This is a genomic window from Dyella koreensis (genome assembly GCF_044904565.1).
In the GTDB taxonomy this organism is placed as follows: domain Bacteria; phylum Pseudomonadota; class Gammaproteobacteria; order Xanthomonadales; family Rhodanobacteraceae; genus Dyella_D; species Dyella_D koreensis.
Window position 1 is genome coordinate 519,044 of record NZ_JADIKD010000011.1, and the last position, 57,671, is coordinate 576,714.

Genomic DNA, 57,671 nt, shown 5'->3' on the forward strand with positions numbered 1-57,671 from the left:
GTGGAGCGCTCCGAAGTACACGACAATCGGAACAAGCGCCATCGACCTGATTATCGGGCTGACCGGCTCCCTCCAGTTTCGGAGCGCATCTCGCGCCCTTACCACGCCAGAGCAGCATGCAGTTTCGCAAGATTTTCCTACTGATCGCCGGCGCGCTTGGCTCCACCAGCGCCCCGCTTTTCGCCCATGCTGCCGAGCCTGCACAGGTCGCCATGCAGAGCGCCAACACGGCGCCGCAGCACCTGCCTCCCGAGCGGATCAAGACCACCCTCGCCGCTTACCAGGAATGGCTCGAGCGGCTCGAACAACGTCACGCGGTCGCCGGCCTGGCCACCGCAGTGGTGATCGACGACAAGGTGGCTTACGAGCACACCCTCGGCTACGCCAATGCGACGACGCAGGAAGCGGTCACGCCGGAAACGGTGTTTCGTCTGGCCTCGCTCTCGAAGGCCTTCGCTACGGCGGTTACCGGCGTACTGGTCAACGACGGCAAGCTGAGCTGGGACACCAAGCTTGCCGATGTGCTGCCGTTCTTCAAGCTCAAGGACGCAGCGGCGGCGGAGAAGGCCACCGTGCGCGACATCCTGGGCCAGCGCCTGGGCCTGCCACGAAATACTTACGACAACATGCTTGAGGGCGACGTGTCATACGAGGAGCTGGTGCGTAGGCTCGACGAGGTCAATATGACCTGCGCGGTCGGCCAGTGCTACGGCTACCAGAACGTTGCTTTCAGCATGATTGGCGACGTGGTCTATGCCATGACCGGCGACTTCTTCTATCGCCAGGTGGACAAGCGAATCTTCTTTCCGCTGGGTATGAAAACGGCCAGTTACGGTCGAGAAGCATTGGAGGCGAGCCCGAGCTGGGCGCGCCCGCACCGCCCATCGGGTCCCGGCGGCTGGCGCCCGTTCGAGCCGAAGGAGGCTTACTACCGCGTCGCCCCAGCCGCCGGCGTCAACGCCAGCCTGCGCGACATGGAGCAGTGGCTGATTGCGCAAATGGGTGGACGTCCAGACGTCCTGTCGCCAGCCCTCCTACAGACGCTGCATACGCCGGAGGTGGCCACGCCGGTGGAGCTACGCTCCACGCCCTGGCGCCGTGAGCGCGTCAGCGCAGCGAGCTATGCGCTCGGCTGGCGCGTGTTCCAGTACGGCGGCGAGACCCTGATCTTCCACGCCGGCGCCGTGGAGGGCTATCGCACCATGATCGGCTTCTTCCCGAAGTACCGTGCAGGCGTGGTGACCATGTGGAATTCGGCCAGCCCGATGCCCTCGGGCCTGATGCCGATGGTGTTCGACAGCATGCTGGGCCTGGAACATGAGGACTGGGCAGGCGTGGAGAGCGAGACGCCGGCGGGAACTACCAAGGCCGCACCCAGCAAGAGCAAGGCGAAGCGCGGCGGCAAGGCCACCAAGCACGGGCGCCGGCGCTAACTGGCGTTTCATTCCGCCACTCGCTGACGGAATCGCGATAAAGAAAGAGGCGCTGCATGCTTCCATGCAGCGCCTCTTTAATTTGCGACCTTAACCAGCTGGTTACAGCTGGTTACAGCTTGAACTCGATGCGCTGACGCTTGTTCGACGCCACCGGCGAGCCATCCTGCGTCGCCGGCTGATACTTCCAGCGGGTGACCGCGTCGATCGCCGCGCGATCGAAAACGTGGCGCGGCTGCGCGTCGATCACCTTCACATCATTGACGCTGCCGTCGGCAGTGATGGTAAAGGCCAGCTCCACCCAACCTTCCTGATTGGAGCGCATGGCGGCGGTCGGATAACGCGGCGGCGTGTTCTTGACCAGTACGGCGGCGCGCGTGCCGGCCGTAGCGCCTGCATCACTACCCGCGGCGGGCGCGGCGCTCGCACTCGCCTGCTGGCGTGCCGACTCGGCCTGTTGCTGCTGGGCAAGGCGCGCCTGCTGTGCCTGACGCTGTTCGGCAGCGGCCTGCTGCGCCTTCTGCTCAGCCAGCTTGTCGGCTTCCGCCTTGTCCGTAACGGCCTTCTGGGCGGCCAATTGCTGCTGCTTTTCCTTGTCGGCGGCCAGCTGCTGCTCGCGATCCATCAGCTTGCGCTGAGCGTCCAGCTTGGAGCGCAGGATGGTCAGCGTGTAGTTGGCCGGATCGGCCTTGGCCAGCAGGTCGATCTGGCGCTGCGACTCGCCAAAGTCACGCTGGTTGATCGCCTGCTCGGCCGCGGTGGCGGCGAACGGGAAGGTTTCGCGCAGCGCATCGGTCGCTACCTGATTGCCGGGCTGCTTCTGCAGCACCTTCAGATAGAACTCGAATGCGTTATTGCCGGCGGGAGCCAGCAGGCGCTGCTCGTTCATGGCGCGACGCGCTTCTGACAGCAGCTGGTTGAGGCTCATCGCCTCCACGTTGGCCGGTGGTGGTGGCGCTTCACGGCCGGATGCTACCGGCGTCGACGGATGCCCCCCGGCATCGGCCTGCACCAGATCCTGATGCGGCTTGATGATAAGGAACCACGCCGCCGCCGCCAGCACGGCAACGACGATGAGGATCGCTATGACAACGGGCTGGACAGCCCCCCGCGCGTGTCGGCGCGCATGACGGATATATCGGGTATCCATGGTCTCTCGCTGAGTGGCATCAGATACCCGCGCTTTTTCCCCCTGTACATCCAGGAGCGGCAAACCTCCCCAGGTTCGTCGCGGCGCGGATGTGCGAAAGGTAACCGCAATGAAGCATGACGGCAAATCGCGCGTAGCTTCACGGTGCAGGCCATCGGATTGCGCTAGATGGCGCGGCGCCTCGAAAGGGTCTCACCCCGGGCTGAGCGGTTTTGCCAACCCTCGTATTTTTTCCGACCCCTGAAACGAAGCGTCCCGGCATGGGCCGGGACGAATCGTTCTTTCGAAGTGCCCTCCCTGCGCTGGGCACCGCAGGGAGAGAAATCGGTACGGCTTAAGTTCTAGTAATGCTTACTTCTTAGCCTTAGCGGTCTTGGCCTTGGCGGTCTTGGTGGCCTTGACCACCTTGGCAGCAGCGGCCTTCTTCACGGTGCGCTTCTTGGCGGCCTTCTTGGCAACCTTCTTCACAGCGACTTTCTTGGCAGTAGCCTTCTTGGCAGCCGCCGGACGCTTCTTGGCAGCAGCCTTCTTGGCGACCTTGCGGACGGCCTTCTTGGCAGCCGGCTTCTTGGTGGCGGCCTTCTTCACGGCGGTCTTGCGGACAGCCTTCTTAGCGGCCGGTTTCTTTGCAGCTTTCTTCGTGGCTTTCTTGGCAGTGGCCATAGTTCGTCTCAGCTCCTCATCAGTTGGCAGTGGTTGCCCAGTAAAAGCATGCAGGAACGCCTCAACCAGCAAATCGCTATTCGTGGCGTGCCTTAAATTGTTGACTTGACGACGGGTACGTTCGTCCGACAGAGGCTGCAGGACGTGCAGCGGAATGGAGACCGTGATCTTGCGTACTGCTCCGGCCTTTTCACCGTGCTCAATGTACGGCTTGATGAATTTCGATGTTGCCATAACGCCTGTTCCCCGTTATCTGGAGCGAAAGCTATTCCCGAATATTTCAGCTGTCAATTGATTTTAATCATGAAATCAATCCGCCTCACCCACCCCATCCGGCCCGGAAGCCCTGCCCCACAAGGCATTGCGGGCATATATGGGGTTATCTGATTGGACGTCTAAACACCCAAACAAGTTAATACCCTCAAAAGCAAAAACTGCACAAAACCCGCATAAAACAAGGGTTTTCTCGCGCCGCGTGAAACTACTCGCGTATGGTCGGCAAGTCGTGCAACCCCTTGGTGTTGAAGGACTTGCGGGCGCCCCGGAAAGCGGATTTCGGCGCATGAATGAATGTCGACTGGCGGCCGCACTTTTCGGTCGCCTCGACCCGCCGATCAGGCCCCGAACGACCCCCGAGGTCACCTTGAACCAGGTCGGCGATCCGATTTGCGACCTCGCATCGATCGACCGGAACGCGCACTCACGCACCCATGCAGCAGCCTTCTCCAACATGCCGACGGCCGCTTGCGCGGCCGTCGTTCGAACACCTACTCGACGCGATCAGTGATCTTCGTTCTCGATCACTTCCGCATAGGCATCGGCATCAAGCAGCTCGTTGAGCTCGTCGCGGTCGCTGATGCGCACGGTGAAAATCCAGCCCTCGCCATAGGCGTCTTCGTTGATGGTTTCCGGCTTGTCGGCCAGCCCTTCATTGACCTCGACCACCTCGCCCGATACTGGCGAATAAATGTCGGAAGCGGCCTTTACCGACTCGACCACAGCGGCGGCATGGCCTGCCTTCAGGCTCGCGCCGATCTCCGGCAGCTCGACGTAAACCAGGTCGCCGAGCGCTTCCTGGGCATGGTCGGAGATACCCACACGCACCAGGCCGTTGTCTTCGACGCGGGCCCACTCGTGGGACTTGAGAAACTTCAGATCGCCGGGAATCTCGCTCATGATCGGGTCCAGTCGTTAGCGTTCGTGGAGGGATGGGCGGCCATTCTAGCCACTTCGCCCGGATGGCAAAACGTATCCGTTGGATCAAATGCCTTCGCAGGCTTTGCCGTCGCGCACGAAGGGGTACTTCACCAGGCGCACCGGCACTTCGCGACCGCGGATATCCACGCGTACATCACCCGGCTCGCCGGCTGGAATACGCGCGAAGGCGACTGCCTTGTTGAGCGTGGGCGCAAAGCTACCGGACAGAATTTCGCCCTCGCCGTTCGCGGTGATCACCTTCTGGCCGTGCCGCAGCACACCCTTTTCATCCAGCACCAGACCGACCATCACGCGCTTCACACCGGCGGCTTTCTGCGCCTCCAGCACCTTGCGGCCAATGAAGTCACGCCCTTCATCGAGGGCGATGGTCCAGCCGAGATTGGCTTCCCACGGCGAGACAGCCTCGTCCATGTCCTGGCCATACAGATTCATGCCCGCCTCCAGGCGCAGCGTGTCGCGTGCGCCCAGGCCGGCAGGTGCCACACCGGCGGCGGCCAGCGCTTCCCACAAGGCTACGGCATGGTCTTCCGGCACGATAATTTCGAAACCGTCCTCGCCGGTATAGCCGGTGCGCGCAATGAACAGCGGCATCCCGTGCGGCCCCTGAGCGGCGGCCGCGGCGAACTTGCCAAGCTTGCGGATGCGCTGGCTGTCCACCTCGTGAAGCAGACCGATCACCTTGTCGCGGGCATTTGGACCCTGCACGGCGATCATGGCGAAATCGGGGCGCTCCTTCACTTCCACACCGAAGGCCTTGGCCTGCTGCTCGATCCATGCCAGGTCCTTGGCGCGCGTGGCGGCGTTCACCACCAGGCGGAAGTGCTGCTCGTCGAAGAAATACACGATCAGATCGTCGATCACCCCGCCCTGCTCGTTGAGCATGCAGGAATACAGCGCCTTGCCCTGCACCTTCAGCTTATCCACGCTGTTGGCGAGCAGATGGCGCAGGAACTCGCGTGCGCGGGCACCGTGCAGATCGATCACCGTCATGTGGGAGACGTCGAACATACCGGCGTCGCGGCGCACAGCGTGGTGCTCCTCAATCTGCGAACCGTAGTTGATGGGCATGTCCCAGCCGCCGAAATCGACCATGCGTGCGCCGAGCGCACGGTGGGTGGCGTTGAGTACGGTCTTCTCGGTCATCGCAATGGCGCCTGGGGGAAAAGGTGCATTATCGCCGCCACCCCGGGGCAATCCAAGCCGCCCTGCACCACGGCGATGGTGATTACGCTATGCGGCGCCGTATGTGTCCGTCACCCGAGCGATGAGCTGCCATCATCCGCGAGCAGACAGACACCCCGCGCTCTGCCAGTTGTAGAGACTGGTGAACCACAGGCAGCGCGGACGCTGTCCCTTGCTGGCATCACAGGCATGCTTGTCGAGATCCAGATGCTACCCAATGCACATTGGCCGCCAGCCGTAGCGCGAAATCCAGCATGCCGCAGGCGACTGTGACCAGAGTATTCACATCTACCTTATGTTTGATGGTGGTCACGTGTGTATTCACCGTGCGCGTACCGATCTTCAACCGATAGGCTCGGTTAGACACCGAGGCGTCGTCATCCATCCACAGCATATGCGCGGCGAACCGATCGGCGACCAAGACAGGCCGCCCCGCATAGGCGATCACGTCACCGCAGCTCACATTGCTCTCCCGATTCAAGGCCAGCGTCACCACCTAGCCAACACCAGCGTGTAATAAGATGCGGCGCATGAGCACATCGACGGCGACGGGAAGCGCGGAACTCGATGCCAGCGCGCAGCCTCCTCGTCTGCGCGTCGCAGGCAACTGGACGCTGGCCCATTACACCGAGCTGGAAGGTGAGGTCGACGCGCTGACCCGTCCGCTGACGGACGATATCCAGGTCGATCTGGCAGCACTGGGCGAGCTGGACACTGCAGGCGCTTCACTGCTGGTCCGCCTGCTAGGCGCCAAACGTATTGGCGATCTGGCGCGCGAAGCCCCGAATCTCCCGGCCGCCCAGCGGGCCTTGCTGCAGACCGTGGGCACGGCACTGAACACCTATGGCCGGCCGGCCCGCAGCCCCAAAGGCTCGGTCGTTACCGAACTGCTTGCCCGTATCGGGCGGGCCATGGAGAGCATCTGGCATCAGCAGTTGCAGTTGCTCGGCTTTATCGGACTCACACTCGAATCGATGGTCCGTACCCTGCCCCAGCCCCGCCGCTGGCGCATCACCTCGCTGGTGTCGCATATCGAGCAGACCGGGCTGGATGCGGTGCCGATCGTGGTCCTGCTCACTTTCATGGTTGGCGCAGTAGTGGCCTTTCTCGGCTCGACCGTACTCGCCGATTTCGGCGCCACGATTTATACGGTGGACCTGGTGGCGTTCTCGTTCCTACGCGAATTCGGTGTGCTGCTCACCGCCATTCTGATGGCCGGCCGCACGGCCAGCGCCTTCACCGCGCAGATCGGCTCGATGAAGGTAAACGAGGAGATCGATGCCATCCGCGTCATGGGCCTGAACCCGATGGAGCTGCTGGTGCTGCCGCGTGTGCTCGCCCTGCTGGTGTCGCTGCCTCTGCTTACCTTCCTGGCCATGATGGCGGGCATCGTCGGTGGCGGGGTGGTCTGCGCGCTGGTGCTGGATATCTCGCCGGCCATGTTCCTCAACCTGCTGAAGAGCGATATCGGCGTGCGCCATTTCCTGGTCGGCCTGGTCAAGGCGCCGGTATTCGCCTTCCTTATCGCGGTGATCGGCTGCCTCGAGGGCTTCAAGGTCAGCGGCAGCGCGCAATCGGTGGGCGAACACACCACGTCCAGCGTGGTGCAATCCATCTTCGTGGTGATCCTGATCGATGCGCTGGCCGCGTTGTTCTTTATGGAGATGGGCTGGTGAACGCCGTCATCGCTGACAAACCCGCCACCGAGGACGTGATCCAGGTTCGTGACCTGACCAACCGCTTCGGCAGTCAGGCCGTGCATGAGCATCTGAACCTCGACGTGCGGCGAGGCGAAATCCTCGGTGTAGTCGGCGGCTCCGGCACCGGCAAGTCGGTCCTGCTTCGCACCATCGTCGGCCTGCGCCGCCCCACATCGGGCCGCGTACACGTATTCGGCGAAGATCTGCTCAGTCTGTCGCCGGAACGACGCTCAAAGATAGAGCGCCGCTTCGGCGTGCTATTTCAGAATGGGGCCCTGTTTTCTTCGCAGAACATCGCGGAAAACGTTGCCATGCCGTTGATCGAGCATATCGGCCTCAAGCGTGCCGACGCCGAGGCGCTGGCTGGGGTGAAGCTGGCCTTGGCCGGTCTGCCGCAAGGGACGGAACGCAAGTACCCGTCCAAACTCTCCGGTGGCATGGTCAAGCGCGCCGCGCTCGCCCGCGCGCTGGCGCTGGATCCCGAAATCCTTTTTCTCGATGAGCCCACCGCCGGCCTGGACCCGATCAGCGCGGCAGCCTTCGACCAACTGATTCTGACCCTGCGCGATGCGTTGGGATTGACCGTCTTCCTGGTCACCCACGACCTGGACACGCTCTACACCATCTGCGACCGCGTGGCCGTGCTGTCGCAGAAGAAAGTGTTGGTGTGCGACCGCCTGGACGTGGTGGCCGCCACCGACGATCCCTGGGTGCAATCCTATTTCCATGGCCCGCGCGGACGCGCTGCCTTACAAGCCGCCGAAGCAACGCGAGAGGTGAACTGAGATGGAAACCCGAGCCCATCATGTGTTGATCGGCCTGTTCACAGTGATTGTGGTGGCCGCCGCCCTGCTGTTCAGCACCTGGCTGGCCAAGTCCAGCACGGACAAACAGTTCAACGAATACGAGATCGTCTTCAACGAGGCGGTCACCGGCCTGTCGCAGGGCGGCGCGGTGCAATACAACGGCATCAAGGTCGGCGACGTAACCCAGCTCAAGCTGGACCCGAAAGACCCGCGACGCGTACTTGCCCGCATCCGTGTGGGTGCTGACACACCGGTACGCCAGGACACTCACGCCAAGCTGGCACTCACCGGCGTTACTGGCATGGCCATCATCCAGCTCAGCGGCGGCTCGCCTAGCAGCCCGGCACTGGTATCCAGCGATGGTCGTGCGCCCGTGATCGTGGCCGATCCGTCGCCGCTCAGCCGCCTGCTCGCCAACGGCGAAGACGTAATGACCAATATCAACGACGTGGTCTCGCGTGCCAACCAGCTGCTGTCGGAAGACAACGTCAATCGCATCAGCCGCACACTGGACCATCTGGACAAGGCCACCGGCGCCATTGCCGACCAGCGTGACGACATCCGGCAGCTACTGCGCCAATTGGCCGAAGCCAGCAAGCAGGCCAATGCCACACTGGCGCAGACGGAACAGTTGGCGCACAACGCCAACGGCCTTATCGATGTGCAGGCGCGCGCCACGCTCGATAGCGCCAAGAACGCGATGGCTTCGCTGGAACGCTCTACGGCCGCGATCGACCACTTGCTCAACGACAACCGCGCCGCACTCAATGGCGGCATGCAGGGGCTGAGCGAACTTGGTCCGGCGGTACGCGAACTGCGCGATGCCGCCGGCTCGCTGCGCGGCATATCGCGCAAGCTCGACGACAACCCGGCTGGCTTCCTGCTCGGCCGCGACCGCAGTAAGGAGTTCGTGCCATGAAGATCGCCACCCGCCCTGTGTTCCGAGTGGTCGGAGTGCTGTCGCTTGCCTGGCTCGCCGGTTGCTCGGTGCTTCCCAAGGCCGAGTCGCCGGAGATCTATCGCCTGCCATCCACCGCACTGCCACATGCGCAAGCTGGAGCAGTGAACTGGTCATTGCGCATCGACACCCCGCAGGCGGATCGCAGCATCGACAGCGCCCGCATCGCCGTGCTACCGCGGGGCGATGTCGTCAGCGTGTACCAAGGCGCGCGCTGGAGCGATCGCGTACCCACCCTGCTACGCAACCGCTTGCTGGAGGCCTTTCGCGACGACGGCCGCATCGCCGCGCTCAGCAGCGACGACATGAACCTGCAGGCAGACTATGCGTTAAGCGGTGACCTCACCGCCTTCCAGTCGGAGTACCGCAGCGGCCAGCCGGTGATCGTGGTGCGCTACGACGCCCGCCTGGTCCGCAACAGTGGCCTGCGCATCGTGGCAACGCATCGCTTCGAGATCAGCCAGCCGGTGAGCGGTACGGCCGTACCTCAGGTGGTCGCCGCGTTCGGCCAGGCCAGCGACACGCTGGCCAATCAGATCGTGGGATGGACGCTGCAGCAGCGCATGGACACAACCGGGCACAACGTATCGCCCTAATCACGCATCGCGTGGATGTATCCAGCGAAACGTGAGGTTGAGCCGCGCTCCTGTGACAGCGCGCGTCCGCGGTAGATCGTGCTGATAGCGCCGCTGCGTATCTCCGGCCATGCATAGCAGGCTACCGTGCGGCAGGGTGATGCCGTAGGCCTCGCGCCTTCCGCCCGCCGATGTGCGCTGACGCAGGCGAAAGCGCCGCTCCGCGCCCAGGCTCAGCGAGGCAATCACCGGTTGCTCTCCCAGCTCAGGCTCGGCATCGCTGTGCCAGCCCATCGCGTCTTGCCCGTCGCGATAGAGATTGGCCAGCACGCTATTGAAACGTACCGCGCAGGCCGCCTCTACCCGCTGGCGCAACGTCATCAACGTGGCATTCCATGGGTGTGGCTCGAAGCGCGTGCGCGAATAGACGTAGCTGGCATCGGCATCGCCGATCCAGCAGCTCAACCTGGGCGAATCCACCTCGCGGCCGAAGATACGGATGCGATGGGTTTCCCACGGAATCGATTCGCGCAAGTCGGCAAGCAAAGCATCTGCCTCATCCAGTTCCAGCCACTGCGGAATCCAGCGAAGCTGCGCGCCCGGCAAAGGAATCGGCTGCCACGCTTTCGTCAGATCGTCGCCGAACAGGCTCATGGCGATCAGGCGATGACGGGATAGGCCGGCTCCACATCCAATGTGGCCGCGCAGACCGCCGCCAGCTCCAGCAGGCGCAGATCCGAACCGCGTGCGCCAACCAGTTGCAGTCCGACCGGCAAGCCATTCGGCAGCTGGCCCATTGGGATACTGACTGCGGGGCAGCCAGCAAGACTCGCGAAGCTGGTCAGGTCAGCCTGCGAATCCGGCACCGGGCCATCGAGCGGAAACGCACCCTGGGGGGTGGTGGGCATGACCAGCACATCCACCTGGGCGAACAAGCGGCGCATCTTCAGCGTGGCCGCATCCAGCACGCGGTCCGCGATGGCATAGTCGGCTGCGCTCTTGCTGGCGGCGTAGGAGAGCATTTTGCGGAAGCGTGGGGATACTGGGTGGTCGGTGTCGGCCAGATCGTCAGCGAAGGTGCTGAGCATTTCCGCCTCCATCAGGAACAAACCAGCACGACGGGTACGAGCGAAATCCCAATCGCTGAAGTCGACCGAACGACGCTCGCCCAACTCACGCGGCAACTGCGCCAGCGCCTTTTCAAACACCTCGATGACTGCCGGCTCCACACCTACGGCAGCGAGGTCGGGCAACAGCCCGCAACGCAGATTGCCCGGCTCCCAATCCGGTGGCGCGAAGGCCACACGGCGGCGGCGCGAGCGCGCATCATCGGCGTCGTAACCCGCCAGCACCTGCAGCAGCACCGTGAGATCGTTGGCGCTGCGCGCCAACAGGCCTACCGCATCCAGCCGCCGCGCCGCCGGTACCAGCCCGCGCGCGGAGATTTCACCGTGCGTAGGCTTGAGCGCGTAGATGCCACAGTAACTGGCCGGGATGCGGATAGAGCCGAGACTGTCCGAGCCAATTGCCGCCACCGCCAGCCCGGCGGCCACCGCCGCGGCCGCACCACCCGAGGAACCGCCAGCGGTATAGCCATGACGATGCGGATTGTGGGTGGGGCCGAAATGTGGATTGTCGGTCACCGCGCCCAGCGCACCTTCATCCATATTGGTCTTGCCTACCAGCACGGCACCCGAAGCGCGCAGACGGGCCACCGCATGGGCATCCGTATCCGCAGCACGCGTGCGCCCCGGCAAGCCTGCGCGCGTGGTCCAGCCGGCCACATCGAAATTGTCCTTGATAGCTACCGGGATCCCGTCCAGCCGGCCGATCACCCCATCGCGACGCCGGTTCTGGGCCGCCCTGGCCTGCTCCTGCAGCAAGCCGGAACTCAGCCCGACAAAGGCATTGAGCTGCGGATTCAGCCGATCGATGGCCTCCTGGTACACATCGGCCAGCCCTTGCGGCTGGACCCGGCCGATGGCGAGCCAGTGCAGCAGTTGGCAAAGGGTGGCGCGGCGCAGGTCATGTCCGGAAATCGGCGGTAGCTGGTTCATGAAAACTCCCTTTCAAACAGCTTCGATTATCACCGTCTGTGGTGAAAGGTTTGCAAGTGGTATCGCACCATGCGTTGCCGCACAGTGCGCGAAACCGGACAATGGCGTGCTGAGGTGGCCCGGGCCGCCCCGGCTGCCGCTTGCACAGACAGGCGCTGCCGACGCCAGCCATTGAAGCCAGCCAGGACTTTTGGAGCACGCCATGAGCGAACGCGAAACGATGGAATACGACGTGATCGTCGTCGGCGCCGGCCCCGCCGGCCTGGCGTTCGCGATCCGGCTCAAGCAGCTCAAGCCCGATGTCAGCATGTGCGTGATCGAGAAGGCTTCCACCATCGGCGCGCAGATCCTCTCCGGCGCGGTGATCGAGCCGCAGCCACTGGACGCCTTGCTACCGGGCTGGCGCGACAACCCGCCGCCGATCTGCGTACCGGCCACCGAAGACGAATTCTGGTTGCTCAGCAAGACCGGTGGCCGCAAGCTGCCGGTACCGCCGGGCATGCACAACCACGGCAACTTCATCGTTTCGCTCGGCGCCCTGTGCGCCTGGATGGCGCCACAGGCGGAAGCCCTCGGCGTCGACGTATTCCCCGGCTTCGCCGCCGCCGACACTATTTATAACGAGGACGGCTCCGTCGCTGGCGTGCGTATTGGCGACATGGGCGTGGCGAAAGACGGCTCGCACAAGTCCAGCTATACCCAGGGCATCGACATCAAGGCCAAGGTCACCGTGCTCGCCGAAGGCGCGCGCGGCAGCCTGACCAAACAATTGATCAAGCGCTTTGCGCTGGACAAGGACAGCGACCCGCAGGGTTATTCCATCGGCATCAAGGAACTGTGGCAGGTACCGACAGGCCGCGCGACGCCAGGCAAGATCGTGCACAGTTTCGGTTGGCCGGCCGACAGCCACACCTACGGCGGCAGCTTCCTCTACCACCTGGACAAGGACCGCATCGCCCTTGGCTATGTCAGCGGCCTCGATTACAGCGATCCCAACTACCAGCCATGGGAGGCCTTCCAGCAATGGAAAAACCATCCCTCGGTCAAGGCCTTGCTGGATGGCGGCACCATCCTTTCCGCCGGTGCCCGCGCCATCGTCACCGGCGGCTACCAGTCACTGCCCAAGGTCGAAATGCCCGGCGCCCTGCTGATCGGCGACACCGCCGGCCTGCTCAACGTGCCCAAGATCAAGGGCACGCACCAGGCGATCAAGAGCGGCATGCTGGCCGCCGAACATCTCGCCGCCAACGGACTCGACCCCGCCGGCTTCGATACCAAACTGCGCGGCTCTGATGTGATGGTCGAACTCAAGACGGTTCGCAACATCAAGCCCGCCTTCAAGAAGGGCCTGTGGTTCGGCATGCTCAACGCCGCCTGGGAAACCATCACCGGCGGCGCCTCACCGTGGACGCTGAAGAACAAGGCCGACTGGTCCTCGCTGCACAAGCTTGGTCAGCAGGAAGAACCCAAGCGCGACTATGTGCAGCGTGATCTGGCGCCACGCGACCGACTGGCCGGTGTGTACTTCGCCGCCACCGAGCACGACGAAGACCAACCGATTCATCTGCACGTTGCGGACACCACCATCTGCGTCACCAAGTGCGCCGAGGAATATGGCAATCCATGCCAGCGCTTCTGCCCGGCCAACGTCTACGAGATCGTGCAGGATGAAGCCGGCAAACGCTTGCAGATCAATGCCGCCAACTGCGTGCACTGCAAGACCTGCGATATCAAAGACCCCTACCAGATCATCAACTGGGTAACGCCAGAGGGTGGGTCGGGGCCGAATTATCAGAATTTGTGAAACAGGCTGGGGATACCACACTGATTGCCAAGCTCAAGTGGCGAACGAAGCGCGTCGCCTATTTGCTCCAGCGCATGCGCGCCAGCGTAGCCCTGCGCGGATGGCGAGGCACGGCGTCGCGCATCGCCGAGGAGTTCCGAAGCCTTCCGGAGACGGACGAATCACTGCAGCTACTGCCACTTGACGTGTCCTTCACTCCTTTTGCGTTGCCCTGCGCTGCGTCGCCACGCGTTTCGATCATCATCCCCGTCCACGGCAAGCTTCCGTACACGCTAGCCTGCCTGCGCTCACTTGCAGCTCAAGCAGGGGACATACCATTCGAAGTCGTCGTGGTTGACGATGCATCGCCCGACGACAGCGCCAATACTCTGTCCCAGATCGAAGGACTCCGGCTGCTGATCAATACGAGCAACCTTGGCTTCGTCGGCAGCTGTAACGCTGGCGCCGCAATTGCGCGCGGCGAATATCTGCTCTTCCTCAACAACGACACTCAGGTTACCGCCGGATGGCTCGATGCCCTGCTGTCCTGCTTCCAGGAGCAGCCGGACTGCGGCATAGCAGGCAGCCGACTGGTGTATCCAGACGGCCGTTTGCAAGAAGCGGGCGGATTGATCTTCAGTGACGGTAGTTGCTGGAATGTTGGGCGATTCGAGTCGCGCGACGCACTTGCCTGGCAATACCGCCGCGAAGTCGACTATGTATCGGGCGCGTCATTGATGATCCCCGGCAAGCTATTCGAAGCCATTGGGGGATTCGACGAACACTATGCCCCTGCCTACTACGAAGATGCAGATCTCGCTTTCGCTGTTCGCGAAACCGGCCGGCGCGTGTTTTATGTACCGTCCAGTGTGGTCATTCACTGCGAGGGCATCAGCGCGGGCACCGATCCTCATGGTGGCATGAAGCGTTACCAGACCATCAATCAGGCTGTTTTCACCGAAAAATGGGCCGCGCAGCTTGCCCATCATCCGGCGCCCCGCAGACCCGCAGATCTTGCCGTGCGCTGGCGCACGCGGGGAAGAATCCTAGTCGTCGACGCCGCAGCGCCCGACCCGAGCCGCGATTCGGGCTCCTTGCGATTGGTTGAAATCCTTCGTCTGTTGGTCGACCAGGGCTGGAGCGTTGCCTTCTATCCCGACGACGGCCGCCGCTCTCGGGATGACACTGCCCGACTGGGAACGATCGGCGTCGAAATCCTGAACCTTCCCAAGACGACTCATTTGCCGCGGTGGCTTGCGCTGCACGGCAAGACGCTCGATGCAGTCATGCTCTGCCGCCATACCGTGGCCGGGCAATATGCTCATTTGGTGCGCCAAAGCGCTCCTCGAGCGCGTTTGATCTTCGACACCGTCGACCTGCACTTTCTTCGCGAACAGCGCGCTTCCGAGGTGAGCGGGCAAACGGTCATGGCCCGGCAATCAACCGCCTCGCGCCAAAGCGAACTCGAGCTGATTGCATTCTGCGACATCACCTTCGTCGTAAGCAATGACGAAAAAAGCTTGCTAAAGCAGTTGCTGCCCAACGCTAGCATTGAGCTGCTTTCCAATATTCACCGGCCTCACTCCTGCCCCCGCCCGCACTCTGGGCGCAAGGACGTCGTCTTTATAGGCGGGCAGGGCCACCCCCCGAATGTGGACGCGATGCGTTGGATCGCGAACGATATCGCGCCGCTGCTTCAGCAAGCAGCTCCGGACATGACCGTGCACCTGCTAGGCGATGTATCGGAAGTCCTGCGTCGGGAACTGACCACGGACGGCGTGACCATTCACGGGCGCGTCGCGGATCTTGCGCCGTGGATGGAGGGATGTATCGCCTCACTGGCCCCGTTGCGCTTCGGCGCCGGGGTTAAGGGGAAGATCAATATGTCCATGAGCTACGGACTACCGGTGATTGCCACGGGCCTCGCCGCCGAAGGGATGCATTTGCGCCATGACGAGGATGTGCTCCTCGCCGAAAATCCCGCGGATTTCGTCCACGCCGTACTGAGACTGCGTGACGATGAGGCCCTGTGGCAGCGCATCTCGACATCGAGCCTCAGCAATGTCGAACAGCATTTTTCACCGGAAATAGCCGCCAGTACCCTGCGGCGAGTATTGGGCTGACTTAACGCTCCAGCCGCATCCGGCCAAGACTCATACGATTGTTTGAATCAGGTTAGAATCGTTGCTTCCGCTCTAGTCGGGCGGCCAATCATGAAGGATCCGTAGATGAAGATTCTTGTCGGCTACAAGCGCGTGGTGGACTTCAATGTACGAATTCAGGTGAAGTCCGACGGCACAGGCGTGATGACCGATGGCGTCAAGCTATCAGCCAACCCGTTCGATGATATCGCCCTGGAAGAGGCCCTGCGTCTGCGCGAGAAGGGCATCGCCACCGAGGTAGTGGTGGTAGGCATCGGTCCGGCCGACCTCACCGCGCATTTGCGCAACGGCCTGGCCATGGGCGCCAACCGAGCCATCCACGTGGTGACCGTCGAGGAAGTGCAGCCGCTCACCGCCGCACGCATCCTGCTCAAGTTGGTGGAGAAAGAACAGCCAGAGCTGGTCATCCTCGGCAAGCAGGCCATCGACGACGACGCCAACCAGACCGGCCAGATGCTTGCCGCGCTGTGGGATCGCCCGCAGGCGACTTTCGCCAGCGAAGTCGAGATCGCCACCAGCGGCAAGGCAACCGTGACGCGCGAAGTGGACGCCGGCCTAGAAGTGATCGAGGCCGAACTCCCCGCCGTGATCACCACCGACCTTCGCCTCAACGAGCCACGCTTCATCAAGCTGCCGGACATCATGAAGGCCAAAGCCAAGCCCATCGACACCATCGAGTTCACCTCGCTGGGCGTCCAGGCTCACAACCATCTCAAGATCACGCACTATGCCGCGCCGGCCAAGCGCAGCAAGGGCGTGATGGTGAAGGATGCGGCCGAGCTGGTCGCCGCGCTGAAGCAAAAGGGCCTGCTATAAGCAGGTTGTCAGGAGATAGACATGAGCACAATTCTGGTTATCGCCGAACACCTCAACGGCAAACTCAACCTTTCCACCGCGCGCGCAGTCAGCGCAGCCAGCGCCGTCAAGGGCGATGCGATCGACGTGCTTGTGCTGGCCGACCAGGTCGACGCCATCGCCGCGGAAGCCGCCAAGATCGAGGGCGTCAGCAAGGTCTTCACTGTCGCCCGCACCGAGAACTCCCATCCACTGGCCGCCGTACTGGCCCCCCAAATCGCGAAGGCCGCCTCCGGGTACACGCATGTGTTCTTCCCGTCCACGACCTTCGGCAAGGACGTCGCCCCGCGCGTGGCTGCCCTGCTGGGCGTCCCGCAGGTCAGCGACGTCATGGCCGTCGAAGGTGCGCACAACTTCAAGCGCCCCATCTACGCCGGCAACGCCATCGTTACCGTCGAGGCCAACCCCACTCATATCGTGGTGGCCACCATCCGCACAGCATCGTGGCCCGCCGCCGCAACGGGCGCCAACAGCGCCACGGTAGAAAGCCTGGCGGTTGAAGCCAAGCTGCCGACGCACACCCGCTTCGTCGCGCTGCAGCAGGGTAAGAGCGATCGCCCGGACCTGCAAAGCGCGAGCAAGGTGGTCTCAGGCGGTCGCGGCGTCGGTTCGAAGGAGAACTTCGAGATCATCTACAGGCTCGCCGACAAGATCGGCGCCGCCGTAGGCGCCTCCCGAGCCGCGGTCGACGCCGGTTACGTGCCGAACGAACTACAGGTCGGCCAAACCGGCAAGATCATCGCTCCCGAGCTATACATGGCCATCGGCATCTCCGGCGCGATCCAGCACCTTACGGGCATCAAGGACGCGGGGACTATCGTCGCCATCAACAAAGACGGGGAAGCTCCGATCTTCGAAGTGGCCGATATTGGTCTGGTGGGCGACCTGTTCACCCTGATCCCCAGTATCGAGCAGGCCCTCAGCTAATTTATTCCGCGAGCGGGATCGAAAAAGGGCGACATAGATCGCCCTTTTTCTTACCAACCTGCCGCGCGGCCGCCCAATAAGGGCGCATATACAGCAGCGTAAAACCACCGCTCAAAGCGATGCTCTGGGCGCCAGGCCAGCCATGCTCGCGGCGGAATCAGTACCGGTTAATGCCCTAACTGGGCACGCACCCAACGAATGGTTCTATTCAGGCCATCTGCCAAAGAAACGTTAGGCGTCCAACCCAGCTCGCTTTGCGCCAGCCTTGTATCTAGCGAGTTGACCGGAACATCAAACGGCCTGCCGGGAAGGTAACAGCGCTCGATGGAGCGGCCGATCGCCTTTTCCAGGATATCGACGAGACCGTTCAAACTAATGCTGCCGCCGGAGCCGATATTAAAAATGATGCGCTCGCCCTGATAGGCGAGTGCCGCGCTAAACGCGTCCGCCACATCGGATACGTAGATATAGTCTCGTTCGACCGAACCATCGCCCCATATTTCCACGTGTTCACCACGCAGCGCTCGCTGCACGAACGCGGCAATTGCCCCTTGCGCCGTCGCCACGCGCTGTCGCTCGCCATAGGGATTTGCCACCCGGAAAATCACCGGCTTTATCCCGTGCAGTCGATTAAACAAGTAGAGATATTTCTCTATCGCCAGCTTGCTTATCCCGTAAGAAACCTCAGGGTTCGTCGGATGGGTTTCCGGAATGGGAACGATCTGCGGAATACCATAGACCGTTCCGCCCGACGAAATGAATACGATGCGCTTGATCCCGAGCTCGACCATCAACTGAAGTATCTGGATGGAGCAGAGAACGTTGCTCTGAACGTCATAGATCGGATCATCGTTCGAGCTCTTTGGAAGAGTCGTCGACACCAGATGGAGTACGACGTCGACGCCCGTCAAAGCCTCACGCACATCGTGAACGCTTTGCAAGTCGCCAGTTACCCACTCCACATCCTCAGCGGGTTCAAAGCTGCGAAAAGGCTCGACGCGCGGTCTCTCGAACACCCGCACCGCATGCCCATCGCGCAGCAGCCTATCCACGACCGCCGAGCCGATAAATCCGCCTCCACCCAAGACCAAGCACTTCATAGGAATTCCACCAGATCATCCGAATTCATGTTCGGCATGCCAGAAAGCGCAACGACGCGCCAACACATCCGAGGTTTTCAAAGAGACGCATCGCGGGCGATGCAGACGCCACAACAATCATGGCGAAACCCGCGATATATCAGCTCATCGTTACTTTACGTGAAACGATTGGTCCTGGAATCCCACACAACTCCGATAAACCGCTTCGTATCGCTCGCACATAGTATCTGGGTCAAATTTTTCTGCCGCGGCGTGTACATGCGTGGCAAGCTTCATATATCGATCGGAGTCGTTGGCGAGTTGGGCGATCTGTTTTGCCAGACTCTCGACTTCAATATTCCAATCATTCAAGTCAAAAACCTCGCCGGCCATCCCGTCGCCCACCCCAAGCATTCCCTTGATCTCACCGATATTGCTTGCCAAGAGCGGCTTACCCGCATAAAGACAATCAATAAGAACGAGGGGAAAGCTTTCACCGCGAAAACGCGAGGGCAAGAAGCCAAGATCCGCCATGGAGAAATAATCTCGAATATTTTTCTTGAACCCGAGGAAATGGATAAATGGAGGGACGGTGCCGGCGCTAAGGCGATCCGATTCCGCCCCCTGCCCGATCAACAAGAGATGGACAGTCCTCGCGGAAACTTCGTTCGCCCGCGTCACCGCAGCAATAGCTTCCTCCCAGCCCTTCTCCGGAATAGCTCGTGCGACCATACAAAGCACAAAGTCGCCCTCCGCTATATCGAGCTCTTCGCGCGCTACCGGCCGAATGGGGCTTCGTGCCAGCGCGTTGTCGATGCGCACAAATTTTTTACGCTTGCGGAACTCCTCGCTAAACGCCGCTAGGTTCTTCTCGGCCGTGTAGACAAACCTATCGACCCGTTCGTCAAGAATAGGCAGATGCCCCTTCAGATGCTCCGCATCGAGCATCTCGTACATGCCGTGCGTCGTAACCACCTGGCGCACATTTGGGCTATGCGCCAAAAGAAACGAAAGCGTGACATCGACCCAGGCGTGATGCGAGTGCACCAGCTCTATGCCCATGTCCTTGCCGACCGCCTCCACCAGCTCGAGCCGCGGCAGCTCAAGGAGCGGAATGGACGAGCTGAGCATGCTCCTCACACCGATCTCAGTAGCAGCTTGTGCACAGTTAAGCACCGTAACCGCATACCCCTTCTCCTTGAGAATATTTGCCAGCGTCAGAGGCAAGGTTTCCCCTCCTCCCGCAGCCAGCGAGTAGACGACCATCACGACATTCGGCTTACGCAGCTCGCAAGCCCCCTCGATCCTCTCAAGGCTATAAAGCTCCTTGAAGCGACTCTCGGAATCACTTCCCCGCGTCTTCGTCCAGTGCTGATAGAGCTGTTCCCTCTGCTTACGCAAAGGCTCTTCGTCCACCTTGTACATCGACATAAGACGCCGAGCGACGATCTCGTGCTCGCGATAATAAACATCATCCTTTTGTGCGTTGACGGACGTGTTCGCCTGATGCTGCCGGTAGAAATTGGTCGCGGTGGGCCGATAAGACACCAGACCGCCTCTAGCGACCGACAGATAAAACACCCAATCCCCGCACAGCCTCAAATTCATCCATTCCGGATCGTCCAAAAGATCCATATGGCCAGGGTGCCTGAACACAGCACTGCTTACATTCGGGACGATATTCTTGGTCGCCCACATTTCGTTCACCAGGCGATGTGCCGACCTTACGAACGGCGATGCCCAGGTCGAGACCCCGAATTCGCCCAGATATTCTTCGGTGGTCCAGATACGCTCACAAGCCTCGCCGGATACGAAGTCCGTCCGACAGAAGGACAGCATGACCGCAGGATTAGCAAAATCCCGGACGAGCTCTTCCAGGAAATTCAAGGTGACATAGTCGTCGCTTTCGGCAATCCATATGAGTTCGCCGGTGGCGAGGCGCAGGCCCTTCTTCCACTGATTGAACACACCGCCCGAATTGATCACGTTGAAGCTACTGACGGTGACATCCGGATATCGCTCGGCATATTCGGTCAATATGTCGCGACTATTATCGGTAGAACAATCGTCGAGCAGAATGATCTCTATGTTCTTGTACGACTGCTTGTAGATCGACTCAAGTCGGTCACGAAGATAGGGGCCATGATTAAAATTGGGAACGATGACCGAGACTTTCGGCTGATAGCCCAGAGCAGCATCTTGAACGATCTGGTACAACCCCATGTCATCCACCGCGGATTGCGCACTTGCCGCGGCTCTGCCATAGCGCTGCTCTAGAAGGATAGCCTTCTGGTGCAAACCACCCACACCGTCGCGCCGCACTACGCGAAGTGCATGGGAAATGGCCTTCAAGAAAGACCCATAGTGGAAAATGGCCTTCGGACCGGCCTTCAGCATGGCGAAGACGGAACGCGTCCGCGTGCGCATCCTGTCAATGGCGCCAGACAGCCGCACCAGCCTTCGTGCACCCAAGCTCGCCAATTGCCGATCGCGATCCTCAATGCCAGCGTTCAAATCGCGAGACCATTGAATGACGCGCTCTCGCTCATGCTCCGACTCCGTAAGTCTGCTTCGAAGCTGCGCAATCAGCATATCGTTTCCGTGCGCGGCGTCCGATCTCTCTTTGAGAAGCTTATTGAGCGCTGCGAAATGACGATCACGCTCCGTCGTCACAACGCCAAGCGCATTACCGAGCTCATCAATGCGCTTATTGTTCGCTTCGAGAAGGTCGTTCCTCTCCTGCAATGACGTCTCGAGGTTGGAAAGCATTCCTTCAAGAAGCGCCGCTCGGTTTTCGCGCTCTGCTGCGCGCTCGCCTTCGGCTAAGGCCTCGGCCTTCCCTAAAGCCGCTCCAAGATCATCAATCATCGCTTGATTGTGCTCGACCAAATCGTTCATTCGCGCAATTTCTGCGTCGCGTGCGAGCACCGTATCATTCAGTCCGGTAGCCCATACGATGATGCGAGCCTGCTCGGCTTCGACACGAGCATACTGCTCGTTCATATGCTTAAGCTCGCGGACCAACTCCATCGTCCAGTTCGCGTACGAATGATATTCCTTGAGCAGATCGAAATCCGACAGGAAGTACATCGACGAGCCGAGCGACGGCAAGGTCACGGCGTCGTTCGCGCAGAGCGCCATGTAATAAACCGGTGCATCGATCTTCGGCGATGCAGTGCGAACATCCTTTCCGTTATCAAGGAATGAGCGGAGCGCATCCGACTCCCCTTCCAGCGGCAGCACAGCAGACCCCACGGCGAGCCGTTGCCCCCAATATTGGATTTTCGGAAACTGCGTCTTGAGCAAGGCATCGAACTCGATGAAATCGAGCTCTTTCACGTGGTACTCATTGTGATGGCCAGCCGCGTCCGAGTAGATCGGGCGATTCGGCGATGACATCAAGAGAATGCCCGAGGGGCGCAGCACGCGTCTCAGTTCGGCCAGCATCTCTTCCTGTTCGAACAGGTGCTCGACCGTTTCAAACGACACGACTACGTCAAAAGCGTTGTCTGGCAAGTCGAGCGCCGCAGCACTTCCTTGTCGGAATTCAAGATTCGACGCATCTCCATACGTGGCGCGCGCGTGATCGACCGCCTCATTCGAGATGTCGACACCGACGACGCTGCGAGCCTGACTAGCGAGAATAGAAGAGCCGTAACCCTCGCCGCACGCCACGTCGAGCACGTCCTTACCGGCGACTAATCCCCTGGCCAGGGCATATCTATGAAAATGCTCTAACCTGATTTCTCCCTGCTCAGTGGGAATAAAGCGCTCACCGGTAAACTTCATAAGGACTCCGAGAACAACTCCAGGACACAAAAATCATGAACTAACAGCAAGGCTAATGGCTCGCATGGGCACGCCCACTAAGCCGAGGCAAACGGAGCTCGCGTGAACACGGACGATGCAGGCATCGTGAACCCAGTGATGCTGAACATGCGTTTCCTGGGTGCCGTCTGCGATCGCAGGAGAAATGCTGTAATCGCCCGAAGGAAGCAACGGCATGCGAAAGCTGAATAAGGCTACTAGCTCCGAGTTCGCCACCGCGGTTATCGGCGCATCGCAGTAAGACAGGTAGGTGTTGTCGGCAAAAATGATCTGCCCCAGCCGATCGCGGAACTGGAATCCGACGATGGGACGATTAAGCGTAACGAAGATCTCGCAACGGATGCACAGTTGCACATCCTCCCCGCCCACGGCCCAGGAAAGCGGCCGGCCAACGGAGTCGAGAAGCTGTACGTCAACGATCCTCGCTCCGCCCTGACCAAAACTCGACTGCTGCTCGTCAAACCTGAATAATTCAATATCGTTCCTGAGCGCGGACTGATTAATCACGCTCAATCGCGCATCACGATATTCACCCAGATCGATGGCAACCGCCGATGGCGCCTCCGAACCATTATTTTCTTCCCGCTGCGCCGAGTTTTCCGTGGAATAGAAGGCAGCAAGATACTTCTCTACGACCTTTTTCGGCTCGGCCAGAAGCTCAAGACGACCGCGATTCATAAGAATCGCTTTGGTGCAAAGGTGTAACACGGCCTCGGTGTCGTGACTACAGAAAAGCAAAGTTCCGCGCCTCATGAACTCACGAAGGAAACGCATGCACTTCTGTACGAAGTACGCATCACCAACCGACAAGGCCTCGTCGATCACCAACACATCGGCGTCGACATGAGCGATCACCGCAAATGCGAGGCGAACGAACATGCCACTTGAGTAAGTTTTAACTGGCTGATCGATGAACTCTCCGATTTCCGAGAACGCAACGATCTCGTCATATCGAGCGTCGATCTCTTGGCGACTCAATCCATAAAGCGCCGCCGAAAGATAGACGTTCTCTCGCCCGGTAAATTCGGGATTGAATCCCGCACCCAGCTCAAGCAGCGCCGCCACGCGCCCTTTGACTTCAACCGTCCCGGTGGTCGGGTTCAAGGTCCCACAGATCATTTGCAGCAGAGTCGACTTGCCACTGCCGTTCTTTCCGACGATCCCCACCACCTCGCCACGAGCCACCTCGAAGCTCACATCTTGGACAGCGCAAAAGTCCTTATGGAACTTCTTTCGCCCGCGAGAAAATATCTGCCGAAGTCTATCGCTCGGTTGCTCGTAAATCTGATAATGCTTACTCAGATCTTGAATCTTGATAGCGACATCACAAGACATCGGCAAAGCCCCTACGCGTCTTTTGGAACAGGAAGAATCCTAGCCATGCGAACAACGCTGCGACCAGAATCCCACCCAAAGTCCAGGCCCAATCCGGCTCTTTATTCCAGATCAACACCCCTCGCACCTGCTCGATGGTTATCGTGAGAGGATTGAGCATGAATATCAGCCGATATCTTTCAGGCAGTGAAGTGATCGGATAAAAAATCGGCGACAGAAACATCAGCGCCGTTGTGATCAGGCCGATAAATTGCAGCATATCCCGAAGATAAGTGCCGATCGAAGCCAGAATCCAGGAAAGCCCAAGAGTGAACAACAGGAGCGGCAATACCACGACTGGCAATAGCAGCGACCAAGCGCCAGGAATCCCAAACGAAATGGTATAGAAGAGAAGCCACACTAGCAGGCTTACCGCACCGTGAAACAAGGCCGAACCCATCGTGACCCACGGGAGTATCTCCAGCGGGAAGATCACCTTCTTCACATAATTCGCATTTGAAATGATCAAGCCGGGCGATTTATTCACGCATTCGGCAAAGACATTAAAGACCATCAGGCCGGCGAACAATACGAGGGCGAATTCAAGATTCCCTCCCGAAACATTGCCACCCCATCTTGCCTTGAAGATCACGGCAAAAACGAAGGTATATACCGCCAGCATAAATAGTGGATTAATAAAAGACCACACAATGCCCATTAATGATCCGCGATAGCGGCCAACCACATCTCTTTTTATAAGATCGCCTATCAGCTCACGACGGCGCCAGAAGCTACCGATCAACTCTATAGGCGAAGCAGAAAATGTACGCATTTTGACCATACTCAAAAATGAGCCACGGAACGCGGCAGAACACAAACAACACCGATTGTCTCGTCGTGCCGGCGTTCGCCACTCTCCACGAGGCAGATCGCCGGCACCACGCCTTCATTTCAGTGCGTATGCCAATTCATGCTTGAGGTCCTGAACATCCTCTACACCCACTGACAATCTGATCAACGAATCGGTGATACCTAGCCTCTTTCGATTTGCCGGCGGCACTGTCGCGTGCGTCATTAATGCCGGATGCTCGATAAGGCTTTCCACGCCACCAAGCGATTCGGCCAGTGCGAACAGCTCACATCGCTCCAGCGTCTTGCGCGCCTTGCGCAGTCCGCCTTTAACTTCCATGCTGATGATGCCGCCAAAGCCCGCCATCTGACGCTTGGCCAAGGCGTGTTGCGAATGACTCTTAAGGCCAGGATAGATCACCCTCTGAACTTGATCGTGCGACTCCAGCCAGCGGGCGAGCTCCAACGCATTTTCGTTATGCGCTTTCATACGAAGATGCAGGGTCTTGAGGCCACGCATGGCCAAAAATGCATCGAATGGACCAGCTACAGCGCCCACAGAGTTTTGCAAAAAGCCCATCTGCTGTGCGAGCTCATCATCCTTGGCGACGACAATGCCGCCCACCATGTCTGAATGACCATTCAGATACTTTGTCGCCGAATGAAGCACCAAGTCCGCGCCGTAGGCCAACGGGCGCTGAATCATCGGCGAACAGAAAGTGTTGTCGACGACAAAAATAAGGCCGTGCTTTTTGGCAAATTTAGCAACCTTTTCCAGGTCCACCAGCTTAAGCATCGGGTTGGTGGGCGTCTCCGCCCAAATCATCTTGGTGTTGGGCTTCAGCGCAGCCTTGAGAGCGGCTTCGTCATTGAGATCCACGAAGGTGAAGTCGAGACCGGCGGACTTCCGGCGAACACACTCGAAGAGCCTGTAGCTGCCGCCATACAGATCGTCCATGGCAATGACATGGCTTCCCGTCTCCAGGAGATCGAGCACCACGGCCGCGGCCGCAAGTCCCGACGCAAACGCGAAGCCAGCGGTGCCGCCTTCCAGCTCCGTCATACAGCGTTCGTAGGCCATCCGAGTAGGATTTTGCGTTCGCGAATATTCATAACCCAGGTGCTTGCCGGGGCTCTGCTGCACATACGTCGAGGTGGCGTAGATCGGCGTCATGATCGCGCCCGTCGACGGATCCGGCTGCTGTCCCGCATGAATGGCCAATGTCCCAAGACCGCGAGTCTTCATGTATGCACCTGTTTTTATGTAAAAAATTTTCGTAGGCAGACCGGACCCGCGTCTGACCAAGACCGTCCATAGTAACCCGGCATCGGGATGGCTGGCCGTCCCTGCCGCAGGGTCGTTCACGAGAACCCATCGTTCCTACATACTAGGCGGCCACTTCGCCGGCTGCTGCTACCCTGACGACCTCGATCGTGAACCCATCGTGCACACCCTTCCCTGGCAGCGAAGCCTGCGTCCTTTGTATAGAGAGACGGACGATCTGATGAATATGCTCAACGCCCCCAAGACTCTACTGGTCACAGGAGGTGCCGGTTTTATCGGCGCCAATTTTGTGCTGCAAGCTGTCGCCGACGGCTTACATGTGATCAATCTGGACAAGCTTACCTACGCGGGCAACTTGAACACTCTCGAACAACTGAAAGGCAACGACCTTCATAAGTTCGTTCAAGGCGACATCGGGGACCAAGTCCTTATGACCAACCTGCTCCGCGAATATCAGCCCGATGCGATCGTCAATTTTGCAGCCGAGTCGCATGTGGACCGCTCCATCGATGGCCCGCGTGCCTTCGTCGACACCAATGTCGTCGGCACGCTCGGGATCCTCGAATGCGCGCGTGATTTCTGGCGCTCACTCGAAGGCCCGCGTCGCGAATCCTTCCGGTTCCTGCATGTCTCCACCGACGAGGTATACGGCTCTCTGGGCTCCGAGGGCAAGTTTACGGAGTCGACACCCTACGCTCCCAATTCGCCGTATTCGGCATCAAAGGCCGCCTCGGATCATCTGGTCCGCGCCTTCCATCACACCTATGGTCTGCCCACCGTTACGACAAACTGTTCGAACAACTATGGGCCCTACCAATTCCCGGAAAAGCTCATACCGCTAATCATCCAGAAAGCCTTCGCCAGTGAGTCGCTGCCCGTCTATGGAGACGGCCTAAACATCCGTGACTGGCTGTATGTGGGCGACCATTGCACGGCAATTCGGCGCGTCCTCGAGGCAGGCCGAATTGGCGAGACTTATAACGTGGGTGGCAACGCGGAGCGAGAGAACATCAACGTAGTCAGGACCATTTGCGCTCTTCTCGATGCCCGCAGCCCGCTGCCCGGTGGCCAAAAGCGCGAAACCTTGATCACCTTTGTGAAAGATCGCCCCGGTCACGATCGTCGTTATGCGATCGACTCGTCGAAGCTCCAGGACGAACTCGGCTGGCGTCCTTCGCAGACCTTCGAAACTGGCATCGCGCACACTGTCGATTGGTATCTCGGCAATAGCGCGTGGGTGTCTCGCGTACTCGACGGCAGCTATCGCATGGAGCGGCTCGGCGCATGAACAAGCAAAAGGGCATCGTTCTGGCAGGGGGGTCGGGCACGAGGCTCTACCCCATTACACAGGCCGTCAGCAAACAGCTGCTACCGGTATACGACAAACCGATGATTTATTACCCGCTGGCCACGCTTATGCTGGCAGGGATTCGCGATGTGCTCATGATCAATACCCCGCACGAGCAGGCTCTGTTCCAGCGCCTACTGGGCGACGGTAACCAATGGGGCATCAACATCACTTACGCGGTACAGCCATCCCCAGACGGTCTCGCACAAGCTTTCATCATCGGGCGCGACTTTGTTGGGAATGATCGCAGCTGCCTAGTGCTCGGCGACAACATCTTCTATGGTGTCGGCCTCACCGAGCGGATGAAGCGCGCCGCTACCCGCGAGAGCGGTGCCACCGTATTCGGCTATTGGGTGAAGGATCCCGAGCGCTATGGTGTTGCCGAGTTCAACGCCGCGGGCAAAGTTATCGGCCTGGAAGAGAAGCCCGCTGCGCCGAAGTCGCACTATGCCGTGACCGGCCTGTACTTCTACGACAATCGCGCGCCCGATTTTGCCGCGGCTTTGAAGCCCTCGCCGCGCGGCGAACTCGAGATCACGGATCTCAACCGCTGCTACCTCGAAGATGAGTCCCTGCACCTGGAACAGCTCGGCCGCGGCTACGCCTGGCTCGACACCGGAACGCACGAGTCACTTATGGAGGCCGGCAATTACATCGAGACCATTGAGAATCGCCAAGGCTTGAAGGTCTGCTGCCCGGAAGAGATCGCCTACGTCAATAAGTGGATCGATGCTGAGCAGCTGTCGCGGCTCGCTGCCCCGCTTTCCAAGACCGGCTACGGGCAGTACCTGAAGAACTTGATCAACCAGGGTTACGTAGGATGAAGCTCATCGAAACTTCCCTACCTAGTTGCTTTGTTATTGAGCCTCAGGTGTTTGGCGACTCGCGCGGCTTTTTTTACGAAAGCTACAATCTGGCAAAGTATCGCGAGGCGGGCATCGACAGAACGTTCGTCCAGTCCAACATCTCTCGCTCGGCGCGAGGTGTTCTGCGCGGCCTGCATTATCAGTGGCCCCGTCCGCAGGGCAAGCTAGTTAGCGTCGTCGAGGGGGAGGTCTACGACGTCGCCGTGGACATCCGTCGGGGATCACCGACCTTTGGCAAGTGGGCGGGCGTAATGCTCTCCTCGGAAAATCACCGCCATTTCTGGATTCCCGAGGGCTTCGCTCACGGATTTTGCGTTCTTTCAGAATTTGCAACCTTCTCCTACCAGTGCACTGACCTTTATGATGCGAAAGCGGATGGCGGGGTTCGCTGGGATGATCCGGGCATCCGCATCGACTGGCCGATCAGCTCTCCATTGCTGTCCGACAAAGACAACAAAGCTCCTCTGCTCGCGGATGTGCCTCCGGAGCGTCTGCCGGAGTACCCCGCTTGAAGATCCTGTTGCTGGGCGCCAATGGCCAGCTAGGCCAAACCTTTCTGAAGGAAGGATCGCTCGCAGTTTTCGGCGATGTCACAACGGCTACCCGCGACGGGCAGGTTTCTGGCCAAATGCCGGGCGAAACGGTCGATCTACAGTTTCCCGAAGAGATAAGGTCGGCGCTTGATCGCATACAGCCAGATGTGATTATTAACGCAGCCGCCTATACAGCAGTGGATCGCGCAGAACAGGAAGAGGAGCTTGCAACGCGCATCAACGGCCTGGCCGTAGGCGCCATCGGCGCCTGGGCTGCGGCTCACAACGCCCTGGTGCTGCACTACTCCACCGATTACGTGTTCGATGGACAGAGCGAGTGCCCCTATGCGGTCGATGCCGCGACGGCCCCCCTGGGCGCCTACGGGCGCAGCAAGCTGGTCGGCGAACAGGCGCTCGCAGCGAGCGGCGCGCATCACCTTATCTTTCGCACGGCGTGGGTGTACGGCTCGCATGGCCATAATTTCATGCGCACGATGCTCAGGCTCGGCGCCGACCGCGACGAACTGCGCGTGGTCGACGACCAGTATGGCGCCCCAACGTCGACCCTGTTGATTGTGCGCGGCACCCTGGCTGCCCTGAAGACATGGATCGAAGCCCCCACTGCCGATCGCCCGAAGCTCGAAGGTATCCACCACCTGGTAGCCAGCGGAACGACCACATGGCATCGCTTCGCCACGGCGATCTTCGACGATGCTTTTCAGCATCGCTTGATTGCGCGTAAGCCTGTCGTTACCGCGATTGGGACGGTCGACTTTCCAACGCCAGCGAAACGACCGATGTATTCGGTGCTTGAAAACTCGCGCTTCGAAAAACTGTTCGCTTTTACTTTGCCGGACTGGCAGCAAGGTCTGCATGAGGTGATGGGCGAACTCTCAACTCACATGTCTTGAATCCAGCATGCTCATCCCACTCATACTAAGCGGCGGATCCGGCACTCGCCTTTGGCCCGTCTCGAGGCGCAACCTGCCCAAGCAATTCCTGTCGCTGACGGGCCGAGGAACCTTGTTTCAGCAGGCTGTCGTACGCACCCAATTGCTGCCAGATGTGGTATCGCCGATTGTTATCGCCAGCGAGGACCAGCGTTTCCTGGCTGCCGAACAGCTACTCGAAACCAGCGTCCAAGACGCCGTCATCATCCTCGAACCGATGGCGCGCAACACGGCGCCGGCCATTGCGCTCGGCGCACTGCAGGCTATTGAACGCGATCCGGAAGCGTTGCTGCTGGTGCTCCCAGCCGACCATCTCATCGGCGACGCAGACAGTTTTGCTAAAGGCGTGAATCTCGCCTTGCCGGCTGCACGCGAAGGTTGGCTGGTCACCTTCGGCATCCGCCCTGATCGCCCCGAGACCGGATTCGGCTATATCAAACGCGCCGAATCGATCGGCGAGCACACGTTCCGCGTTGATCGGTTCGTAGAAAAGCCGGCTTTGGCCACAGCCGAGTCCTACCTCGCCGAAGGCAGCTATGACTGGAACTCCGGCATGTTCCTGTTCAAGGCAGCCCGCTATATCGAGGAACTCGGGCAACACGCGCCCGGCATGCTGGAGGCGGTGCGCCAAGCCTTCGCTTCGGCCCGCGCCGATCTCGATTTTGTCCGCGTCGACGCCGAAGCGTTCGCCAAGGTTCCCGACAGCTCCATCGACTATGCCATCATGGAGAAGACCACACGCGCAGCCGTGGTGCCGGTCAGCTGCGACTGGAGCGACATCGGCTCCTGGACCGCGCTATGGCTGGCCGGCGCGAAGGACGAACACGGCAACCACCGCGAAGGCGATACCATCGCCATCAACACGCGCAACAGCCTGATCTGCTCGCATGAGCGGCATCTGGTCGCCACGGTCGGCGTCGAGGACCTGCTCGTCGTCACCACGCCCGATGCAACCCTGGTCGCGCACCGCGATGCCGCGCAGGATGTCAAGAAAGTCGTCGACCAGCTCAAGGCGGCCGACCGCAGCGAGCATTCGCTGCACCGCGTCGTCCATCGTCCCTGGGGCAGCTACGACTCGCTTGAGGCCGGCGAGCGCTTCCAGGTCAAGCGCATCATGGTCAAGCCCGGCGCCGCACTGAGCCTGCAGAAGCACCACCATCGAGCGGAACACTGGATCGTCGTTTCCGGAACGGCCGAAGTCACCTGCGACGACAAGGTGTTCCTGCTCAGCGAGAACCAGAGCACCTATATTCCGCTCGGCAGCGTGCATCGCCTGCGCAACCCCGGCAAGGTACCGCTGGAGATCATCGAAGTGCAGTCCGGCATCTATCTCGGCGAAGACGACATCGTGCGCATCGAGGATGCCTACGGGCGCACGTAAAGCGTCCGACGGATACGATACGCGTGGCCCAGGCTGATCGGCCGTTTTAGCAAACAATCCGAACGGTTTCAGGCCAGAATGAGCCGCCCCGGAATCGAACGACATCAGCGTGCGCTGCCATATCGTCGGATACGCCGGGCCACGCAAAACATCGAAACTTATAAACGGCCGCCGATCTACGCGATCACGGCCCGTGGGCCGGCGCGCCGGTGTTTTCCCTATTGTCACTACGCGCAGCGGCATGGCAAGCTGCTCAGATCGGTAGAAACAAAAGTTCGTACGGGCATTCTTGCAAAAAAAAGCTCAGTAGACAGTGCTCATCGATGCAAGAATTCTTCGAATCCAAAATCCACATCGCCACTCGGCGATGAGCTGCTAGCACTGCGATATCGGGTCCACTTGACGGACGTGACGATCCGAACGGCTGCCATGGCTCGTTTTTAGACGTTATGCGCACCATATCTTTCACAAGGGCACGGAGCCGTCATTACCTACAAAAAGATGCAGCGCCGAGCGATGCGTCGATAACGCTCGTGCGCATGGATACTTCCAGGGAGAAAGTCCATAGTGTCAAAACTGAAGCTAAGTTGGAGTCTTTTGCTTATAAGCTCCGCGATGGCCTTGCTGGCTGCACCGAAGCAAGCAACAGCAGGGTTTCACGATTACTTTGGGGGGAAGCCGCCAGCCAGTAAGGCATAACTTCATCTCAATGTCTGATGTGGCGACCTTGCGTCCACCTCGATATCCAGTCACGTTGATGAATAAGACCATCAAAGACATGACCCCATAAAAAAGCACTCGCCGAGAAACAGCAAGAGCCCTTCAGAACAGGTCACAACTTTATTACCTAGGTCACGGCATGTTCAACCAGTCAACGCAACGGCGTTATTGAACCACGTTCCCGCGGTTTGATATCCAAGCGTTTTTCGTGGCCTCTGATTCAGACGACGAGCAATGCAGTTCATGTCGTCTTGGCTGAACACTGACAGGCTCGTGCCGTCAGGGAAATACTGATGAAGGAGTCGATTGGTGTTTTCGCTAGTTCCCCGCTGCCAAGGACTCTGCGGGTCGCAAAAGTACACTTGAACACCGGTGGCGGCGGTAAGTGTCTTGTGGCTTGCCAGCTCACCGCCGCGGTCCCATGTCAGCGACTTTAGTAGCTCTGAAGGCAATTTCTGCATCTGCCTACTCAATGCCTTTACGACGCTACCGGTGTCCTTCCCGGCGACCTTCACAAGCACGGTGAACCGAGTCCTACGCTCAACCAGCGTAGCGATATGACTGTTCCTGACGCCGGATAATGATCGCCCTCCCAGTGACCAGAAATGGGGCGGTCTTCGACCTCGGGTGGACGCTCGCGAATCGAAGTCGTGTCAATGATGCGCCCACGCGGCTGGCCTTTGGTGGTTGATGTTTTTGCACGACGCATCATTCGTCGCGACCGTAAATGGCCGATGAGTTCCTTCTCAAGAACGCCCCGAACCTGGATGAACAAACTGCGATAGAGCGTCTCGTGATACACACGCATCCTCGGGTCATCTGGATACTGTTGCACAAGCCAGCCAGCGATCTGATCGGGCGACCACTGCTCAGCTAGCTGGTTGGCAACTACGTTCCGCAATCGAGGCAGCAAGGCCAGTCGACATTGTTTCGGCCGTAAAGCACGCTTCCATGCCGCCTCGCCTGCTTCCGAGGCCCGGTAACGCCTGATGCCGCCATTACGAACAACCTCCCGACTCACGGTGGACGCTGATCGCCCCAGGGAAGCAGCCAAGCTTCGGATCGATTGACCAGTGGCCAAGCCACGAGATATCTCTTCTTGCTCCGCTAGCGTGAGGGCCAACGCGCTGCGTCGCCGGGCCACCGGTGCGATGCCTCTTCGCGCTGATACGACGCTGTGAATCGAGCCGGCATGACGACACAACGCCAGGCCTATCTCACTGAGTGTCCGACCGTCATTCCATCGCCGCCAAAGCGCTGTCTTCTGGCAATCCGAGAGCCCGGGCCTTCCCATGCGCGCCATTGATACTGCATCTCCAAGTTCCTATTTCGTGGATGATGTTGCATCGATCGCTTGAACGTGCCACATCTTTATTCCATTTCCACACAGGCGTGATGTGTGTTGCTCTATTACTCGACTGTGACGGACTTCGCCAGATTGCGCGGCTGGTCCACGTCGGTGCCACGCAGCACAGCCACGTGATAGGCGAGCAGTTGCATCGGCACCGTGAACACCGCCGGTGCAATAAAGTCACCACCACCGTCTATACGCAAAATCGCTCCGCGAGAAGCATTTCCATCCATGCTTGCAGCACCATCGGCGAACACAAGCAGCTCACCACCACGCGCACGCACCTCCTGAAGATTAGACTTGAGCTTGTCGAGAAGCGGCCCATTCGGAGCTACCGCGATGACAGGCATATCTTCGTCAACCAGTGCTAACGGCCCATGCTTCAACTCACCAGCAGCATAAGCTTCGGCATGAATGTATGAGATCTCCTTGAGCTTGAGTGCACCTTCCATGGCCACCGGATACTGCGCTCCACGACCAAGAAACAGAGCATGCTGGCGATGAATCAAATGTTCGGAAAGCTCGATGATCTGCGGTTCGAGCTGCAGCGCCTTTTCAATCATTTCCGGCATGCGCTGTAGTTGCGCTGTCAGGTCGGCATAGCGAGCATCATCCAAGCCACGATGTCGAGCCAACTGTAGAGTCAGCAGGCCCAAGGCCGCGAGTTGCGTAGTAAATGCCTTGGTGGATGCAACACCGATTTCCGGGCCCGCGCGCGTCATCAGCTTGAGGTCGGCTTCACGCACAACCGATGACTCCGGTACGTTACATATCGCCAACGTCCCCAGATAACCACGCCGGCGAGACTCGCGCATAGCCGCCAGGGTGTCGGCGGTTTCGCCGGACTGAGAAATTGCCACGAACAACGTACCTTCGGGCACCACCGCCTCGCGGTAGCGGTATTCGCTGGCCACTTCCACGTTCACCGGCAAGCGTGCGTAATCTTCAATCCAATATTTGGCAACCAGACCTGCGTGATAGCTGGTGCCGCAGGCGATGATATGAATGCCTTTGGCTTTCGCCAGCAGCTCATCGCCACCCACGCCGAAGATGTTCGGCAGCACACCGTGGACACCAATGCGCGCTTCCAGCGTATCAGCCACAGCACGCGGCTGCTCGAAGATTTCCTTCTGCATGTAGTGGCGATACTCGCCACGCTCGACGGCATCGGTCGACAGCTCGCTTTCATGGATGGAGCGCTCTACCGCTTTACCGTCTTGCCCGAAGATACGCACCTGGTCGCGGCTGATCTCGACGACGTCGTGCTCTTCAAGGTAGATGATCTTGTTGGTGACCTGGATCAGTGCCTGAGCATCGGAGCCGAGGAAGTTCTCGCCAATGCCGACACCAACCAACAACGGTGCACCACGGCGAGCACCAACGACACGGCCGGGCTCGGCATCGCTTATCACCGCGATAGCATATGCGCCCTCCAACTCATGCACGACGGAGGAGACAGCGTCGAGAAGGGATTTGCCGGAGGTCATGCGCTCGCTTATCAGCGCTGCCATGACCTCAGTATCGGTTTCTGAAGTGAATACGTGTCCGCGCGCCTCCAGTTCACTACGCAATGCGGCGTAGTTCTCGATAATGCCGTTGTGTACCAGCGCGACGCGGCCTGCAACGTGCGGATGAGCGTTCACCTTATTCGGAACGCCATGGGTGGCCCAGCGCGTGTGGGCGATACCGGTGCCGCCAGGGAACGGGTCGGCGAGATAGAGAGACTCCATCTCACGCACTTTGCCTTTCTCACGAACGCGGCGGATTTCACCATTTTGGATTACGGCCAAGCCGGCGGAATCATAGCCGCGGTATTCCAATGCCTTCAGGCCGGCAATCAGCAAGGGCGCGACATCGCGCTGGGCGGTAGCAGCAACGATTCCACACATGGGCAATCTATCCTTTCTAGAGGGTGGTGATGCGGGTATAGACGCCGCAGTCCGCGACTTTGTCGGCAACCCGTTTCAGCAAACTTTCGTGGTCGCTAAACAGCAGCAACGGAAATCCCGTCACTGCGATCAGTGACACCAGAAAGCTATGACTACCCTTTTGTTCCGATCGTTCACTAGGCGAAAGCATCGGCCACTTCATATCTGAGAACTAGTGCACCTTACGGCGTAGATAATTCAGCAGATCGATGCGGGTGATGAGGCCGAGGAACTGCTCGCCGTCGACCACAATCGCCACGTGGCCGCGCTCGAACACCGGCAGCAGCGATTCGATCGGCGAACGCACGTCGAGCATCTGCAGGTTGCTGATCATGGCGGTCGATACCGCATCGCGGAAACGCGCTTCGTCGGCATGCACGTGCATCAGCACATCCGACTCGTCGAGGATGCCGACCAGCTTGTCGCCGTCCATCACCGGCAGCTGCGATACGTCATAGAGCTTCATGCGCGTATAGGCCGTCATCAAGAGTTCGTTGGGGCCTACTACCACGGTATCGCGCTGAGCGAACGGGCGTAGCAGCAGGTCGCGCAGGTCGCCGTGCCGCTCGCGCTCGATGAAGCCGTTGTCGAGCATCCAGTAGTCGTTGTACATCTTCGACAGGTACTTGTTGCCGGTGTCGCATACCAGCGTCACCACGCGCTTTGGCGTGGTCTGCTCGCGGCAGTAGCGCAAGGCGGCAGCCAGCAGGGTGCCGGTGGAGGAGCCGCCCAGCACGCCCTCCTTAGCCAGCAACTCGCGGGCGGCCAGGAAGCTCTCCTTGTCGGGGATCGCGTAGGCTTTCTTTACTCGGGTGAAGTCGCTGATGGAGGGCAGGAAGTCTTCGCCGATGCCTTCCACCATCCAACTGCCGGACTTCGTAGAGAGCACACCTTCGTTGATGTACTGGGCGAGGATCGAGCCCACGGGGTCAGCCAGCACGAACTCGGTGTTCGGCGATGTCTCGGCAAAGAACTTGGAAAGCCCGCTCAACGTGCCGGAGGACCCGCACCCCACTACAATGGCGTCGACCTTGCCGTCCAACTGCTCGAGGATCTCGGGGCCGGTGGTAGCAATGTGCGCCGCCGGGTTGTCCGGGTTGCCGAACTGGTTGATGAAGTAGGCTCCTGGCGTTTCCCGCGCAATGCGCTCCGCCATGTCCTGGTAGTACTCCGGGTGCCCCTTGGCAACATCCGAGCGAGTGAGTACCACCTCAGCCCCCATCGCCTTGAGGTTGAAGATCTTCTCGCGGCTCATTTTGTCGGGCACCACCAGGATCAGGCGATAGCCCTTCTGCTGTGCCACCAGCGCCAGGCCAAGACCGGTATTGCCGGCGGTGCCTTCGACCAGGGTGGCGCCGGGCTTGATCTTTCCAGCCTTCTCAGCGCCCTCGATCATCGACAGACCGATGCGGTCCTTGATCGACCCACCGGGGTTGGTGTTCTCCAGCTTGAGGAACAATTCACACGGGCCAGCATCCAGGCGCTGCGCGCGCACCATCGGGGTGCGACCGATCAGTTCTAGGACACTCTGGTGGACCGTCATGGGGACTCCGCTGCATTGGTTCGGGTCACGTCGCGATGACGGCCCACAGGGAGTTCATGATAACCGAGCGTGCGAATACCCTTCGCGCCGCCCCTTAAATACGGATCGGCCCCGGCGGCCTACCCTTGCGGGTGGCTCCGGGGCCGAGTGTCATGCGAAAACGCGCAGGCTCAGTTTACGAGGTGCTTGCGGGCGTCCCACATACGTTGCAACCGCTCCTTGGCATGGAGCTTTTCCTTCTTCATGCCCGACAGGGTCATGTCATCGATGGGAAGCACGCCGATCTCGGCGTCGTGCACCTTACTGTCGAGTTCCTTGTGGTGTTGATAGAGCCTGCGGAATTCCGCGTCGGCTTTCATCAAGGCTTCGACATCATCACGCTGCTGGTTTTCAAACATGATCCGACCTCCTCGCGAATGACCGCGGGCGCGGGATCGGTGCGCCCGCAAACGGTGGGGAAACATGCACACACCCACGCCCCACGCCGGCGTACCGGAAGCGGGCTGTCGAGGGAAGGATGGGTAGGCGCATGATTCAGGTCAGTGACCCATGGAGCGAAGATGCCCCATGGGTATGTGACCCTACTCCCCGAAAAAGGGGTGTGCAAGCAGGCGCGACAAACCGCGCCGCTGCGCGGTCCGACAAGTTAAACAACTGTCAGCACAAGCTTTTTTCGTGCCGTCCTCAGTACAGCCACGGCAAAAAAAGAAACGCCCGGCAGGGACTCAGCCATGCCGGGCGCTTGATAGCGGCTAGCCCAAAGAGGCTTTCGCGGTTACTTCTTGCCCTGCCCTTTCTTGGGCGGCGGCGTGTCCGAAGAGTTGTCGCCCCCCTGCATCTGTGAGCGCATGGCACGCGCCGCCTGCGTCGCCAAGTCGGCCTCCTTGCGGGCGGCGTTGGCCACCTTGGCCTGAGCCGCGGCCACTTTCTTGGCCTGCTCAGCCTGGGCCTGGGCCTGCTGCGCCTGGGCCGTAGCTGCGGCACCCTCCTCCTGCAGACGAGCCGCTTCTTCCTGGGCCATCTGGTACTGGAGGCGCTGGCGTTCCAGCTCGCGGCGGGCCTGCTCGGCTTCGCGACGGCTGCCGTCGAGCTGGATCTGGTCGTGTTCGCGATCGAGCTGAGTGATCTTTAGCTGGGCGTCTTGCAGCTGCGCCGTCGCCTTGGCCAGATCGACCCGACGCTCAGCCACGTACAAAGCATGGGCACGATCGCGCGATCGCGCCTGCGCCAGCCGCGCGATGGCGTCGCGCGCTCTCGCCTGCTCGCCTTGCGCGTAACTTCCCAGCGTCGGGTCGCGGGATAGCTGGTCGAGACTGTTATTGAGGCGGGCAATATCCAGATCGTCCTTGGCCGCGTGAGCCACACCCGCGACGGCCAGCGCCAGCACCAGGGCGGTCAGGGCGGAATTCAAAGCTTTCATCAGTGGCCTCCCTGATCGTTCGTCTGCGGCAGGGTCTGGAAGCCCTCACCCTGCGGAACGGGCTGCAACATGGAGGACGACGGGGCCGGCATGTCGGTGGTGGGCTGCTGAGCCGGAAGTCCATCCTGGCTCTGCTGCTGTTGTTGCTGTTGCTGGGCCTCATGACTGGCCAGCGCCTGATCGATCTGCTCGCGCAGGTCGCGGTTGGCCTGGCTCTTGTTCTGAATCTGCGCGCGAGCCGCGCCAAGGCGGGCCTTAGCGCGAGCCAGTTCGGCATCCGCCTGCGCCTCTTCCGCCAGGGCGGCGGCATCTTCGTACTTGCGGCTGGCCATGGCCGCCTGGGCCTGCTGGAACTTATTCTGCGCAAAATCCAGGTCCACCGGCGCGTAATCGGCTGCGCCGGCGTCCCGGGCAGCGCGCAGCTGGGTCTGGGCCTGATTCATCGCGCCGTCGGGCGGGGGTACGCTGGCGCAACCGCCAAGCGTGGCCAGCACCACGGCCAGAATCAGGGTCGAAACCGCCCTACGAACGCCATGGGGGCGCCCTTCAGACGGGAAAAAGATGTGCACCATCACTCATTCCTCTAAGAGTGTCGCGGCGTATTGTGGGCGGGCATAATCCACGATTGCAACGCGCAAAAAAATTTTCAGGGGACACGAGTGGACATTGGTTACTTCCTCAAGCTTATGGTGGACAAGGGCGCGTCGGATATGTTCCTGACGACCGGCGCCCCGGTGAACATCAAAGTCGAGGGCAAGCTGTATCCGCTGGGCAATACCGGGCTGCCGGGCGGCATGGTGAAGAAAATCGCCTATTCACTGATGGACGAGGGCCAGGTGCCTCAGTTCGAGCGCGACCTGGAGCTCAATATGGCGCTGGCGGTGAAGGAAGCCGGCCGTTTCCGCATCAACGTGTTCAAGCAGCGCGGCGAAGTGGGCATGGTGATCCGCGCCATCAAGAGCGAAATCCCCAGCATCGACCAGCTGCAGCTGCCGGGCATTTTCCGCGAGCTGATCATGGAGCCGCGCGGCCTGATCCTGGTAGTAGGCGCCACCGGCTCGGGTAAGTCCACCACCCTGGCTGCGATGCTCGACCACCGCAACCAGAACTCTTCCGGCCACATCCTCACTATCGAGGATCCGATCGAGTACCTGCACCGCCACAAGAAGTCGATCGTGAACCAGCGCGAAGTCGGCCTGGACACGCACAGCTATCACGAGGCGCTGAAGAACGCGATGCGCGAAGCGCCGGACGTGATCATGATCGGCGAGATCCGCGACACGGACACCATGGAGGCGGCCATCTCCTTCTCCGAAACCGGCCATCTGTGTCTTGCCACCCTGCACTCCAACAACGCCGACCAGACGCTGGAGCGCATCCTCAACTTCTTCCCGGAATCGGCGCACAAGAACGTGCTGATGAACCTGGCGCTCAACCTGCGCGCGGTGATTAGCCAGCGCTTGGTGATCGGCAAGGATGGCCGCCGCCTGCCGGCGACCGAGGTGCTGCTCAACACGCCGTTTATCCGCGACATGATCCGCCGTGGCCAGATTCACGAGGTGAAGGAAGCGATGGACCGCAGCCTGCAGGAAGGCATGCAGACCTTCGACCAGTCGCTGTACCGCCTCTACAAGGAAGGCCGCATCGAGCTGGAGGAAGCGCTCAACAAAGCGGACTCGCGCGACGGCCTGGCACTCAAAGTGCGCTTGTCCGAAGGCGGCGGCGCCGACAATACCGAACTGGTCGGCAACGACCCTTACGGCCTCGGCTTCTGAGGTGTCGGACGCGGGGCATAGGCTGCCCCGCGCCTGGCCTGTCGACTACGCAGCGGGTGCCGGTGCATCCGCCTGCGCTTCGGGAGCGGCACGACGAAAAGCCTCGAGCTCGCTGCAGGCTTCGTGTATGCGCCGGATAGTCGGGTAATCATCCAGCGGCAACTTCCAGCGCACCGCGTTATAGAACTGCGGCACCAGGCACGCATCGGCGAGGGTTGGTGTATCGCCATGGCAGAAGCGACCGGTGGCCACATGCCCGGCCAGCATCATCTCCAGCGCCCTGAAACCCTCCGCAATCCAATGCCGCGACCATGTGCCCTTGACCGCGTCATCGGCCTGAAACTGCGCCCCCAGATACTGAAGTACGCGCAAATTTCCGAGCGGATGGACGTCGCAGGCCAGCAGTTGCGCCAGCGCGCGGACACGGGCGCGGCCCGCGGGATCCGCAGGCAATAGCGGTGGCGCAGGTCGGGTCTCATCCAGGTACTCGATGATCGCCATGGACTGGGTGAACACCTGCCCGCCATCGACCAGACAGGGAACCAGCTCCTGCGGATTCAGTGCCTGATAGTCGGGAGCGTGCTGCTCGCCACCATCGCGAACCAGATGGATCGGACGGGACTCATAAGCCAGCCCCTTCAGATTCAAGGCGATACGCACGCGATAGGCAGCGCTGGAGCGCCAGTAGCCATACAACACCAGATCCTGGGCCATCATCTTGTCCTCTGCGATAACGGATGCGGGCAGCGGCCAAGCATACCCGGCGCCCGGTTTGCATCGCTGGCGGGCGGGCGGGAAAATAAGCGGTTCGCGCCTTCGGGCCACCCTTACGAAATACCAACAGGAGTTCTGCCGTGTCCGTCATCCGCATGAGCGATCTTGATCTGCGCGGCAAGCGCGTGCTGATCCGCGAAGACCTGAACGTTCCGATCGAGAACGGCCGGATCACCTCCACCCAGCGCCTCGACGCCGCCCTGCCCACCATCAAAGCCGCCCGCGATGCCGGCGCCAAGGTCATGGTGCTGTCGCACCTGGGTCGCCCCAAGGAAGGCCAGTTCGACGCCGAGTCCTCGCTGGCACCGGTAGCGCAGTGGCTGGGCGACAAGTTGGGCAAGCCGGTGCGCCTGGTCGCCGACTACCTCGGCGGTGTCGACGTCGCCGAAGGCGAAGTAGTGGTGCTCGAGAACTGCCGCATGAACATCGGCGAAGGCAAGGACGACGAGACCCTGTCGAAGAAATACGCCGCGCTGTGCGACATCTTCGTGATGGACGCCTTCGGCACCGCACACCGCGCGCAGGCATCGACGCACGGCGTGATCAAGTTCGCCCCGATCGCCGCCGCCGGCCCGCTGCTCTCGGCCGAGCTCGACGCGCTGGGCAAGGCCCTGGAACATCCCGCGCATCCGCTGCTGGCGATCGTGGCCGGCTCCAAGGTGTCGACCAAGCTGACCCTGCTGGAAAACCTGATCGGCAAGGTGGATCAGCTGATCGTCGGTGGCGGCATCGCCAATACCTTTATCGCCGCGGCCGGCCATTCCGTCGGCAATTCGCTGTACGAGCCGGACCTGCTCGATGCCGCCAAGAAAGTGATCGCCGACGCCAAGCGCCGCGGTGCCGAAGTACCGATGCCGATCGACGTCGTAGTGGCACCGGAATTCTCCGCGCACGCACCCGCCACGGTGAAGCCGGTAGACCAGGTTAAGGATGGCGAGATGATCCTCGACATCGGGCCGGCGACTGCGAAGCTTTACGCCGAACTCATCGCCAAGGCGGGCACCGTCGTGTGGAACGGCCCGGTCGGTGTGTTCGAGTTCGATGCCTTCGGCAAGGGCACGGAAACGCTGGCCCGCGCCGTCGCTGCGTCCAGCGCCTTCTCCATCGCCGGCGGTGGCGACACCCTGGCGGCCGTCGATAAGTACGGCATAGAGAAGGATGTCTCCTACATCTCCACTGGCGGCGGTGCCTTTCTTGAGTTCCTCGAGGGCAAGGAGCTGCCGGCCGTGACCGCGCTCAAGGCCCGCGCGACGAAGTGAACCGCGCGCAGATGCTTTGCCTGTTTGATCTCGACGGTACCCTGATCGACTCCGAGGAAGGCATCGTCGCCTGCGTGCGACATGCCTTTGAGCAACTGGGCGTACCGGCGCCGGCCGAACTGCGCCACTGGATCGGCCCGCCGCTGCGTCACAGCTTCGCACCGCTGCTGGATCATGATTCCGTTCGTATCGAGGAAGCGGTAGAGCATTACCACCAGCGCTTCCACGCCATCGGTTGGCGCGAGCACACCGTGTATCCAGGTATCGAGGCCATGATTGGCCGGTTGCGCGAGGCCGGTCACGAGCTGGCGGTGGTGACCAGTAAGCCGCACCGGCATGCGGCGCCCATCATTGACGCACTCCCCTTCGGCTCGGCTTTCAGTCGCTTGTACGGCCCCGACCCGAGCAGCCCGCACAGCGAGAAAGCATCCATGATCGCTGCCGCACTGGCCGACTTCGGCGCGGAAGCGGAAAGCACCGTGATGATCGGCGATCGGCATTTCGATATCGATGGCGCGGTGGCGAACCGAGTGCGCGGCTTCGGTGTGTTGTGGGGCTTTGGCAGCCGTGAGGAACTGGAGCAGGCCGGTGCGCATGCGCTGGCGACTGATCCCGAGCACTTGGGCGAACTGCTGTTGGCTTAGTGGGCTGACGCAGTGCGGGTCGCGCACAAGGTGCGCTCCTAAAAAAACGCCGCGATCACTCGCGGCGTTTTTTGTTACCGGATGGCCTGCGCTCAGCCGAGCGTGCGTTTCACCGCATCCACCACATGGGGCACGGTGAAGCCGAAATGCTCGAACAACTGCGGTGCCGGCGCGGAAGCACCGAAGGTGGTCATGCCGACCACTTCGCCATCCAGGCCGACGTACTTGCACCAGAAATCGGCACTGGCCGCCTCCACCGCCACGCGCGCACGGCACCAGCCGGGTAGCACGCCTTCGCGATATTCCAGCGGCTGAGCGTCGAACACCTCGGTGCACGGCATCGACACCACGCGCACCGGCACATTCTGCTGCGCCAGCGTGCGTGCGGCCTCCATCGCCAGCTCCACTTCGGAACCGGTGGCGATGATGATCGCCTTGAACTTGGTGTCCTGCGGATCGGACAGCACATAGGCGCCGCGCGCGATGTCTGCAACCTGCTGTTCGGTGCGGAGCTGGTGCTTGAGGTTCTGACGCGAGAACACCAGACAGGCCGGCGCACCCTTGCGCTCGATGGCGAGCTTCCACGACATCGCCGATTCCACCGCATCGCACGGACGCCACACCTGGTTGTTCGGGATGTAGCGCAAGCTGGCGAGGTGCTCCACCGGCTGATGGGTCGGGCCGTCTTCGCCAAGGCCGATCGAGTCGTGCGTGTAGACGTGGATCACGTGCGCCGGAATCAGCGCGCTCATGCGCACCGCATTGCGGGCATAGTCGGAGAACACCAGGAAGGTGGCGTCGTACGGAATGAAGCCGCCATGCAGCGCCACGCCGTTGGCGATCGCGCTCATGCCGAACTCGCGCACGCCGTAGTACACGTAGTTGCCCTTGCCGTCGGCGCTGTTGCCGTTGGCGGCGTCCAGGCTGCCCTTCCATTTGGTCAGGTTGGAGCCGGCAAGGTCCGCCGAACCGCCGATCAGTTCCGGCAAGAGCGGACCAAACGCATCCAGCGTCATCTGCGAAGCCTTGCGGCTTGCAACATCCGGACCTTCAGCCTGCAGCTTCGCCACATAAGCCTGCGACTTGGCGGCCCAATCGGCCGGCAGGTCGCCAGCGAGACGGCGCTTGAACTCAGCCGCCAGCTCCGGATTCGCGGCCGCATAGGCGGCGAAAGCAGCATTCCAATCCTGCTCGCGCTTGGCGCCAGCGGCCTTGTGATCCCAGCCCGCATAGATCTCGGCCGGAATCTCGAACGGCGCGTAACGCCAGTCCAACTGGTCACGGGCAGCGGCGATCTCGTCTTTGCCCAGCGGCGCGCCGTGGCTCTCTTCCTTGCCCTGCTTGTGGGGCGCGCCGAAGCCGATGATGGTCTTGGCACAGATCAGCGTGGGCTTGGCGGACTGCGAGGTTGCCTGCGCGATGGCCTTCTTGATGGCCTCCGCGTCATGACCGTCGACGCCGCGGATCACGTTCCAGCCGTAGGCTTCGAAACGCTCCGGGGTGTTGTCGGTGAACCAGCCGTGCACTTCGCCGTCGATCGAAATGCCGTTGTCGTCGTAAATCGCGACCAGCTTGCCAAGGCCCCAGGTGCCGGCCAGCGAAGCGACTTCATGCGAGATGCCTTCCATCAGGCAACCGTCGCCCAGGAACACATACGTGTTGTGGTCGACGATCGTGTGCCCCGGGCGATTGAAATGCGCGGCCAGCACCTTCTCGGCGAGCGCGAAGCCGACAGCATTGGCCAGACCCTGCCCCAGCGGACCGGTAGTGGTTTCCACCCCGGGGGTTTCGCTGGCTTCCGGATGACCGGCGGTCTTGGAGTGCAGCTGACGGAAGCGCTTGAGCTGATCCATCGGCAGGTCGTAGCCGGTCAGATGCAGCAAGGCGTACTGCAGCATCGAGCCGTGGCCATTCGACAGCACGAAACGGTCGCGATTGAACCACTTCGGGTTCGCCGGGTTGTGGCGGAGGAAATCGTTCCACAGCACTTCGGCGATATCGGCCATGCCCATGGGCATACCGGGGTGGCCGGACTTGGCCGCCTCAACGGCGTCCATGGCAAGAGCGCGGACGGCGTTGGCGAGTACGCGGCGGGTGGTCATCAGGGGGTTCTCCGGGGCGGGCGGCGGCGAAAAACGGGCATTGTCGCCGATCTACCACGCGCTGTCGCCCGAAGAAACGAACTTAACTCGGCCTTAATACTTCACCTCCGAGTACTGAAACCCTTCAGGCCTGCCTCGTTCTAATTCCTCGCATGGCTGGGATGGCCATACCGACCGCGACTGCCTTTCCCCTTCCCCCTGGCACGCGGTTCGCCCCCAAATCAAAGAGGAGTATTCCCATGAAGAAGTCTCTACTTGCCCTAGCTTTGTCCGCCACCGCCTTGGTGGCTCTGCCTGCTTTCGCCCAGGACGGCGCGGCCGCTCCGGCCAGCGGCAACTATCTGCCCAGCCAGCCGGTGGGCAGCGGTAACTGGTTCATCGATGCCAACGTCGGCCGCACCAACGGTAACGGCAACAGCGGTTTCGGCAGCAACGGCGGCAGCTTCAACTTCCTGCACGGCGAAAAGGGCCGTCGCACCGGCTATGGCCTGACCGGCGGCTACCGCTGGAAGGTCGGCCAGGATCTGGGTCTGGGCGTGGAACTGGGTTACACCGACCTGGGCAACTTCCGCGTCAAGAACGTCTTCAACTCGCAGGATGTGAACCAGCGCACCACCACCAACGCTCTACGCGGCTGGCTGGTCGGCGTGAATGGCCGCATCAACCTGATGCCGCAGTGGTACCTCAGCGCGCGTGGCGGTTACTTCCACGGCAATGACAACCACAACAACTACAACAACAGCCTGGGCCAGGATCTGGGCCTGAGCAGCGGCGGCAACTCCGGCCGCGGTGGCTGGTACGCCGGCATCGGCACTGGCTGGGACATCACGGAGCACGTCGGCGTCGGTGTGCACTACGACTACTTCAAGGTCAGCACCGGCAAGATCAAGGACAACGCCACCGGCGTGGAAACCAGCGATCTGAAGCGCTCCACCGGCATCGTGTCGCTGACTGGCGAGTACCGTTTCTGATTGCCAGCAAGCTATGCCGTTCAACGAAAACGGGCGCCTCGGCGCCCGTTTTCTTTTGGAATCATGAGATTGCCATAAAACTTAATGCCCACTTAATACTGTACTAATCAGTATTGAATCTTCTCATGCGAGCCCAATCTAAGGTTCTGTGCAGCCCATAGCCCCATTGGCGCACGCGGCGTCGAGCCCTTTCCCCAACCGGCCGGCGACTGACCTTGTCAAAAAAGAATCGGAGACTCTCCATGAAGAAGACACTACTCGCCCTCGCTTTTGCTACTGCCGGTCTGATGGTCGTCCCTGCCGCCTTCGCGCAGAACGCGTCCAGCGACAACGGCGGCTTTTTCATCAACGGCAATGTGGGTCGCACCTCGATCAACAAGGGTCCGTACGACGACCATGACACCGGTTATGCCCTCAACGGCGGCTACCGCTGGTCGCTGGCCCCGAACTTCGCGCTGGGTGCCGAGGTGGGCTACAACGACCTGGGCAACATCCATCCGAAGAACATTTTCAACAGCAACCCGGTGGTCGATCGCGGCAAGAGCCAGCTGCATGGCTGGACCGCCGGCGCCAATGCCCGCTTCAACATCGACCAGAACTGGTACATCAGCGGTCGCGGCGGTGTGTATAGCTGGAAGGGCCACGGCCTGAGCAATGACGTCAACCCGGTCCGCAAGAGCCTCGACGACACCAGCTGGTACGCCGGTGCGGGCTTCGGCTACAACTTCAGCAACAACGTCAGCGTCGGTCTGAACTACGACTACTTCGACGCGAAGAAGGACAAAGTGGATCTGAGCACCGACATGGTGTCGGTCAGCGCGGAATACCGCTTCTGAGTAAGGCAAGTCGCTCGCTTGTGAACCCGCAAGTAGGCGAGTGTAGGAGTGAGAGGGCGCCGCAAGGTGCCCTCTCTTTATTTTGCGCGATGCGGTCCAAAGAAAAAGGCGCCGTGACGGCGCCTTTTTCGTACGGCTATCGAATGCAGCAGCCGATCAGCCGTTCCACTGACCCAGCGCAGCCAGGCCGTTGTCCTTGGCGCGCGCCGCGACGGTCTTCTGCGCGTCGGCGTAGTTGGCCTTCATATCCTTGGCCCACAGCTTGAGCGCGGCCTGCTGCATAGCGCGGCCGTAGGAGAACGACAGCGGCCACGGGTGCGGGCCCATGCGGTTCATGGCATTGAGGTGGGCGGTCGACTGCTCGTCGGTCTGGCCACCGGAGAGGAACACGATGCCCGGCAGGGTCGCGGGCACGGTGGTCTTCAGCACGCGCACGGTGGCTTCGGCGACTTCCTCAACCTCGGCCTGCTCTTCCGCGTCCTTGCCCGGAATGACCATGCTGACCTTTAGGATGGTGCCTTCCAGCAGCACGTTCTGTTCGTACAGCGCATTGAACAGGCTGCGCAGCACGGCCTCGTGCACTTCGTAGCTGACTTCGATGCTGTGGTCGCCGTCCATGATCACTTCCGGCTCGACCATCGGCACCAGACCCGATTCCTGGCAAAGCGCGGCATAACGGGCCAGCGCATGGCAATTCGCCTCGATGGCGGTGGAGCTCGGATTGTCTTCGCTGATGTTGATCACAGCGCGCCACTTGGCGAACTGGGCGCCCAGCTTGGCGTATTCCTGCAGGCGCTCGCGCAGGCCGTCGAGGCCTTCGGTGACCACATCGCCCGGGAAGCCGGCGAGCGGCTGCGGACCCTTGTCGACCTTGATGCCCGGGATAATGCCGAGCTTCTTCATCACCTGGGTGAACGGCACGCCGTCCTTGGTGGACTGGCGGATGGTTTCGTCATAGAGGATCGCGCCGGAGATGTGCTCGTTGAGGCCCGGTGTGGTGAGCAGCAGCTCACGGTAGGCGCGGCGATTCTCTTCGGTGTTTTCGATGCCGACGGCCTCGAAACGCTTCTTGATGGTGTTGGTCGACTCGTCGATGGCAATGATGCCCTTGCCAGGTGCGACCATCGCCAGGGCGATGCTTTCGAGATCTTCGATGCTCATGACGACTCCGTAAAACTGAAGGGGCGGCGGCTGCCGCGCGCTAAATGGAAGCCTCCCCGTTGCCGGGTCGGGCAGGTTCAAAGAGCGCGATTATAGCCCGTTCGGCGGAGCCGTCGCCCCGCCCCTTTCTGGAGGTCATTCAGCCCTGGGCGTAACCCGGCAGCTGGCAGGCCGCGATCAACTTGGCTTTCTCCGCCGCGTCGGACGGCATATTGAAGGGCACCACGTAGTAGGTCGCCACTGGCTCTTTGTTCTTATTGGTCAGCGACTGGCCGTACTGGAAGCGGGTGACGATGCCCTGGGCAACGGGACCGAGATCGCTTTGCGGAACCACTTTTCGCACCGCGACATCCTGGGTCTTTCCGTCGCTGCCGATCATGTAGCTGACGGCCACGCAGCCGGGCTTGTCCAGGTTGTGGCCGCTATTGGGGATGTCCGCGTCGACCTTCGTATTGAGCAGGATCCAATAGGACGACAGATGTTCCGGCCCCACCATGCGCGCCTGCGATTGCGCCAGCGCGGGAGTGACCACAGCCGCGACCAGCGCCAGGCAAAGACCGTGAATCACCGGACGAAGAAACGTTTTCATGGGCAAGCTCCTTGGCTGACACCTGGGGACGGGATGGCAGTTTAGCCCCGCGCCAGGCCGGTGGCGCATCACAACAACGCCGGCACGACGGTACCCGTCAGCCGGCGTTGCCAGGAACCGCTCACAGGTCCCGCAGGCTCTCCACCATGCCGTCGGCGCCCACGGAAAGCAGCTTCAGCGTATTCGTGCCGCCACCGCGGCCGATGTGGTCGCCATGGGTCATCACCACCCGGTCGCCTTCGCTCAACTTGCCCTGGCCAAACAGCAAGCGAACCGCCTCGCGGGCCGATGCCGCCGGGGTCAGGTCCTTAGCGTGGGTGAACTCCACCGGCTGCACATCGCGCAACATCAGCATGCGACGACGCGCATCGGAGAACGGCGATAGCCCGTAAATCGGCACGGCACTGCGATAGCGCGACAGCCACTGCGCCGTGGCGCCAGATTCGGTCAACGCGACGATGGCTCGCACCCCAAGCTGGCTCGCCAGCAACATGGCGGCGAGGGCGATGGCCTGATCGGTGCGGTCCAGCCGATGACCGGCCGTCGCCAGATCTTCCTTCGGCTCGAACTGCCGCTCGGCGCCCAGGCAGATGCGGCGCAGCGCCGCCACCGCCTTGTCCGGATGCGCACCAGCCGCCGACTCCTCCGACAACATCACCGCATCGGTGCCGTCGATCACCGCATTGGCGACGTCGAGCACTTCCGCGCGGGTCGGAATCGGCGAACGCACCATCGACTGCAGCATCTGCGTCGCGGTGATCACCGCGCGATTGCGCTGCACCGACTCGCGGATGATTTTTTTCTGCAGCCCCGGCAGCTCGGCATCGCCGATCTCCACACCCAGGTCGCCGCGTGCCACCATCACCACATCGGAGGCATCGATGATTTCGCCCAGCACCGAAATCGCATCCGCGCGCTCGATCTTGGCCACCAACGCCGCGTTGCCGCCGGCCTCATGCAGCAGGCGGCGCGCCTGATCCATATCGGCCGCGGAGCGCACGAACGACACGGCCAGGAAGTCGGCTCCGATCTCCGCCGCCAGCTTGATATCCGCCTTGTCCTTGTCCGACAGCGCCGAGACCGAGAGCCCGCCGCCCTGGCGATTGAGGCCCTTGCGGTCCGACAGCTTGCCCGCCACCAGGACACGGCAACGCACCTCCGCACCCACCACGCTTTCCACGGTGAGCGCGACCAGGCCATCGTCCAGCAGCAACACGTCGCCGGCGGCCACGTCTTTCGGCAGATCGTGATAGCTCACGCCGACACGCGTGGCATCGCCCAAGGGCGCGTTCGGACTGCAATCGAGCACGAAGCTGTCGCCGACGCGAAGCTCCACCGGTCCATGGGCGAACTTCTCGACGCGGATCTTCGGCCCCTGCAGATCGGCCAGCACGCCGACTTCGCAACCGGCCTTCTCGGCGGCAATGCGTACGGCGGCGGCGCGGGCGCGATGGTCGTCCGGCTGTCCATGCGACAGGTTCAGACGAACCACATTCACGCCTTCGGCGATGATTTTCTCGAGCATGCCCGGCACGTCAGTGGCGGGGCCGAGGGTGGCAACAATCTTGGTGCGGCGCAGCGGATTTTCAGTAGTCATCATTCGAGGCTAGCAGAACTGTTCGGTTGCGCTAGAGGGTCTTCGCATCTGTTTTTCCAACCCCCACAAAGCTCGGCGACGCCCCATGCCGATACGTCTACCACTTCAGTGAACTGGTATTACCAGTCGACGATGGGATTAGCGCGAGAGGGGATGACTGGTATGGCGTATGGCCATCGAAATGGCCAAATGCCAACGCCCTCCCCGCGCTCGGAAAAGACCATCGACAGAGATGTCGACAGGCGCGACGCATGGGCTCCCCAAGCCACCGCGAAGGCCCTCATGCAACTCGGCAAAAGCATTTTGCATCGCAGCAAATCTCGTCACGAAACACCCGGCCCGCTCTATCCGCTGCCTGTCGCACGCCTTACGAAAAATCAGCAACACAGCGACGCATTGAGCTGCCCTGCCCGCGCCGTCGATACTGCCCGGCCAACGGAACATCCCCATGGAAGGAGAGTCATGACGATCGCCGTACGATTACCCGCTGCCCTGCTCTTCATGCTCACCAGCGCGGCCGCTTATACGCAGGCTGCGCCAGACGCCGCCAAAGCCTCGTCGCCGCCACCCATCGTCGACTTCATCCGGCCACCTGACTTCTCCGACGTCACCCTGTCGCCCGACGGCAAGTACCTCGCGGCAATCGTGCCGATGAGCGACAAGCCGCACGAAAACCTGCTCGCCGTACTGGACGGCAAGACCGCAAAGATCGTGCGCGTCCTCCACTCCGGCCGCGAAGCCCTGATCGCCAGCTACCAGTGGGTCGGCGACAACCGCCTGATCGCGTCCATGGCAGTGAAGCACGACGGCCTGGATACGCCATGGCTGACCGGCGAACTGTTCGCCATCGACCCGGACGGCACGCATCAGGTCAACCTGTTCGGCTATCGCGCCGGCGGCGAAACCACCGGCACGCATATCGCCTCGCGGGAAAGCCGCTACGCCTTCGCCGAGCCGATCGGCGACCAACCCGTCGGCCAGGATCAGATCCTGATCGCCGTCAACGACTACACCCGTGCCGCCGAAGGCAACTTCACCGAGATCGAACGCCTCAACGTGCGCACCGGTCGCACCGCGCGTGTGGGCGTCTCGCCAGCGCGCAACGCCAGCATGGTCGCCGACCACGCAGGCCAGGTGCGCGTTGCTTACGCCAACAACAACGCCAACGGCGAAATGCTATGGCTGCGCGCCAACAACGACGCGGCGTGGGAGCTGATCAACGAGCCGTCCAAATCCGGCGTGGACATCCATCCGGAGGGTTTCAATCGCGACAACAGCAAACTCTACGTGCGCGTATCGCAGGGCAACCGTCCCGATGCGATCGAGCTGATGGATGTCGCCACCCGCCAGCGCACGCCGCTGTTCCAGGGGCAGTTCGCCGATCCGGGCCATCTGCTGCAAACGGCCGATGGCAAGGACTACTACGCCGTCGTCAATCACGACGGCAAGCGCACGCTGCACTACTTTGACGAAAGCAGCCAGGAGGCGCGCCTCAGCAAGGCCCTGGCCGTCAACTTTCCCGACCAGCTCGCCTACTTCTCCAGCTTCACCCAGGACGGCAAGCACGCCATCGTGCATGTCGCCAGCGACCGCAATCCCGGTGACTTCTATCTGTTCGATCTGGACAGCCGCGAAGCGCACTACCTGATGAGCGCGGAACCCTGGATCGATCCGCAGCATATGCGGCCCATGCAGCCGATCGAACTCACGGCGCGCGACGGTCTCGCCCTGCACGGCTTTCTCACCCAGCCGGCGGGCAGCCAGCCGCATCCGTTGATCGTGCTGCCGCACGGTGGCCCACACGGCATCGCCGACCAGTGGGGTTACGACCGCGAAGCGCAACTGTTCGCCAGCCGCGGCTACACCGTGCTGCAGATCAACTACCGCGGCTCCGGCGGTTACGGCATGCACTTTCAGCAGCGCGGCTACAAGCAATGGGGCCTGAGCATGCAGGACGACCTGACCGACGCCACTGAATGGGCGATCAAGCAAGGCTACGCCGACCCTAAGCGGATCTGCATCTACGGCGCCAGCTACGGCGGCTACGCCGCGCTCCAGGGTGCTGTGCGCGAACCGGATCTCTATAAGTGCGCCATCGGCTATGCCGGTGTCTACGACCTGCGTGTGCAGATGGACAAGAGCGACACGCAACGCACCGATCGCGGCACGGCGTATCTGAAACTCGCGCTCGGCGAAGATCGCGACGACCTGCTGCGGCGCTCGCCGCTGAGTGGTGCGGAGAAGATCAAGGCCGACATCCTGCTGCTGCACGGCAAGGACGATCAGCGCGTGCCGTTCAAGAATTTCCAGGAATTCACGGCTGCACTGGACCGCCAGGGCAAGCACTACGACAAGCTGGTCGAACCCCTGGAAGGCCACGGCTTCTTCCTGCCCGAGCACCGGCAGGAGGCATATCAGAAGATGCTCGACTTCCTGCAACGGAACATCGGTAACGCCGCGGCTCGCTGAGTGATGCTGGGTCGCCGCTTCCGCGGCGACCCAGCTCCGTATCAATTGCCAGTCAGTGCCAGGTTGAGCACTTCCGCCAAACGCCGTCCAGCTTCGCGCAGCCGCAACTCGGCCACGGGCAATGCCTTGTCCACATAGGCCTGTTCGATCTTGTGCCCGTCCGGATAGATGTCGCGGGTGGCGGCGCAGGAATCCTCGGCCCATTGCGCATAGTTGTTATCCAGCGGCGCGATCGGCGGCGGCAGCGACACCGGACCGCGCGCGTCCAGCTCCTTGGCATACGGCTGCCAATCCAGGCCCTTGGTGCCAAGCAGCCCCGAATCCCACACGCTATGCAGGTTGGTGCCCTTGCCATTGAACTGCACCTGGTAGGCGTTGCCGCCCTTATCATCGCGATAGCCGGCATGCAGCGGCTGGTGCACGTCACCAACGAAATGCACCACGAACTTCAAGGCCTGCAAGCGCGCTTCATCCGGCTGGCTGCGGTCCTCCAGCACCTGCACGTAATGATCCAGGCCACCGACGATGCATAGCCCGTCGGGACAGTCGCGCGGCGGCGTGTAGTCGCAGGTCTCGCTGCGGAAATTGATGTAATGCAAGCCGCGCGTCTTGTCCCATAGCGCCTGCTGCGCCGGATCATTGCGCAGCTCGTCGGCCCAGCTCGCAATATCGGCCAGGGACTTGGTGTGATCCGGCGCCAGCAGCCGTTCGATCTCGGCTTCGGCGGAAGGGCTCAGGTGCCGCTGCGCCAGCTCGGCAATGATGGCGTGACCCTGCCGGCCCCAGGCGTGGGCGGACGGGGCCAAGACCAAGGTAGCCAGCAGACTGGCGAGCACGCGTCGCGTCGGAAACATAAGCAGAGTCCTGAAAAAGCGGCCGTGGAGTGTGCCACAGCCGCACGACAGTCCGTGGTCAGCCCGTGGCCGCCTTGTGCAGCAAAGTGCCCGTGGCATCGCGCACGCTCACATCCACCGGCACACCTTGCCGCACGCTCTCGGTGACGATGCAGAAATCCTCGAACTGGGCCAGCGCGCGATCCAGGTGGGACAGGTCGGTCTCCACGTTCGACAGGCTCAGCTCCACCGCGATGCGCACCACCCGCCATCGCCCCTTTTCATTGCGCTCAAGCGTGGCCCGCGCACGCGCGCCCAGGCTGCCCGGCTGATTCTTGTATTTGCGCAGGGCAAACAACAGGCTGGCCGACAGGCAATTGGCCACCGCCGCGGCCAGCATGCGCGAAGGATTGGGACCTGCGCCCTGACCCAGCGGAGGGGTCTCGTCAGTGAGCAGGTCGGGGATGGCGGTGTCGTCGAAACGCACCCGGAACTCATAGTCCGTCACCTGCTCCAGCGTGATGTCGATCACCTGCTGCTCGTCGCTCATAAACCTGGCTCCACGGATTAAGACTATCTACCCAACCCGCCGAGCCTACCCCACCTGTCAGTGCCATGAACCGTGCCGGATGAGATGGGCCCCCGGTTCCGGCTAAAATGTCCGCTTTGGCGGCCGGACCCGGCTGCTGCTGCCCGTCATCACACCGGAGGACGCTGTCTCATGGCCATCAAGGTCGCCATCAATGGTTACGGTCGCATCGGCCGCAATGTTCTGCGCGCGCTGTACGAATCCGGCCGCACCAACGAGTTTCAGATCGTTGCGGTCAACGACCTCGGCGACGCCGAGACCAACGCCCACCTCACCCAGTACGACACCGCCCATGGCAAGTTCCCGGGCACCGTGTCGGTGGATGGCGGCGATCTGATCGTCAACGGCGACCGCATCAAGGTCTGCGCCGAGCGTGACCCGTCGAAGCTGCCGTGGAAGGATCTGGGCGTGGACGTGGTGCTGGAATGCACCGGCTTCTTCACCTCGAAGGCCAAGGCCAGCGCGCACATCGCCGCAGGCGCCAAGAAGGTGGTGATCTCCGCTCCTGGCGACAAGGACGTGGACGGCACCTTCGTCTTCGGCGTGAACCACGACCAGATCAAGCCCACCGACCAGGTCATCTCCAACGCCTCCTGCACCACCAACTGCCTCGCGCCGCTGGCCAAGGTGCTGCACGACAAGATCGGCATCGTGCACGGCCTGATGACCACCATCCACGCCTACACCAATGACCAGGTGCTGACGGACGTCTATCACTCCGACCTGCGCCGCGCCCGTTCGGCCACGATGAGCCAGATCCCGACCAAAACCGGCGCCGCTGCCGCGGTGGGCCTGGTGCTGCCGGCGCTCAACGGCAAGCTGGACGGTTTCGCCATGCGCGTGCCGACCATCAACGTGTCGGTGGTCGACCTGTCGTTCGTCGCCGCGCGTGCGACCACTAAGGAAGAAATCGACGCCGCGATCAACGAAGCCGCCAACGGCGCGCTGAAGGGCATCCTGGCGGTGAATACCAAGCCGCTGGTTTCGGTCGACTTCAACCACAACCCGGCTTCTTCCACCTACGACGCCACCCAGACCCGCGTCATGGGCGGCACGCTGGTGAAGGTGCTGAGCTGGTACGACAACGAGTGGGGTTTCTCCAACCGCATGCTCGACATCACCAAGGCGCTGATGGAAGCGAAGTAAGTTTCGCCATCACGCGTAAAAAAGGCCGGGCTTTCGCCCGGCCTTTTTGTTTTCTGTAGGAGCGCACCCTGTGCGCGAACGGCCGCAAAGCAGCCCAGCTACGCAGGGCTTTCGCGCACAGGGTGCGCTCCTACATCGATCAACCCAGTACTTTCAGCGCTGCGTCGTAGTTCGGCTCGTTGGCGATCTCGCCAACCATTTCCGCATGCACCACCTGATCGTTCGCATCCAGCACCACCACGGCACGCGCGGCCAGGCCAGCCAGCGGGCCGGAAGCGATCGCCACGCCGTAGTTCTGCAGGAACTCATGACCACGCAGGGTGGACAGCGTCACCACGTTATCCAGGCCTTCCGCGCCACAGAAGCGCGCCTGCGCAAATGGCAGGTCGGCGGAAATGCACAGCACTACGGCGTTGTCGAGCTGGCTGGCCTTTTCATTGAAACGGCGCACCGAAGTGGCGCAAGTTGGCGTGTCGACGCTGGGGAAGATGTTCAGCACCTTGCGCTTGCCAGCAAACGTCGCCAGCGAGACATCGGAGAGATCCTTGCCGACCAGCGAGAACGCCGGAGCCTTTTCGCCGCTGGCCGGGAAATGGCCATCGACCTGCACGGGGTTGCCTTTAAGAGTGACAGTGGACATGGGAACCTCTTTGCCTGGATGGGTTGCCAAGTAGAACATGCCGACCGTCTTTCCGGCAGGCCTCACTCGGCAATCTTTTCCAGGTTCTTCTCGAACAGATCGCTGTCACGGTCGCTGGTCATTTCATACAGGCTGTAGCGCCGGTTCAAACGGGCACCGCCATCGCGCAACAGCGGCTCCCACATGAAGGTGGCGCGACTGGTACTGGAGCGCGGCAACAGCAGGTCGAACGGGATCGAGAAGTAGATGCCCTTGTCGAAACTGCCCTCACCCGTCTGCGTACCCGACTTGTTAGTCAACGTCGCATACGCACCCATGCGTACGCCGTTGCTGAATTCGCGTGAGATATCCAGGGTGGCGCCATAGTCCTTCGCCAGATAGCGGCCCACGCTCATGGCCAGGGTCACGTCGTGGAAACCGGTGTTCACGTACAGCGTCGCGTTGCCCACCACGGTGTGATAACCGCGCAACGCAAAGTCCTGGCGGAAGCCACGCTGACGTACCCAGTTCATGTCCACGCCGAGCGCCCAGCGCTCGCCGTACGGACGATAGAGCACCTCGCCGCCAGCGCCCGCGTACATCGACTCCAGCATGCCCGCGTAGGCCATGCCGAACAGATCCGGGGCCAGCACATGCGTGCCCGTGATCTGGAAATTCGGCATGGTCACATCGGAGGTGGTCAGGTACTCGCGGATATTGGTGCGCACGCGCGGCAGCAAGCTGGGCGCGGTATAGGTGAACTTGTCGTAGTTATTGAACAGGTTGACGTTGACCTGTCCGTCCCACCACAAATTGCGATTGAAGCGGTAGGTAGCGCTACCGTTGGCGCTGAACTGATAGAGCACGAACGCGTTCGGTCCACCCAGGCTCTGCTGATAGCCCAACGCCACACCCGCGTCGAATTTCTTCGGCGGCTTGGTATACAGCACTTCTTCGGGCTGGATCGCCGGCGGGTTCTGCTCCACGCTGCGGCGCATCTCCTGCATGTCAATGCGATGGTCGAGCAGTTCGACAAAGCGCGGCCGATGCACGCTGTCCTCGACCATCGGCATGCCATGAGCTTCGCTGGACAGCGTGAACCAGTCGATGCTGTCGTCGACGCGATTGTCCAGCACCCGCGACATGCGCCCGACGCCACGCGACGGATAGAAGTAGCTGCGCTGCTCGCCATGAATCACCAGTTCGGAGCCACGGCGCCCGATGCTGCTGACATCGATGCCCGCATTGTCGCCCAGCGCACGGCTCAGCTCGTCCCAATCGACCTGCCCCGGCGGTTTGCGCGGCAACGCCGCCGGGCCTTCGGCGGGCACCGGCGTGGATGCCACCTCACGCAAGGGTTCCGGCGCCGGATCGAGCGTCTTCTTCGGTTCCGCATGCTGTGCCAGATTGGAATGCAGGCTCAGCGTCGCCATCACGGTGTCGCCGCGCTCGTAGCCCACCGTGACATCTACGTTGCGGTTGACCCGATATAGCAGCGCGACATTGACCGGCGAACGCTGGCGGAGGTTGTTGGCGAGTGCCTCGTGCTTGTAGTTGTTGCCGTCCAGCTCCACCTTCAGGCGCAGCTTGTCCAGCGGTGTCTGGTATTCGATGCCGCCGATGACAGCAGCCGGGCCGCGGAAATAGCGCAGCGTATTGAATTCGCCACCCTGCTGATTGGTGTTGCCCGCGCGATTGTCGAAACCGCTGTACAGCCAGCCCAGCGGACTCTTGATGTCGCCGCGTGCACCCATGTTGCCCCAGGCCATGCCCAGGGTGAAATCGACCGGCCCGAAGCGCTTGCTGGCCACCACGTATTCGCTGCTGAAAAGACCGGTGCCGGCGATATCGCGCCCGCCCACCGCCACCGCCGGCCACCAGCGCGTCTCATCCCACAGTCGCACCTTCAGGTCGATGGACTTGTCTTTGTAGCTTTGGTGTCCGCTCAGCCCGATCGGTCCGTACAGCCGGTTGCTCACCGCGCTATAGCGAAAAGCAGCCTCCATCCACGGCAGCGGTTGTAACGAGAGGTTGTAGTGCGTGTACGGATAGGTACGCGTCGCGGTGAACGCCAGATCGCCTTCATCGGCCATGCGCGCGGTCGGCGTCTGCAGCAGACCGACCTCACCGAAATCATTATGGGTATAACCCGGCGCGTTCTGCGCATGCAGTGCGCCAGCAATGCATTGCGCCAGCAACAGACTGGCCGGCAGCATCATGCGGCTGCAGGAACGCGGGCGACCGGCGATCAAGGCGGCACTCCGGCGTTATCAAGCGGCTGGGTGGCGAGAAAATCCGCCATCTCGCGATTGAAGTGCTCATCCACGGCACCCTGGATCGCGCGCTTGTCCAGCGGCACATAAACCATGGCGCCGGGCGCCAGCGAGATCGGCGCATCGCCATTCCACAGCGCGATACCCAACTCGAATACCTGGCCGTCAGG

47 protein-coding genes and 2 pseudogenes (1 of these 49 cut by a window edge) are annotated in these 57,671 nt (G+C 61.3%); 21 read left to right on the forward strand and 28 right to left on the reverse strand.

The genetic code is table 11. The annotated features are described in order from the left end of the window. The first annotated feature begins 116 nt into the window (after window positions 1-116). Window positions 117-1,433, forward strand: coding sequence for a serine hydrolase domain-containing protein (locus ISS97_RS14330; protein WP_379985741.1), 1,317 nt, complete (start codon window positions 117-119; stop codon window positions 1,431-1,433). A 112-nt stretch (window positions 1,434-1,545) separates the two neighbouring features. On the opposite strand, the gene ISS97_RS14335 is transcribed toward ISS97_RS14330, so the two are convergent. From ISS97_RS14335 to ISS97_RS14355, 5 genes and pseudogenes are all read right to left on the reverse strand, one after another. Then, window positions 1,546-2,583, reverse strand: a complete 1,038-nt coding sequence (locus ISS97_RS14335; RefSeq protein ID WP_379985740.1) for an energy transducer TonB — start codon at window positions 2,581-2,583, stop codon at window positions 1,546-1,548. Window positions 2,584-2,934: 351 nt separating this feature from the next. Continuing rightward, a complete protein-coding gene (gene metJ, locus ISS97_RS14340) occupies window positions 2,935-3,480 on the reverse strand; it encodes a met regulon transcriptional regulator MetJ (RefSeq protein WP_379985739.1) in 546 nt (181 codons plus the stop codon). Between the two features lie 546 nt (window positions 3,481-4,026). Then, entirely contained in the window at window positions 4,027-4,422 is a 396-nt protein-coding gene (gene gcvH / locus ISS97_RS14345) for a glycine cleavage system protein GcvH (RefSeq protein ID WP_379985738.1), read from the reverse strand. A gap of 84 nt (window positions 4,423-4,506) precedes the next feature. After that, window positions 4,507-5,607 (reverse strand): glycine cleavage system aminomethyltransferase GcvT, encoded by a 1,101-nt coding sequence (gene gcvT / locus ISS97_RS14350; protein ID WP_379985737.1) that lies wholly within the window; start codon window positions 5,605-5,607, stop codon window positions 4,507-4,509. Between the two features lie 174 nt (window positions 5,608-5,781). Further along, a pseudogene (locus ISS97_RS14355) lies at window positions 5,782-6,139 on the reverse strand (elongation factor 1-alpha C-terminal domain-related protein); the annotation flags it as partial. 37 nt (window positions 6,140-6,176) lie between these two features. On the opposite strand from ISS97_RS14355, the gene ISS97_RS14360 reads away from it, so the two are divergent. The 4 genes from ISS97_RS14360 to ISS97_RS14375 are packed head-to-tail and all read left to right on the forward strand — an operon-like array spanning window position 6,177 to window position 9,706. Then, window positions 6,177-7,322 (forward strand): ABC transporter permease, encoded by a 1,146-nt coding sequence (locus ISS97_RS14360; RefSeq protein WP_379985736.1) that lies wholly within the window; start codon window positions 6,177-6,179, stop codon window positions 7,320-7,322. After that, window positions 7,319-8,131 carry an ABC transporter ATP-binding protein gene (locus ISS97_RS14365; protein ID WP_379985735.1) on the forward strand — a complete coding sequence of 271 codons (813 nt, stop codon included), beginning with the start codon at window positions 7,319-7,321 and terminating at the stop codon, window positions 8,129-8,131. The genes ISS97_RS14360 and ISS97_RS14365 overlap by 4 nt, the downstream gene beginning before the upstream one ends. A 1-nt stretch (window position 8,132) precedes the next feature. Next, window positions 8,133-9,071 (forward strand): MlaD family protein, encoded by a 939-nt coding sequence (locus tag ISS97_RS14370; protein ID WP_379985734.1) that lies wholly within the window; start codon window positions 8,133-8,135, stop codon window positions 9,069-9,071. Next, the gene (locus ISS97_RS14375; protein ID WP_379985733.1) at window positions 9,068-9,706 is read left to right on the forward strand and encodes an ABC-type transport auxiliary lipoprotein family protein; all 639 of its coding nucleotides are present in this window, start codon (window positions 9,068-9,070) and stop codon (window positions 9,704-9,706) included. The genes ISS97_RS14370 and ISS97_RS14375 overlap by 4 nt, the downstream gene beginning before the upstream one ends. On the opposite strand, the gene ISS97_RS14380 is transcribed toward ISS97_RS14375, so the two are convergent. Both ISS97_RS14380 and ISS97_RS14385 read right to left on the reverse strand, forming a co-directional pair. Further along, window positions 9,707-10,339 (reverse strand): alpha-ketoglutarate-dependent dioxygenase AlkB family protein, encoded by a 633-nt coding sequence (locus tag ISS97_RS14380; protein ID WP_379985732.1) that lies wholly within the window; start codon window positions 10,337-10,339, stop codon window positions 9,707-9,709. 5 nt (window positions 10,340-10,344) lie between these two features. Continuing rightward, window positions 10,345-11,742 (reverse strand): amidase, encoded by a 1,398-nt coding sequence (locus ISS97_RS14385; RefSeq protein ID WP_379985731.1) that lies wholly within the window; start codon window positions 11,740-11,742, stop codon window positions 10,345-10,347. A 202-nt stretch (window positions 11,743-11,944) separates the two neighbouring features. On the opposite strand from ISS97_RS14385, the gene ISS97_RS14390 reads away from it, so the two are divergent. The 4 genes from ISS97_RS14390 (at window position 11,945) to ISS97_RS14405 (ending at window position 17,469) form a co-directional block, all read left to right on the forward strand. Then, window positions 11,945-13,546 (forward strand): electron transfer flavoprotein-ubiquinone oxidoreductase, encoded by a 1,602-nt coding sequence (locus ISS97_RS14390; RefSeq protein WP_379985730.1) that lies wholly within the window; start codon window positions 11,945-11,947, stop codon window positions 13,544-13,546. Continuing rightward, window positions 13,543-15,648, forward strand: coding sequence for a glycosyltransferase (locus ISS97_RS14395; RefSeq protein WP_379985729.1), 2,106 nt, complete (start codon window positions 13,543-13,545; stop codon window positions 15,646-15,648). The genes ISS97_RS14390 and ISS97_RS14395 overlap by 4 nt, the downstream gene beginning before the upstream one ends. Window positions 15,649-15,753: 105 nt before the next feature. Continuing rightward, window positions 15,754-16,503 carry an electron transfer flavoprotein subunit beta/FixA family protein gene (locus tag ISS97_RS14400; protein ID WP_379985728.1) on the forward strand — a complete coding sequence of 250 codons (750 nt, stop codon included), beginning with the start codon at window positions 15,754-15,756 and terminating at the stop codon, window positions 16,501-16,503. 21 nt (window positions 16,504-16,524) lie between these two features. Next, a complete protein-coding gene (locus ISS97_RS14405) occupies window positions 16,525-17,469 on the forward strand; it encodes an electron transfer flavoprotein subunit alpha/FixB family protein (RefSeq protein WP_379985727.1) in 945 nt (314 codons plus the stop codon). A gap of 167 nt (window positions 17,470-17,636) precedes the next feature. Here ISS97_RS14405 and ISS97_RS14410 read toward each other — a convergent pair whose 3' ends face one another. From ISS97_RS14410 to ISS97_RS14430, 5 genes are all read right to left on the reverse strand, one after another. Beyond that, window positions 17,637-18,569: an NAD-dependent epimerase/dehydratase family protein gene (locus ISS97_RS14410; protein WP_379985726.1), complete on the reverse strand. Its 933-nt coding sequence runs from the start codon at window positions 18,567-18,569 to the stop codon at window positions 17,637-17,639. A gap of 150 nt (window positions 18,570-18,719) precedes the next feature. Continuing rightward, complete coding sequence (locus tag ISS97_RS14415; RefSeq protein ID WP_379985725.1) at window positions 18,720-22,337, reverse strand: glycosyltransferase; 3,618 nt, start codon at window positions 22,335-22,337, stop codon at window positions 18,720-18,722. Between the two features lie 33 nt (window positions 22,338-22,370). Then, window positions 22,371-23,711, reverse strand: coding sequence for an ABC transporter ATP-binding protein (locus ISS97_RS14420; protein ID WP_379985724.1), 1,341 nt, complete (start codon window positions 23,709-23,711; stop codon window positions 22,371-22,373). Beyond that, complete coding sequence (locus ISS97_RS14425; protein WP_379985723.1) at window positions 23,701-24,522, reverse strand: ABC transporter permease; 822 nt, start codon at window positions 24,520-24,522, stop codon at window positions 23,701-23,703. The genes ISS97_RS14420 and ISS97_RS14425 overlap by 11 nt, the downstream gene beginning before the upstream one ends. A gap of 114 nt (window positions 24,523-24,636) precedes the next feature. After that, entirely contained in the window at window positions 24,637-25,785 is a 1,149-nt protein-coding gene (locus ISS97_RS14430) for a trans-sulfuration enzyme family protein (protein ID WP_379985722.1), read from the reverse strand. Between the two features lie 259 nt (window positions 25,786-26,044). On the opposite strand from ISS97_RS14430, the gene rfbB reads away from it, so the two are divergent. The 5 genes from rfbB to ISS97_RS14455 are packed head-to-tail and all read left to right on the forward strand — an operon-like array spanning window position 26,045 to window position 30,902. Further along, window positions 26,045-27,112, forward strand: a complete 1,068-nt coding sequence (gene rfbB / locus ISS97_RS14435) for a dTDP-glucose 4,6-dehydratase (protein ID WP_379985721.1) — start codon at window positions 26,045-26,047, stop codon at window positions 27,110-27,112. Then, window positions 27,109-27,996, forward strand: a complete 888-nt coding sequence (gene rfbA, locus ISS97_RS14440; RefSeq protein ID WP_404580120.1) for a glucose-1-phosphate thymidylyltransferase RfbA — start codon at window positions 27,109-27,111, stop codon at window positions 27,994-27,996. The genes rfbB and rfbA overlap by 4 nt, the downstream gene beginning before the upstream one ends. Then, window positions 27,993-28,550: a dTDP-4-dehydrorhamnose 3,5-epimerase gene (gene rfbC / locus ISS97_RS14445; protein WP_379985720.1), complete on the forward strand. Its 558-nt coding sequence runs from the start codon at window positions 27,993-27,995 to the stop codon at window positions 28,548-28,550. Before rfbA ends, rfbC begins: the two co-directional genes overlap by 4 nt. Continuing rightward, window positions 28,547-29,482, forward strand: a complete 936-nt coding sequence (rfbD, locus tag ISS97_RS14450; protein ID WP_379985719.1) for a dTDP-4-dehydrorhamnose reductase — start codon at window positions 28,547-28,549, stop codon at window positions 29,480-29,482. Before rfbC ends, rfbD begins: the two co-directional genes overlap by 4 nt. A 7-nt stretch (window positions 29,483-29,489) precedes the next feature. Beyond that, window positions 29,490-30,902, forward strand: a complete 1,413-nt coding sequence (locus tag ISS97_RS14455; protein WP_379985718.1) for a mannose-1-phosphate guanylyltransferase/mannose-6-phosphate isomerase — start codon at window positions 29,490-29,492, stop codon at window positions 30,900-30,902. Between the two features lie 863 nt (window positions 30,903-31,765). On the opposite strand, the pseudogene ISS97_RS14460 reads toward ISS97_RS14455, so the two are convergent. The 6 genes and pseudogenes from ISS97_RS14460 to ISS97_RS14485 all read right to left on the reverse strand — a co-directional run bounded on the left by ISS97_RS14460 (window position 31,766) and on the right by ISS97_RS14485 (window position 38,436). Further along, a pseudogene (locus tag ISS97_RS14460) lies at window positions 31,766-32,925 on the reverse strand (IS30 family transposase). A 107-nt stretch (window positions 32,926-33,032) separates the two neighbouring features. Next, complete coding sequence (gene glmS, locus ISS97_RS14465; protein ID WP_379985717.1) at window positions 33,033-34,862, reverse strand: glutamine--fructose-6-phosphate transaminase (isomerizing); 1,830 nt, start codon at window positions 34,860-34,862, stop codon at window positions 33,033-33,035. A 211-nt stretch (window positions 34,863-35,073) separates the two neighbouring features. After that, window positions 35,074-36,444 (reverse strand): pyridoxal-phosphate dependent enzyme, encoded by a 1,371-nt coding sequence (locus tag ISS97_RS14470; RefSeq protein ID WP_379985716.1) that lies wholly within the window; start codon window positions 36,442-36,444, stop codon window positions 35,074-35,076. Window positions 36,445-36,614: 170 nt separating this feature from the next. Continuing rightward, window positions 36,615-36,842: a YdcH family protein gene (locus tag ISS97_RS14475; protein WP_379985715.1), complete on the reverse strand. Its 228-nt coding sequence runs from the start codon at window positions 36,840-36,842 to the stop codon at window positions 36,615-36,617. 377 nt (window positions 36,843-37,219) lie between these two features. Continuing rightward, the gene (locus ISS97_RS14480; protein WP_379985714.1) at window positions 37,220-37,864 is read right to left on the reverse strand and encodes a hypothetical protein; all 645 of its coding nucleotides are present in this window, start codon (window positions 37,862-37,864) and stop codon (window positions 37,220-37,222) included. Then, on the reverse strand, window positions 37,864-38,436 hold the full coding sequence (locus ISS97_RS14485; protein ID WP_379985713.1) for a DUF4398 domain-containing protein: 573 nt from the start codon (window positions 38,434-38,436) through the stop codon (window positions 37,864-37,866). Before ISS97_RS14485 ends, ISS97_RS14480 begins: the two co-directional genes overlap by 1 nt. 87 nt (window positions 38,437-38,523) lie before the next feature. On the opposite strand from ISS97_RS14485, the gene ISS97_RS14490 reads away from it, so the two are divergent. Continuing rightward, window positions 38,524-39,639 (forward strand): PilT/PilU family type 4a pilus ATPase, encoded by a 1,116-nt coding sequence (locus ISS97_RS14490; protein WP_379985712.1) that lies wholly within the window; start codon window positions 38,524-38,526, stop codon window positions 39,637-39,639. Window positions 39,640-39,684: 45 nt separating this feature from the next. On the opposite strand, the gene maiA is transcribed toward ISS97_RS14490, so the two are convergent. Next, window positions 39,685-40,353: a maleylacetoacetate isomerase gene (maiA, locus tag ISS97_RS14495; RefSeq protein WP_379985876.1), complete on the reverse strand. Its 669-nt coding sequence runs from the start codon at window positions 40,351-40,353 to the stop codon at window positions 39,685-39,687. Window positions 40,354-40,493: 140 nt separating this feature from the next. Between maiA and ISS97_RS14500 the strand changes: the two genes are divergently transcribed. Together ISS97_RS14500 and ISS97_RS14505 are read left to right on the forward strand one after the other, a co-directional pair. Further along, window positions 40,494-41,672 (forward strand): phosphoglycerate kinase, encoded by a 1,179-nt coding sequence (locus ISS97_RS14500; RefSeq protein WP_379985711.1) that lies wholly within the window; start codon window positions 40,494-40,496, stop codon window positions 41,670-41,672. Between the two features lie 11 nt (window positions 41,673-41,683). Then, a complete protein-coding gene (locus tag ISS97_RS14505; protein ID WP_379985710.1) occupies window positions 41,684-42,316 on the forward strand; it encodes an HAD hydrolase-like protein in 633 nt (210 codons plus the stop codon). Between the two features lie 92 nt (window positions 42,317-42,408). Here the strand turns inward: ISS97_RS14505 and tkt are convergent, their stop codons facing one another. Then, window positions 42,409-44,418 (reverse strand): transketolase, encoded by a 2,010-nt coding sequence (tkt, locus tag ISS97_RS14510; RefSeq protein ID WP_379985709.1) that lies wholly within the window; start codon window positions 44,416-44,418, stop codon window positions 42,409-42,411. Between the two features lie 239 nt (window positions 44,419-44,657). On the opposite strand from tkt, the gene ISS97_RS14515 reads away from it, so the two are divergent. After that, window positions 44,658-45,389, forward strand: a complete 732-nt coding sequence (locus tag ISS97_RS14515) for an outer membrane protein (RefSeq protein ID WP_379985708.1) — start codon at window positions 44,658-44,660, stop codon at window positions 45,387-45,389. Between the two features lie 242 nt (window positions 45,390-45,631). Beyond that, the gene (locus ISS97_RS14520) at window positions 45,632-46,225 is read left to right on the forward strand and encodes a porin family protein (protein ID WP_379985707.1); all 594 of its coding nucleotides are present in this window, start codon (window positions 45,632-45,634) and stop codon (window positions 46,223-46,225) included. 156 nt (window positions 46,226-46,381) lie between these two features. Here ISS97_RS14520 and ISS97_RS14525 read toward each other — a convergent pair whose 3' ends face one another. The 3 genes from ISS97_RS14525 to pyk form a co-directional block, all read right to left on the reverse strand. Further along, window positions 46,382-47,386 (reverse strand): class I fructose-bisphosphate aldolase, encoded by a 1,005-nt coding sequence (locus ISS97_RS14525; RefSeq protein ID WP_379985706.1) that lies wholly within the window; start codon window positions 47,384-47,386, stop codon window positions 46,382-46,384. A gap of 139 nt (window positions 47,387-47,525) precedes the next feature. Then, a complete protein-coding gene (locus tag ISS97_RS14530; RefSeq protein ID WP_379985705.1) occupies window positions 47,526-47,975 on the reverse strand; it encodes an energy transducer TonB in 450 nt (149 codons plus the stop codon). Between the two features lie 121 nt (window positions 47,976-48,096). Next, on the reverse strand, window positions 48,097-49,572 hold the full coding sequence (pyk, locus tag ISS97_RS14535) for a pyruvate kinase (protein WP_379985875.1): 1,476 nt from the start codon (window positions 49,570-49,572) through the stop codon (window positions 48,097-48,099). 462 nt (window positions 49,573-50,034) lie between these two features. Between pyk and ISS97_RS14540 the strand changes: the two genes are divergently transcribed. After that, entirely contained in the window at window positions 50,035-52,041 is a 2,007-nt protein-coding gene (locus ISS97_RS14540; protein ID WP_379985704.1) for an alpha/beta hydrolase family protein, read from the forward strand. 41 nt (window positions 52,042-52,082) lie between these two features. On the opposite strand, the gene ISS97_RS14545 is transcribed toward ISS97_RS14540, so the two are convergent. Both ISS97_RS14545 and ISS97_RS14550 read right to left on the reverse strand, forming a co-directional pair. Then, a complete protein-coding gene (locus ISS97_RS14545) occupies window positions 52,083-52,895 on the reverse strand; it encodes a S1/P1 nuclease (RefSeq protein ID WP_379985703.1) in 813 nt (270 codons plus the stop codon). Window positions 52,896-52,953: 58 nt separating this feature from the next. Beyond that, window positions 52,954-53,424 (reverse strand): OsmC family protein, encoded by a 471-nt coding sequence (locus ISS97_RS14550; protein WP_379985702.1) that lies wholly within the window; start codon window positions 53,422-53,424, stop codon window positions 52,954-52,956. 171 nt (window positions 53,425-53,595) lie between these two features. Between ISS97_RS14550 and gap the strand changes: the two genes are divergently transcribed. Then, window positions 53,596-54,609, forward strand: coding sequence for a type I glyceraldehyde-3-phosphate dehydrogenase (gap, locus tag ISS97_RS14555; RefSeq protein ID WP_379985701.1), 1,014 nt, complete (start codon window positions 53,596-53,598; stop codon window positions 54,607-54,609). 139 nt (window positions 54,610-54,748) lie between these two features. Here the strand turns inward: gap and tpx are convergent, their stop codons facing one another. From tpx to ISS97_RS14570, 3 genes are all read right to left on the reverse strand, one after another. Beyond that, complete coding sequence (gene tpx, locus ISS97_RS14560; RefSeq protein ID WP_379985700.1) at window positions 54,749-55,249, reverse strand: thiol peroxidase; 501 nt, start codon at window positions 55,247-55,249, stop codon at window positions 54,749-54,751. A 62-nt stretch (window positions 55,250-55,311) separates the two neighbouring features. Next, entirely contained in the window at window positions 55,312-57,480 is a 2,169-nt protein-coding gene (locus ISS97_RS14565) for a YjbH domain-containing protein (RefSeq protein ID WP_379985699.1), read from the reverse strand. Then, window positions 57,477-57,671: the 3' portion of a capsule biosynthesis GfcC family protein gene (locus ISS97_RS14570; protein WP_379985698.1), read on the reverse strand. It continues 576 nt past the right edge of the window; only the last 195 of its 771 coding nucleotides appear in the window; its start codon lies off the right edge, out of view — the gene reads right to left on this strand; the stop codon is at window positions 57,477-57,479. Before ISS97_RS14570 ends, ISS97_RS14565 begins: the two co-directional genes overlap by 4 nt.

What these genes read in the sequence shown, in the direction of transcription:
- ISS97_RS14330 (WP_379985741.1), top strand. Translation starts at nt 117, where the DNA reads ATGCAGTTTCGCAAGATTTTCCTACTGATCGCCGGCGCGCTTGGCTCC.
- ISS97_RS14335 (WP_379985740.1), bottom strand. Translation starts at nt 2,583, where the DNA reads ATGGATACCCGATATATCCGTCATGCGCGCCGACACGCGCGGGGGGCT.
- metJ (WP_379985739.1), bottom strand. Translation starts at nt 3,480, where the DNA reads ATGGCAACATCGAAATTCATCAAGCCGTACATTGAGCACGGTGAAAAG.
- gcvH (WP_379985738.1), bottom strand. Translation starts at nt 4,422, where the DNA reads ATGAGCGAGATTCCCGGCGATCTGAAGTTTCTCAAGTCCCACGAGTGG.
- gcvT (WP_379985737.1), bottom strand. Translation starts at nt 5,607, where the DNA reads ATGACCGAGAAGACCGTACTCAACGCCACCCACCGTGCGCTCGGCGCA.
- ISS97_RS14360 (WP_379985736.1), top strand. Translation starts at nt 6,177, where the DNA reads ATGAGCACATCGACGGCGACGGGAAGCGCGGAACTCGATGCCAGCGCG.
- ISS97_RS14370 (WP_379985734.1), top strand. Translation starts at nt 8,133, where the DNA reads ATGGAAACCCGAGCCCATCATGTGTTGATCGGCCTGTTCACAGTGATT.
- ISS97_RS14375 (WP_379985733.1), top strand. Translation starts at nt 9,068, where the DNA reads ATGAAGATCGCCACCCGCCCTGTGTTCCGAGTGGTCGGAGTGCTGTCG.
- ISS97_RS14380 (WP_379985732.1), bottom strand. Translation starts at nt 10,339, where the DNA reads ATGAGCCTGTTCGGCGACGATCTGACGAAAGCGTGGCAGCCGATTCCT.
- ISS97_RS14385 (WP_379985731.1), bottom strand. Translation starts at nt 11,742, where the DNA reads ATGAACCAGCTACCGCCGATTTCCGGACATGACCTGCGCCGCGCCACC.
- ISS97_RS14390 (WP_379985730.1), top strand. Translation starts at nt 11,945, where the DNA reads ATGAGCGAACGCGAAACGATGGAATACGACGTGATCGTCGTCGGCGCC.
- ISS97_RS14400 (WP_379985728.1), top strand. Translation starts at nt 15,754, where the DNA reads ATGAAGATTCTTGTCGGCTACAAGCGCGTGGTGGACTTCAATGTACGA.
- ISS97_RS14405 (WP_379985727.1), top strand. Translation starts at nt 16,525, where the DNA reads ATGAGCACAATTCTGGTTATCGCCGAACACCTCAACGGCAAACTCAAC.
- ISS97_RS14410 (WP_379985726.1), bottom strand. Translation starts at nt 18,569, where the DNA reads ATGAAGTGCTTGGTCTTGGGTGGAGGCGGATTTATCGGCTCGGCGGTC.
- ISS97_RS14415 (WP_379985725.1), bottom strand. Translation starts at nt 22,337, where the DNA reads ATGAAGTTTACCGGTGAGCGCTTTATTCCCACTGAGCAGGGAGAAATC.
- ISS97_RS14420 (WP_379985724.1), bottom strand. Translation starts at nt 23,711, where the DNA reads ATGTCTTGTGATGTCGCTATCAAGATTCAAGATCTGAGTAAGCATTAT.
- ISS97_RS14425 (WP_379985723.1), bottom strand. Translation starts at nt 24,522, where the DNA reads ATGCGTACATTTTCTGCTTCGCCTATAGAGTTGATCGGTAGCTTCTGG.
- ISS97_RS14430 (WP_379985722.1), bottom strand. Translation starts at nt 25,785, where the DNA reads ATGAAGACTCGCGGTCTTGGGACATTGGCCATTCATGCGGGACAGCAG.
- rfbB (WP_379985721.1), top strand. Translation starts at nt 26,045, where the DNA reads ATGAATATGCTCAACGCCCCCAAGACTCTACTGGTCACAGGAGGTGCC.
- rfbA (WP_404580120.1), top strand. Translation starts at nt 27,109, where the DNA reads ATGAACAAGCAAAAGGGCATCGTTCTGGCAGGGGGGTCGGGCACGAGG.
- rfbC (WP_379985720.1), top strand. Translation starts at nt 27,993, where the DNA reads ATGAAGCTCATCGAAACTTCCCTACCTAGTTGCTTTGTTATTGAGCCT.
- ISS97_RS14455 (WP_379985718.1), top strand. Translation starts at nt 29,490, where the DNA reads ATGCTCATCCCACTCATACTAAGCGGCGGATCCGGCACTCGCCTTTGG.
- glmS (WP_379985717.1), bottom strand. Translation starts at nt 34,862, where the DNA reads ATGTGTGGAATCGTTGCTGCTACCGCCCAGCGCGATGTCGCGCCCTTG.
- ISS97_RS14470 (WP_379985716.1), bottom strand. Translation starts at nt 36,444, where the DNA reads ATGACGGTCCACCAGAGTGTCCTAGAACTGATCGGTCGCACCCCGATG.
- ISS97_RS14475 (WP_379985715.1), bottom strand. Translation starts at nt 36,842, where the DNA reads ATGTTTGAAAACCAGCAGCGTGATGATGTCGAAGCCTTGATGAAAGCC.
- ISS97_RS14480 (WP_379985714.1), bottom strand. Translation starts at nt 37,864, where the DNA reads ATGAAAGCTTTGAATTCCGCCCTGACCGCCCTGGTGCTGGCGCTGGCC.
- ISS97_RS14485 (WP_379985713.1), bottom strand. Translation starts at nt 38,436, where the DNA reads ATGGTGCACATCTTTTTCCCGTCTGAAGGGCGCCCCCATGGCGTTCGT.
- maiA (WP_379985876.1), bottom strand. Translation starts at nt 40,353, where the DNA reads ATGGCCCAGGATCTGGTGTTGTATGGCTACTGGCGCTCCAGCGCTGCC.
- ISS97_RS14505 (WP_379985710.1), top strand. Translation starts at nt 41,684, where the DNA reads ATGCTTTGCCTGTTTGATCTCGACGGTACCCTGATCGACTCCGAGGAA.
- tkt (WP_379985709.1), bottom strand. Translation starts at nt 44,418, where the DNA reads ATGACCACCCGCCGCGTACTCGCCAACGCCGTCCGCGCTCTTGCCATG.
- ISS97_RS14515 (WP_379985708.1), top strand. Translation starts at nt 44,658, where the DNA reads ATGAAGAAGTCTCTACTTGCCCTAGCTTTGTCCGCCACCGCCTTGGTG.
- ISS97_RS14520 (WP_379985707.1), top strand. Translation starts at nt 45,632, where the DNA reads ATGAAGAAGACACTACTCGCCCTCGCTTTTGCTACTGCCGGTCTGATG.
- ISS97_RS14525 (WP_379985706.1), bottom strand. Translation starts at nt 47,386, where the DNA reads ATGAGCATCGAAGATCTCGAAAGCATCGCCCTGGCGATGGTCGCACCT.
- ISS97_RS14530 (WP_379985705.1), bottom strand. Translation starts at nt 47,975, where the DNA reads ATGAAAACGTTTCTTCGTCCGGTGATTCACGGTCTTTGCCTGGCGCTG.
- pyk (WP_379985875.1), bottom strand. Translation starts at nt 49,572, where the DNA reads ATGACTACTGAAAATCCGCTGCGCCGCACCAAGATTGTTGCCACCCTC.
- ISS97_RS14540 (WP_379985704.1), top strand. Translation starts at nt 50,035, where the DNA reads ATGACGATCGCCGTACGATTACCCGCTGCCCTGCTCTTCATGCTCACC.
- ISS97_RS14545 (WP_379985703.1), bottom strand. Translation starts at nt 52,895, where the DNA reads ATGTTTCCGACGCGACGCGTGCTCGCCAGTCTGCTGGCTACCTTGGTC.
- ISS97_RS14550 (WP_379985702.1), bottom strand. Translation starts at nt 53,424, where the DNA reads ATGAGCGACGAGCAGCAGGTGATCGACATCACGCTGGAGCAGGTGACG.
- gap (WP_379985701.1), top strand. Translation starts at nt 53,596, where the DNA reads ATGGCCATCAAGGTCGCCATCAATGGTTACGGTCGCATCGGCCGCAAT.
- tpx (WP_379985700.1), bottom strand. Translation starts at nt 55,249, where the DNA reads ATGTCCACTGTCACTCTTAAAGGCAACCCCGTGCAGGTCGATGGCCAT.